This is a genomic window from Candidatus Dormiibacterota bacterium (assembly GCA_036495095.1).
Classification (GTDB): domain Bacteria; phylum Chloroflexota; class Dormibacteria; order Aeolococcales; family Aeolococcaceae; genus CF-96.
Genome location: DASXNK010000191.1, coordinates 1 through 55738 on the forward strand (window position 1 = coordinate 1; position 55738 = coordinate 55738).

Consider the following 55738-nt stretch of genomic DNA (forward strand, 5'->3'; position numbering starts at 1 on the left):
ACCGGCGGCGTCCATGCCTGCCGCGCGCAGGTCACCGTTCCCGTCCGGATGCTGGTCGAACGGCGGCACGCGTAGGCCGTCGTGGAGGAGCGTCCACACCAGGAAGTCGATGCCCCCTCCCTCGGTGGTGCCCCACGACCAGGGGTCGGGGTCTCCGATCAGATGCATGGGAACGTGCCGGTCGTGCCCACGCGCCGCCAGCGCTCGAAGCGCCCGCGACGCGGAGACGGTCTCACGTGGCCTTCGGACCGCTGAGGCTGCTGTTGGTGGTCAGATTGGTGGTCAGGCGGCCCAGCAGGCAACCCACCCCGCGCCCCCCGACCGCCCGATCCGTATTCGAAAACTTGGTACCCGCTGCAGGACTCGAACCTGCGACAAAGGGATTAAGAGTCCCCTGCTCTACCAACTGAGCTAAGCGGGCACGCTGCCGGGGGACCGATTGTAGCGCCGCCGGCCGGGGCATCCGATCAGCGGCGGGAGGCGGCCGCCGGTCCCTCGCCGCGGCCCACCCGTCCGGCGCGGCGCTCGCGCGGAAGCCAGAGCAGGGAGCGTCGCTGCTGGGCGAGGCGGAGCAGCAGGGAGGGGGGCTGGGGGCTGATGCCGCGCATCGGCGAGGTGGTGCGGCCGGCGATGGCGCGGCGCAGGTCGGCGCCGGTGCGGCCGGGGAACGCGGTCAGCATCCTGCCGAGGTCGTGGCGGCCGAAGTGGCTGTCGCCGGCGCCGAGGGCGGCGCCGAGGCGCTCGCGGTGCTGGGCGTAGAAGCCGTCGAGCTGCGACTGGGCGCGGCCCGTCATCGGCGCGGTGTGGCGGATCTCGATGCCGTCGACGGTGCGGTGCTCGAGCAGGCGCAGCGTCCGCCGGGCGGTGATCGAGGCGAAGTACGTGGGCATGAACGGGTGGGGCAGCACCGCCACCCCGCCCTGGTCGTGGATGGCGTCGACGGTGTCCTCGACGCTCATCCCCATCCGCACCGGGCGCTCCAGCCAGAGCCCGACCACGTGGACGCTCGCCGGCGCTGCGGTGGTCACCTCCTCGCCGGGCACCACCTCGAGGCCGTGTCCGGCGCCGGCCTCGACCGCCCTCGCGGTGGACGCCATGGTGTCGTGGTCGGTGACGCAGAGCACCGCGATGCCGGCGGCGGCGGCGGCGGCGACCAGCTCCTCGGGCGAGACCATGCCGTCGCTCGCGGTGGTGTGGGCGTGCACCTCGGCCGCGGAGAGGCCCGGCGCCAGGCGCACCCGGCCATCCCGCGGCTCAGCCACCGGCCCCCACCCTGGCCTCGCGCAGCGCCCCCACCCGCGGGGCCACCAGGCGGGTCATCACCGTCCACGCGAGCGCCGCGCTGCCGATCCCGGCGAGGGCGTCGACGAGGTAGTGCTCACCGAGGTAGACGATGCTGACCCAGACCATCAGGCACCAGGCGAGCGCGGGCCACACCAGCCGGCGGTCGAGGGCGCGGAGCGCCAGCAGCGCGAGCATCGGGAAGGCGGCGTGGAGCGACGGGAAGGCGGCCACCGGGTTGGGGTTGAGCGACTGGTAGTAGGGGCTCACCGCGCTCGGCAGGGTGGTGCCGATGACGCGGCGGAAGCAGCACGCCATGCCGTGGTCCTGGGCGTACCAGGGCGGCGCGGTCGGCACCAGCAGGTAGACGACGAAGCAGGCGAAGGCGAGCCCCATGAGCGCGGTGACGAAGCGGAGGAAGATGCGGCGGTCGACCAGCCAGAGCACCAGGCCGACCCCGATGGGCACCAGGAAGTGGCAGAAGTAGACCACGGTGGCGGCGTCGTCGACGACCTCGCCGAGGGGCGCGAGGGCCTGCTGGAGGGTGGCGGTGGGCAGCCGGCCGCCGCCCAGCCACCGGTCGGCGCCGGCGAGCTCGGAGATCAGCGGGGGGATGCCGGTGCGGGGGGCGATCCCGCGCATCGCCTCCCAGCCGAGGAGGATGGCCACGAACGGAACCCAGTCGGCGGCGAAGCGGAGCAGCCGGCGGCTCACCACCGCGACCGGGACCAGCAGCAGGAGCAGGTAGTCGGGGGAGACCGAGATGCCGCGCCAGATCATCACCGCGCTCACCAGCACGAGATAGAGAAGGGCGAGAGCGGCCAGCGGGCCGGGTCGGAGGGCGCGCGCGGAGAGGGACACCTGTCTCGCCATCCGCCGGAGGATACACGCCGGTCTCAGGCGGCCCGCCGGCGCCTCCTGCCCTCGCGGCTCAGCCGCTGCTGGAGCACCCCGAGCACCGCCGCCTCCTCCGGGGAGAGGCGGTGGAGGCTGTTGCGGATCTCGGCGGCCGCCCGCGCCTCGAGCAGCTGCGCCAGCGAGCCGTCCATGTACGACTCGACGACCGCAGGGTGGATGTAGCACGTGCGGCACACCGCCCGGGTGTTGCCGAGCCGCGCGGCGACGGTGTCGATGGCGCTGAGCAGGTTGCGCTTCGCCTGCGCCTGGGAGTCGAAGCGCTCGAACTCGCGGAGGGCCTGGGCGGCGAGCACCGTCCCCGCCCAGGTGCGGAAGTCCTTGGCGGTGTACTCGCCACCGCCGGCCTCGCGCAGGTACTCGTTGACGTCCTGGGAGTGGATGCCGCGGACGTTGCCGTCGCCGTCGACGTACTCGAGCAGGCGCTGGCCGGGCAGCTCCTGGCAGCGGCGCAGCACCCGGGCGAGGCGCCGGTCGGAGACGCCGACGCTGTGGTCGACCCCGCTCTTGCCGCGGAACACGAAGCGCACCGTCGACCCCCGGATCTGGGCGTGCTCCTCGCGCAGCGTGGTGAGCCCGTAGTGCTGGTTCTGGCGAGCGTACTCGTCGTTGCCGACCCGGATCAGGGTGGTCTCGAGCAGCCGCACCGCGCAGGCCACCACCTTCTCCCGGGGCAGGCCGGCGCGCGCCATGTCGCGGGCGACCCGCCGGCGGATCCGCGGCAGCGCCCGCGCGAAGGCGATGGTGTGCTCGTACTTGTGGGCGTCGCGCACCTCGCGCCAGCGGTCGTGATAGCGGTACACCTTGCGCCGGCGGGCGTCGCGGCCGGTGGCCTGGATGTGACCCCGCTCGCTCGGGCAGATCCAGACGTCGGTCCAGGCCGGGGGGATGGCGAGGTGCCTGATCCGCAGCAGCGTCTCGGTGTCGGTGACCTGCCGCCCCTCGGGATCGAGGTGGACGAACCCGTCCCCGCGCCGCTCCCTGCGGATGCCCGGCCCGGAGTCGTCGACGTGGCGCAGGCCGGCCTGGCGGGCGGCGGCGATCGCCTCCTCCGGGGTGGGGACGCTGGACACCGGCGGGACCTCCGAGCGGGCAGCGGCGCTGACGCCGATGGGTATGCCCTGTCGATCACGGGTTCACACCTCGCTACCCTACCCGGCGGATGACCGGCTTTCGCCTCCCCGAATCCGACGAGGAGCCCGCCGCCCCCGTCGCCGCCCGCCACGGCAGCGCCCTGCCCGGCGAGGCGCTGCTCTCCGCCGCGGTCGACCTGCCCTGGGACGACTGGCTCGGCGCCGGCGCGGCCGACCAGGTGCGCGACGGCTCGCTCGGGCTGGTGCGGCACGCCTACCCGGCGACCGCGGCCCGGGACATGGGCCAGGCTTCGACCACCGCGGGGATGCTCCGCGGCGACCCCGCCGCCCGGGAGCGGCTCGGCGCGGTGGCGCTGCGCGTCGCCGCCGCCCACCACCGCCCGGCGCGGATGCCCCATCAGCCCGGCGAGGAGCCGTTCGCGTGGTGGGTGGCGGAGGAGCGGGCGCTGGTCTGGATGCCCTGGGAGGGCGAGGCCGCATACGGCCTCGAGCTGCTCGAGAGCGGCCAGGCCGACGCCGTGGTGGTGACCGCCCCGGACGCCTGCTGGACGGTGTTCCGCACCGGCCTGCCCCGCCGCGGCGCCCGCGGAGGCTGGGCCCGGCTCCCCGAGCGCTTCCGCACCGCGATCGCCGAGCGGGCCGGCGCCGAGGCCACCGCTCTGGAGCGGGCCCGGTGGCGACGTGAGGGCGACGTCATCACGGTGCGCTGGCGCGAGGGCGAGCGCCTCCGCAGCGCATCGGTGAGCGTCAACCGCCCGCCGACCGCCGGCTGAGAGCTCGTTGAGAACCGCTCCCGGGAGGGTCTGAGCGGCTCCGAGCGTCCATATACTCGGCTGACCATGACCGGACCCCGCGTGCTCGTCGTCGACGACGAGCCGAGCATCACCGACTTCATCGCGCTGGGACTGCGCCACGAGGGCTTCGACGTCCGCACCGCGCCCGACGGCCGGGCCGCGCTCCGGGTCGTCGACGACTTCAAGCCCCAGATCGTGGTGCTCGACCTGATGATGCCCCGCATGGACGGCTGGGAGCTCTGCCGGGCCCTCGCCGGCGACCGCAACCGCGGGCTGATCATCCTCAGCGCCCGGGACGAGACCACCGACCGCATCCAGGGGCTGGAGCTGGGCGCCGACGACTACCTGGTCAAGCCGTTCGAGTTCGGCGAGCTGCTCGCCCGGGTGCGCGCCGTGCTCCGCCGCCGCCTGCCCGACCTCGCCCGGGTGGTGCGCGCCGGCGAGCTCAGCATCGACACCGCCACCCGGGAGGTGCGGCTCGGCGAGCGGCTCATCGAGCTCAGCGTCCGCGAGTTCGACCTGCTCCACTTCCTCGCCCTCAACGCCGACCAGGTGCTGCCCCGCCAGCGCATCCTCGACGAGGTCTGGGGCTACAACTTCTTCGGCGACGAGAACAACGTGGAGGTCTACGTGCGCTATCTGCGGCAGAAGCTCGTCGACCCCCAGCACCAGCGCATCCAGACGGTGCGCGGAGTCGGCTACCGGCTCCGCACCGAGGTGGACGCGGTGGCGGAGGTCTGAGCCGACGGCCTCGCCGGGCAGGCTCCGCCGTGCCCTGGGCTCGCTGCGCTGGCGGCTGACGCTCACCTATGTCGCGCTGCTCGCCCTGCTCCTCGCCGCCCTCGCCGGCTTCCAGTACGCATCCCTGCAGCGCAGCCTGGTGAGCACCCGGGTGGCGGACCTGCGCGGCGACCTGCAGGGGGCGGTCAGCGACCTCGTCAGCGGCAACGGGGTGCGGCCGGTGCTCCCCCGGGCGCGGCGCACCCCGGCGGCGACGCCCTCGCCAAGTCCCGGCGCCGGCGCCCCGGCGGCGCCGGCGACGCCCACCTCGGCCGAGATCAAGGCTGTGGTGGGCGGCCAGAACTGTGCCTCGATCCCCGCCGCGGTGGTCGCACGGGTGGCCACCTTCCTCGCCAATCGCACCTCGATCGTCTCCGGCCAGAGCATCTCCATCGCCGTCTACGACGCCAACCTCAACGTCATCGGGACCCACTCGCCGGCCAGCCTCGCCGCCCTCCCCCGGCTCTCCTCGACGGAGCTGACCCGCGCCCTGAGCGGCAGCCAGTCCGCCGCCCAGGTGATCGACGACGCCGTCGGCCAGGGACAGCTGGTGGTCGCCTTCCCGGTGCACGCGAGCGCGACCCGAACCACCCGGGCCTGTCTCGCCGCCCAGCTGGGCACCCCGATGGCGACGATCGACGATGTGCTCACCTCCGACCGCGACGCGCTGCTGCTCGGCGGCGGCGCGGTGCTCCTCCTCGCCCTGCTCGCCGGGCTCTGGCTCACCGAGCGCGCCCTGGGGCCGCTCCACCGGGTCACCGACACCGCGGGGAAGCTCGCCGCCGGTGACCTCCGCGCCCGCAGCCGGCTGCCCGAGCGCGGCGACGAGGTGGGCACCCTGGCGCGCGCCTTCGACGACATGGCCGACCGCATCGAGGTGGCCTTCGCCGCCCAGGCCGAGTCGGAGGCGCGGACCCGGCGGTTCATCGCCGACGCGTCCCACGAGCTGCGCACCCCGCTGACCGCGCTCAAGGGGTACATCGACGTGCTCCGGCGCGGCGTCTCCCGCGACCCCGAGTCGCTGGAGGCCGCACTGTCGGCGATGGCGCGGGAGTCGGAGCGGATGCGGATGCTGGTCCTCGATCTGCTCACCCTGGCCCGGATCGACGCCCAGCCGGCCACCAGCCCGGAGCGGCTCGACCTCAACGAGGTTCTCGCCGGGGTGCTCGACGAGGGGGTGCCGGGGATGCCGGGGACGCTCGAGCGGCGCTTCGCCAGCCCGCCGGTGATGGTCACCGCCGACCGCGGCGCGGTGATCACCGTGGCCCGCAACCTGCTGGTCAACGCCTGCAAGTACGCCCCCGGGGCGCGGCAGGTGTGGTCGACCGAGGCCGACGACGGGCAGGCGCGGTTCAGCGTCCTCGACGAGGGGCCGGGCATCTCGGCGGCCGACCTCCCCCATCTCTTCGAGCGCTTCTACCGGGGCGAGAAGACCCGGGCGCGCGAGGAGGGCGGCAGCGGGCTCGGCCTCAGCATCGTGCAGGGGCTGGTCCGCGCCCAGGGCGGCGAGGTCTCGATCGAGAGCGAGGAGAACCGCTGGACGCGGGTGGTCGTGCGTCTCCCCGTGTCAACCCGGTAGCGCGACCCCACCAGAACGCGTCACACTCACGGGTCTCCTCAGTCTGTGCAGACGTGGGATCAAGGATGGTAGGATCACGCCCACGAGAGGTTGCATTGATGCACTCATTCTTATTTCGCCGCGAGGTGTTCCATGAGCCATCGTAGAAGGATGTTGACCGCAGTTCGCGCTCTCGCCGTCGCCCTCAGCCTGGGCGGAGGGGCGCTCATGGGGCACAGCGGGGTCCACTCCGCCCGCGCCGCCACCGCGGCGGACTCGCCTCAGGGATCGTCGGTCGTCGCCGCGCCGGCGGCGACGTCCACCGAATGCGACAAGGACGACGCCGACAAGGCGAAGCCGGACGTCACCACCGACCAGGCGAAGCCGGCCGCGGTGACCGACCAGGCCGCGCCCGCCGAGAAGGACGCCGCCGACACGTCGGGCGACGTCAAGGACAAGGACGCCGACTCCGACAAGGACGGCGACAAGGACAAGCCCGACGACGACAAGGACAAGGCGGACGACGACAAGGACAAGCCGGACGACGACAAGGACGCCAAGGACACCGACGACACCTGCGCGACCTCCGGGACGGGCGGCGTCGCCGTGCCCCCCGCCGCGCCGCTGCCGGCCACCGGCAGCGCCACCAAGGCCGCGTCCGCGTCGGCTCCTCTGACCGGCGTTCCCAACACCGGCTCCGAGGTTCCCTTCGGCGCCGGGCTGCTGCTGACCACCGCGGGCGCCGCGGCGCTGATCGCGGGCCGGAGGCGGCGGCGCAGCGAGTAGACGTTCGAACCGGCGGGGGCTACTGCGGGCGGGCGACCACCACCCGCACGTAGCCCCCGGCCGACTCCTCGAGGACGAGCACCGGGAAGCCGTCCTCCTCGCAGGAGCGGGGGACGTTCTCCTCGGGCTCGCCGTGATCGAGCCAGACCTCCACGCACTGTCCCGGGTCGACCTTGTCGAGGGCGACGCGGGTCTTCACGTAGTTCAGCGGGCAGCCGACGCCGCGCAGGTCGAGGGTGCGGGCGGGGACCGGGACGGCGGCGCTCACAGGTCGAAGGGCGACTGCACGGCGAAGTGGCTGAACACCGAGAAGCGGTCGGCGAGCAGCAGCACCCCGAAGACCAGCAGCAGCGCCCCGCCGACGAGGTTGACGATGCCGAGGTGCCGGTTGACGGCGCGGATCGGCCCCTGCAGCCGGTCGGTGAGCGCGGCCAGCAGCATGAAGGGCACCGCCAGCCCCAGGCAGTAGGCGACCATCACCGGCAGGCCGTCGAAACGGCCGTCCTGGGCGACGCTGAGGATGGCGCTGAGCTGGGGCCCGATGCAGGGCGTCCAGCCGGCGGCGAAGGTGACACCGAGCAGCAGGCCGCCGAGCAGCCCGCCCCGTTCGGGCAGCCGGTGGATGCGCACCTCGCGCATCAGCGCGCCGATGCGCAGCACCCCCAGGGTCTGGAGCGCCAGGACGATCACGATGCTGCCGGCGACGATGTCGACCGCCCGCTGGTGGGTCGCCAGCACGGTGACGTCGAGGGCCCGGAGCACGTAGTAGAGGCCGATGAACACGGCGCTGAAGCCGGCCACGAAGGCGGCGCCGTTGGCGAGCACCGGCACCCGGGTGGCCACCGCGCCGGGGCGGACCGCCACCGCCACCGCCGCTCCCGGCCCCTCCCCGGCCACCGGCTGCGCCGGGGTGGGCTCACCGGCGCGGCTGCCGAGGTAGGCGAGATACGCGGGCGCCAGCGGAAAGACGCAGGGCGACAGGAAGGACACCATGCCCGCCGCGAAGGCGAGCGGGTAGCTGAGGTGGAGGACGGTGCTGGCGATCACCCTGCCGCTGAGGATACGCCGCGTCGCTGAGGCGGCCGCCTCAGCCGCCGCGCACAGGATCGAGGTCGATGCGCACCACGGCGCTGATCTCGACCGCCGCCCCCAGGGGCAGCTCGGCGACGCCGACGGCGGCGCGGGTGTGCCGGCCGCGCTCGCCGAGCACCGCCACCATCAGCTCGGAGGCCCCGTTGAGCACCGCCGGCTGGGCGGTGAAGCCCGGGGCGCTGCGCACGTATCCCTCGAGGCGGAGCACCTGGCGGACGGCGTCGAGCGAGCCGGTGGCGGCGCGCATCAGGGCGAGCAGGTTGAGGGCGCAGAGCCGGGCCCCGGCCGCGGCCGCCTCGACGCCGACGTCGGCGCCGACCACCCCGGCGCAGCGCAGCTCGCCGTGGGCGAGGGGCAGCACCCCGCTGGTGTACAGGAGATCGCCGGCGACCAGGTAGGGCACGTAGGCGCCGAGCGCGGCCGGCGGCTCGGGCAGCTCGATGCCGAGCTCGTCGAGGCGGGCGGAGGTGTCGGGCATCTGCTATCTCCCGGGGGGCGCGACCATGGCGTCGATCGCCGCCTCCAGCTGGACGACGTTGCGCACCTCCGCCACCTGGGTGCAGTGGGGCACGTACGCGGGCATCGACGAGTCGCCGAGCCCCCAGCTCAGCCTCGCCTCGGGGTTGAACCACACCACCCGCCGCGCCCGCGCCCGCAGGCTGCCGAGCACCTCGGCGCGGGGCGGGGTGTAGTTGCCACGGCCGTCGCCGAGCACCAGCAGGATGGTGCGCGGGGTGACCGCGTCCGGGTACTCGGTGGCGAAGCTCTCCAGGCTGCGACCGTAGTTCGTCGACGAGTACCAGGCGATGTCCCGGGGCTGCATCGCCCGGTCGATCGCGGTGGCGGCGTCGGCCTCGGCGAACTCCCCCGTCACCTCGACCGTGCCGCTGACGAAGACGAAGGTGCGCACCCGGCTGAAGCGGTCCTGGAGCCGGTAGAGGAAGTGGAGCATGAACCGCACCGTCGTCTGCATCGAGTTGCTGATGTCGCAGAGCGCGGCCACCTGGGGCCTGTGCTGCGGCGGCTTCTCCCAGCGCAGCCGGAAGGGCACCCCGCCCGACTGCAGGTTGGCGCGCCAGGTCCGCTGCATGTCGAGGGCACCGCGGCGCCGGGGGCGGCGGCGCAGCTCGGGCAGGGAGTCGAGCTTGCGTCCCAGCCGCTCGACCAGCCGTGCCATCTCCGCCGACTCGCGCGGCGAGAACGCGCCCAGCGGGGCGCGGCCGAGGTCGCTGCGCAGCCGCTCGCGGCGGCGCTGGGCGTCGATCCGCTCGAACTCGGCGTCGACGGTGCCGCGCACCGTGGCCCGCAGGCGGTCGATCTGCTGGCGCATCCGCTCCCGCCAGGCGCGCGCCGCGCCCTCGTCCAGGCCCGCCGCCCGCAGCGCCGCCTGGAAGCGGTCGAGGGCGGCGTCCGCGCCCGAGCCCGCCCCCAGCGCCTCGAGGATGGAGCGGCCAGCCATCCCCCGTTGCAGCAGCGACTCCAGGCCGGCGATCGCCTCGCGGGCGGCCTCGCGGACCATCAGGGCCAGCTCGAGGTCGCCCATGTCCATCAGCCGGTCGAGCAGCGCCTGGAGCTCGCCCCCGAGGGCGTCGAGCGCCTCGGGCGGCAGCGGGGGAAGGTCGTCCGGGGGCTCGACGGTGGGCAGCACGCCGCCGCGGCTGCCGTAGGGGGAGAAGTAGAGGTCGAAGAGCTGCTCGAAGAGCTCGAGGTCGATGCTCCGCTTCACCAGGGTGCCGCGCAGCGCGGCGCGGAAGGTGCGGCGGTCGTCGAGCTCGACCGTGCCCGCGGCCACCAGCGCCTCGGCGGCCTCCGGCGGCGACACCCGCACCCCGGCGGCCCGCAGCGCCGCCACGAACTGGAGGATGTGCTCGTCCACCGCGCGTCCGCTAGTTGAGCAGCGCGTGGAGCGACTCGCGTCCCTTGCGCACGTCGCCCTCGTACTTCAGCACCAGCGAGAGGGTCTCGGAGACCACCGCCGGGTCCAGGGTCTCGGCGTTGAGCAGCACCAGGGCGCGTGCCCAGTCGATCGACTCGGAGATGCTGGGGAGCTTGCGCAGGCCCAGGGTCCGCAGCTTCGCCATTGCGTGGGCGACCTGCCGGGCCAGCTCGGCGGAGGCCTCGGGGACCCGGCGGCGGATGATGTCGCGCTCCCGCTCGGCGCAGGGGAAGTCGAGGTGGAGGTGGAGGCAGCGCCGCCGCAGGGCGTCGCTCAGCTCGCGCTGGGCGTTGCTGGTCAGCACCGTCACCGGCCGGGTGCGGGCGGTCAGCGTGCCCAGCTCGGGGACGGTGACCTGGTAGTCGCCGAGCATCTCGAGGAGGAAGGCCTCGAACTCGGCGTCGCCCTTGTCGATCTCGTCGATGAGGAGCACCACCGGCTTCTCACTGAGGATCGCCTTCAGCAGCGGGCGGGGGAGCAGGAACCGGTCGCTGAAGAAGACGTCGTCCTGGACGGCGATGCGCTCGACCGCCTCCGCCAGGGTGGCGGCGTCGCCGACCGCCTCACCGATCTTGTCGCGGAGGATCTGGGTGTAGAGCAGCTGCTTCGCGTACTCCCACTCGTAGAGCGCCTTGGCCTCGTCGAGCCCCTCGTAGCACTGCAGCCGGACCAGCTCGCGGTCGAGCGCGCGGGAGAGCGCCCGGGCGAGCTCGGTCTTGCCCACCCCCGCCGGCCCCTCGACCAGCAGCGGCTTCTCCATGCGGGTGGCCAGGTAGGTGACGGTGGCGGCGTCGGGATCGATCAGGTAGTCGGCGGTGTCGAGACGGGCGATGCAGTCGGCGACGGAGGCGAACTGGTCGGTGCTCACGGGGGACCGTCCACGTCCAGCCGCCGCTGCCGGCGGCGCAGCCCGACCGCGACGGCGCCGAGCGCCGCCAGCACCTCGACGGCCAGCGGGAAGGGCCAGTGGAAGATCGCCCCGACGAGCCGCGCCGGGCCCGACTGCTCGGGGACCAGGGGCTCGATCGCCACCGGCTTCGGGGTGGCGGCCGGACGGGGCAGTGCGGCCGAGCTGACCGGCGCGGTGCCCTTCTCGCCGGTCACCGCCGCCGGGGGCGGGACGGTGTCGTCGATCTGGCTGTACAGCGCGGCGCCGCCCTGAGGCGGCACCACCGCGATCATCACCAGCGGCGGCTGGGCGGGGGCGACGGCGATCGAGGAGACCGAGTGGCGGTCGGCGGGCAGCCCCTTGTCGGCGGGGACGAAGCTGCCCCCCCCGTCGGTGGAGCGGAGGATGGTGCCGCCGCTGCTCCCGCCGGCGTCGCTGCCCGCGTAGACGAGGTTGGGATCGAGCTGGCTGAAGCCGACGGTGGTCACCGAGAGCTGCTCGGCGATCCCGCCGCTCGGGGTCCAGGTGGTGCCGCCGTCGATGCTGTGGTAGGTGCCCTTGTTGGTGGCCACCACCAGGGGCCGGAACTGGGCCGACTGGGGGAGCGGCCCGGCGCCGAGCGACGACACCGTCGCGGTCGCGGGGAGGCCCTGGGCGAGCGGCTCCCAGGCGGGGCCGGGGCCGGCGTTGCGGAAGAGGAAGCCGGCGCCCGGGCCGCCGTCGGTGCCGGCGACCAGGGTGAACTGCGGGGAGTTGGCGGCCACCGCGACCGCGCTCACGTCGAAGCCGTCGAGGCCGGCGGGGCGCCAGGTGGTGCCGTCGACGCTCACCGCCACGCCGTTGCTGGTGCCCACCGCGAGGCCACCGAGCCCGAAGGCCACGGCGCGCACGTTGCGGTCGGGAAGGCCGGCCGAGACCTCGCGCCAGGTGGCGCCGCCGTCGTCGCTGCGCTGCACCCCGCCGCCGGCCAGCCCCGCGTAGGCGGTGTGCGCCGGGCGGACGTCGAAGCCGACCACCCAGACCCGGGAGCCGTGGACCGGCGTGGCCCTCCAGGTCTGGCCGCCGTCGGTGGTGCGGTAGACCCCCGCGTCGGTGGCGGCGAGCGCGGTGGCGGGGAGAGCGGGGTTGAAGGCGACCGACCAGATCCTCGCGCCGCCCAGCCCGGGGAGCACCCCCACCCTGCCCCAGTCGGCGGCGATCGCCGGTGACGTGCCCGCCACCACGAGGGCGACGAGGGCGACGAGGACGGCGGCGGCCGCCCGGCGGGCAGCGGTGATCACCGTGTCGAGGATAGCGGTTGACCTCAGGGGGAAGACTCAGGATCCAGGCTATGGGATCAGCGGCCCGAGGACGATGGTGTGCTCACGGTCGGGCCCGACCGAGACCCCCTCCACCGGCGCGCCGCTCACCTCGCCGAGACGGGTGATGTAGGCGCGGGCCGCGGCGGGCAGGTCCTCCAGCCGCCGGCAGTCGCGGGTCGGCGACCGCCAGCCGGGCATCTCCTCGTACACCCCCTCGAGGTGCTTGAGGTGGGAGATGTTGGCCATGGGGTGGTCCCAGGCCTCGCCCTTGCTGAGGTAGCCGGTGCAGATCCTGATCGGGTCGACGTTGTCGAGAACGTCCAGCTTGGTGACGAACATCGCGTCCACGCCGTTGGTGTTCACCGCGTAGCGGGCCACCGCGGCGTCGAACCAGCCCACCCGCCGCGCCCGCCCGGTGACGGTGCCGAACTCGGCCCCGACCTCGCGGATGCGGTCGCCGAGGCCGTCGTGGAGCTCGGTCGGGAAGGGACCGTAGCCCACCCGGGTGGTGTACGCCTTGAAGACCCCGATCGTCTTCGAGATCCGCGAGGGGGGGATGCCGCTGCCGGTGCAGGCCCCGCCCGCGGTCGGCGCCGAGGAGGTGACGTAGGGGTAGGTGCCCAGGTCGATGTCGAGCATCACCCCCTGGGCGCCCTCGAGGAGGATGCGGTCGCCGCGGGCGATGGCGCCGTGGACGATCGGGTAGATGTCGCGGATGTGGCGGTCGAGCAGCTCGCCGTACTGCATGTACTCGTCGAGGATCGCCTGCTCGTCGAAGGGGTCGACGCCGTAGAGCCTGGTGAGCGCCTCGTTCTTGAGCCGGAGCACGAAACGGAGCTTCTTCTCCATGAACTTCGGCTTCTGGAGGTCGCCGATGCGGAAGCCGATCCGGCGCACCTTGTCCTCGTAGGTGGGACCGATGCCGCGGGCCGTGGTGCCGAGCCGGTCGTCGCCGCGCTGGTGCTCGCCGAGCTTGTCCAGGGCGGGGTGATAGGGCATCACCATGTGGGCCCGGTCACTGATGAAGAGGTTGTCGGTGCTGATGCCCTGGCCGCGGAGGGTGTCGAGCTCGCGGAGGAAGGCCCCGGGGTCGACCACCATGCCGTGGCCGATCACGCAGGTGACCTGGGGGTAGAGGATGCCGCTGGGGATGAGCTGGAAGCGGAACTCGCGTCCCCCGCTGACCACGGTGTGGCCGGCGTTGTTCCCCCCCTGGGAGCGGACCACCATCTCGACGCCGTCGGCGAGGAGGTCGATGACCTTCCCCTTCCCCTCGTCACCCCACTGGCCGCCGACCAGAATCGTCACGCTCATCGCGGCCGGTAAGGCTACCGGAAGTGCGGCGCACGGGGTCGCCCGCCCGGTATACAGCGGGTGATGGAGCGTCGCCTCGCCGGGCCCGGCGTCCCCTCCCCCCCGGACGGAGCGGCCTGGCGCCGGCCGCTGCTCGCGCTCGTGATCGCCGCGGCGTCGCTGGCGGCGGTGCTCCTCGGCCCCCGGCTCTTCGACACCGATCCGGTGGGCGTGGATCCCTTCGACGCCCGCCTGGCGGCGGTCGCGCTGGTGCTCGCCGGTGTGGCCATGGCCTGGGCACGGCTCGCCGAGATGCGCGGCGTCCTCCTGGCGGTGGCCGCGGTGGTCCTGCCCTACTGCCTCTGGTCGGCCACCCCGCGCGCGCTCGGGCTGCTCCTCGGCGGCCGGATCTCCTTCGACGCCGAGGTGCTCGGCGCCGACGGGGTCTACGTCGCCGCCACCCTGGCGATCGCCGCGGTGGCGGTGCGCCGGCTGCCGGCGCGGTGGCGGCCGCGGCTGCGGCTGCTCACCGCCCGGCCACTCGCCCTCGCCGTGGCCGTCCTCGGCGTCGCCGCGGTGGTGGGCATCGCCCTGGCGCTGCCCGCCGAGCCGCTGGGCCGGCTCGGCATCCCGGTGGCGGCGGTGCGCCGCGACCTGCCCCTGCTCGGGCCCGCCTACGTGCTCCAGGCCGCCGCCCAGGAGCTGCAGTTCCGCGGGCTGCTGCTCGGCGTCCTGGAGCGCACCATGCGCCCGGCGGCGGCGAACCTGGCCCAGGCGCTGCTCTTCGGCCTCGCCCACATCGCGGTGCTCTACGAGGGGCCGGCCGCGGCGCTGGTCCCGGTCACCGTCGTGCTCGGCCTGGTGCTGGGCGCGCTCACCCGCTGGACCGGCTCGCTGTGGCCGGCGATCGCCATCCACTCCGCCCTCGAGGTCGGCGTCGCCGTCGCCGTCATCCCCGGCCTCTATGGCCAGTGAGCGCCGGCGGCGGGCGCTCACCGCGGTGCCGCTGGCGCTGGGACTGCTCGCCGCCGCCCCCTCGGCCTCGGCCCCCTCGGCGGCCGAGCCCTGGTGGGTGCCGGTGGGCCTGCGCGGAGAGGCGGTCACCGCGGTGGTGCCCGGGGCGACCGGGCTGCTGGTGCTCGCCGGCGGCCGCCTCCGCTGCCTGGCGCTGCCCGGGAGCAGCGGTCCGGCGGTCTGCGGGCGCCCGCTCGGCCATCCCGGCGCCGCCGGCGTGCCGGGTTCGCCGCGCTGGCTGCTGCGCGGCGGCCACGTCCTCCGGCCCGACCTGGGGGCGGCGGCGGTCGATCCCGGCAGCCCCGACCTCGGCGCCTCCGCGCGGCTCCTGGTGGCCCCTGCGGCGGATCCCGGGGTGGTGGTGGCGGTGGCCGCCGACGGCACCGTCTGGCGGCGCACCCCGGCGGGGGGCTGGGGCAGGTCGCTGCTCCTCCTCCCCCAGAGCCTGATCGCCGGGCCGCCGGCGGTGACCGGCCTGGCCGCCTTCGAGACCAGCCCGCTCACCCCCGCGGTCTACCTGGCCACCGACGGTGACGCGGTGCTGATCACCACCGACGGCGGCGACGACTGGGTCCGGGCCGCCCCGGGCCTGCCCACCGGCGTGCTCACCCTCACCACCGACGCCGCCACCCGGGCGGTCTACGCGGGAACCCGGGACGGGCTCTGGGTCCACCACCTGCAGAGCTTCCCGGCGCCCCCGGTGTACCGGCCCGCGGCGCTGCTGGCGCGCTGGCTCGGGGTCGCCGTCCTCGCCGGCCTGACCACCCTCGCGGCGGTGGCGGCGCTGGCGCGGGCGGCGCGGCGGTGAACGCGCGGTAGCTTCGCAAACGCAACGAAAGCACCGAAAGCTTTGCCGCCCCCGGCGCGTTCCCCTGGTGTGGCCTCCCGCGAGACGCACCCAGCGCCCCGGCCACGACGGCGTGCAGCACCATGAGACATCCGCTCGGCATCGCCCTCGGCGCGGCGGCACTCGCCGGCCTCGCGGGCGCCTCGCTGGCCTCGCCGCCGGCGGGACCGCCGGCCGCGATGCCGCTGACCGTCCCCGCGGCGGCCTTCGGCAGGCAGCTGCTCGGCTCGCCCTCGGCCGGCGCGCCCACCGCGGGGCTCGCCCCCGGCTGGCTGCTGCTGCGCACCCTCCCGGACGGCACTCGGACCGACGGACCGGCGGTGGCCGGCGCCGTCGCCCTCGCACCCCCGGCGGTGCCGGCGCCGTCGCCGGCCTGGACCTCGGCGCCCCTCCCCGCGCTGCTGGCATCGATGCCGATCCACCTGCCGGTGCGGTCGCTGCCGGCGCCTCCGACCCCGCTCCCCCTGACGCCGCCGCCGCCCCCCTCGGGGACGAAGGGCCCCGCCGCGGGTCACCACGGCGGCACCGGCACCGGCTCCGGCCGCGGACACCATCACGGCGCCGGCCACCCCAAGGGCTCGCCGCCCAGCCCGGCCTCGCCCTCCTCCGGCCAGGCCTGAGGCCGGTTGGGGGAAGACCGCAAGGTTCTCGCCCCCGGCGTCGTCTCTCATGGTGGCCACAGCCCTCCGGGGAGTGAGGACCGGTCACCCGCTGGGGAGACGGGGCCGGGCACACGCGACAGCGGTGCCCGGCCCCGTTTTCTCGTTCCGGGGGACGCATCGGCTAGCGTGGGCCCCATGCCGAACCGCCTCGCCGGAGAGACCAGCCCCTACCTGCTCCAGCACCGGGACAACCCGGTCGACTGGTGGCCCTGGTGCGACGAGGCCTTCGAGGAGGCCCGGCGGCTCGACAAGCCGGTGCTGCTGAGCGTCGGCTACAGCGCCTGCCACTGGTGCCACGTGATGGCCCACGAGTCCTTCGAGAACCCCGAGATCGCGGCGGTGCAGAACGAGCTCTTCGTGAGCATCAAGGTGGATCGCGAGGAGCGGCCCGACGTCGACGGCATCTACATGCAGGCGGTGGTCGCGCTCACCGGCCAGGGCGGCTGGCCGATGACGGTCTTCCTCACCCCGCGCGGCGTCCCGTTCTACGGCGGCACCTACTTCCCGCCCGAGGACCGGATGCAGATGCGCGGCTTCCCCAGCATCCTGCGTGCCGTCGCCCAGGCCTACCGCGAGCAGCCCGAGGCGGTCGACCAGACCGGCACCCAGCTCCGCCAGGCGCTGGCGCCGCCCCGGCTGCCCGAGGGCGAGCTGAGCGCGGCGCCGCTCGACGAGGCCTGCCGCAAGCTGGTGGAGGACACCGACCCGCGATACGGCGGCTTCGGCCGGGCGCCGAAGTTCCCCCACGCCGCCGCCCTCGACCTGCTGCTGCGCCGCCACCGCGCCGGTGGCGACGCCGGCCTCTGGCAGGCGGCCTCGGTGACCCTCGACCGGATGGCCCGGGGCGGGATCTACGACCAGGTCGGCGGCGGCTTCCACCGCTACTCGGTCGACGGTCAGTGGGCGGTGCCCCACTTCGAGAAGATGCTCTACGACAACGCCCAGCTGGCGCCGGTGTACCTCCATGCCTGGCAGCTCACCGGCGAGGAGCGGTGGCGGCGGGTGACCACCGAGGTGGTCGACTACGCGCTCCGCGAGATGCGCCTGCCCGGGGGCGGGTTCGCCTCCTCCCAGGACGCCGACAGCGACGGCGAGGAGGGGAGGTTCTTCGTCTGGACGCCGGCACAGCTCCGCGAGGTGCTCGGCGACGAGGACGGGGCCCTGGCGGCGCGGATCTTCGGCGTCGTCCCCGGCGGCAACTTCGAGCACGGCGCCACCGTGCTCTCGCTGCCCTTCCCGCTCGAGCAGGTCGCGGTCACCCTCGACCTCGACGCCGCCGCGATGCGCGAGCTGGTGGACGGGATCCGCGCCCGGCTGTACGAGGCCCGCGAGCAGCGGGTGCACCCCGGGCGCGACGACAAGGTGGTCACCTCCTGGAACGCGATGATGCTGCGCGCCCTCGCCGAGGTCGGCGGCGCCCTCGACCGCCCCGACTACGTCGACGCCGCCCGCGAGCTCGGCGGCTTCCTCCTCGACCAGCTGGTGCGCGACGGCGTCGTGCTCCGCACCTGGAAGGACGGCGCGGCCAAGATCACCGGGTTCCTCGAGGACGTCGCCACCCTGGTCGACGCCCTCCTCACCCTCTACGAGGTGACCGGCGAGCCGCGCTGGTATGCGAGCGCCCGAGAGCTCGCCGGCGGCATGGTGGAGCGCTACCACGAGCCCTCCGCCGGCTTCTACGACACCGCGGTGGACGGCGACCCGCTGCTGGTCCGCCCCCGCACCCTCGACGACAACGCGGTGCCGGCGGGCCGCTCGACCGCGGCGCTGGCGCTGCTGCGGCTGGCGCTGCTCAGCGGCGAGTCGCGCTGGCGCGAGGTCGCCGAGCGCACCGTGGCGCCGCTCGCCGCCGCCATCGGCCGCGCCCCGGTCGGGCTGGGCAACCTCGCCTGGGCGCTCGACCTCGCCCTCGCCGACACCCGCGAGGTGGCCGTCGCCGGTGACCCCGCCGCCCCGGACACCCTCGAGATGGTCCGTGCGGTGCTCGGCGCCTGGCATCCCTGGCGGGTGCTGGCCTGGGGCGAGGCCGACGGCGTCCCGCTGCTCGCCGACCGTCCGCCGGTCGACGGCCGGGCGACCGCGTACGTCTGCCGCGGCTTCGTCTGCGACGCCCCCACCACCGAGGTGGAGCAGCTGCGCGCCGCCCTCGAGGTGCGCGCCGGGGGCTGAGCCGGCGCCGGCGCGCTACCGTCCGGGGTCGTGATCGCGCTCAGCGCCGCCGAGGCGCGCCGCCTGCTGCTCCACCGCCAGGGGCTGGGCGCCGCCGCCGAGCGGCGGGGGCGGACCGATGACCGGGTGGCCGCGATGCTGCGGCGGCTCGGAGCGGTGCAGCTCGACACCATCTCGGTGCTCGCCCGCTCCCACGAGCTGGTCACCTACGCGCGGCTCGGCGCAGTCGGCCGCGCCGCGGTCGAGGCCGCGTACTGGGGCAGGCCGCCGCGCGCCTTCGAGTACTGGGCCCACGCCGCCTGCGTGCTGCCGCTGGAGGAGTGGCCGTGGTTCGAGGCGCGCCGCCGCCGCAACCGGGCGCGGCGGGAGCGCACCGAGCGCAGCACCGCCGCGGCCCGGAGCGAGGTGCTCGCCCGGCTCGCCGACCTCGGCCCGGTGACCACCGCCGACCTCGGAGGCGCCAAGAACGGCGCGGGGATCTGGTGGGACTGGTCGCCGCTCAAGCTCGCCGTCGAGGAGCTGCTCGCCGGCGGCGAGGTGGTCTGCGTGGAGCGGCGCGGCTGGCGGCGCGTCTACGAGCTCGCCGACCGGGCGGTGCCCGCCGAGCTGCGCGCTCTCGCGCCCCCCGACGACGTGGACTGCGCCGCCCACCTCGTCGGCCTGGCGGCGGAGCGGCTGGGGGTGGGGACGGTGCAGGACCTCGCCGACTACTTCCGCCTCCCGCTCGCCGACGCCCGCGCCGGGATCGAGGCGGCGCGGCTGACCCCCGTCGCCGTCGAGGCCTGGGGCGAGCCCGCCTGGGCCGACCCAGCCGCGCTGGTGGCCCCGCCGCCGCCGGCGCGGTTTCGCCCGGTGCTGCTCTCGCCCTTCGACTCGCTGCTGTGGGACCGGCGCCGCGCCGAGCGGACCCTGGGCTTCGTCCACCGCCTCGAGGCGTACGTCCCGCGGGCGCTGCGCCTGCACGGCTACTTCGTCATGCCGCTGCTCGCCGGCGGCCGGATCCGCGGCCGGGTCGACCCGGCGCGGAGCGGCCACACCCTGGTGGCGCGCCGGGTCTCGGTCGACCCCCCCGCGGTCCCGGCGATGGCGCGGGCGCTGGTGGAGGCGGCGTCCTGGGTGGGGTGCGACGCGGTCGCGGTGGAGGAGGTGGTGCCCGCGGAGCTGGCGGGGCCGCTGCGCGCCGCGGTGGCGGCGGCCGGAGGCTGACCCTGCCGCTGCCGAGGTGGTGTGACAACCTGATGAATGTCCGCATCAGAGTGTTGTCTATATACAATGATACGCAGCGTGGACAAAAAACGAGGTGGATCTCCGGCGGCCGGCGCCGGCGCCCCCCTGCACAACCGCATCGCGGTGCTCCGGGCCGAGCGCGGGCTCTCCCGGCAGCAGCTGGCCGACCGGGTCGAGGTGAACTACCAGACCGTCGGCTACCTCGAGCGCGGTGACTACAACCCCAGCCTCGAGCTCGCCTTCCGGCTGAGCGAGGTCTTCGGGGTACCGATCGAGGCGATCTTCTCGCGCCGGGCGTTCCGCCCGATGAGCGAGGAGCTCTACAGCCGCCAGCCCGGGGGAGGGCTCACCGATGAGCGCTGAGGCACCCCGCCGGAGGCGGTCGAGACCGTCACCGCCAGCCCCCGTCCGCCTCGTCGTGGGGGTGGCGATCGCCGTCGTCGCGATGCTCGCGCTCTTCGCGGTGCCGGCCAGCGTCGGCTGGGGCTGGTTCGCCTATGCGGCGCTGGCGTTCGCCACCGTGGCCACGATCCGCAGCACCCCGCGTGAGCCCGGGTTCTGGCTCGGCCGTCGCATCGTCCGCCGCGCCGTCGTGCTCGCCGTCGCCGCCGACTGCGTCGCCCTGCTCGGCACCGACCTCTCCGCCACCCACGGCGCCGCCCCCGGCGGGTTCCTGATCCTCGGCCTGCTGCTCCTCAACGTGGTGCTCGGCCGGGCGACCCTGCGGCTGGCGACCGCGCCGGACGCCGAGGTGGACGAGCGCCAGGAGGCGCTGCGCAACCGCGCTCACCACCTCGCCTACTGGCTGCTCGCGGTGGCGGTCGGGGGCACGGTGCTGGTGGCCGGCGTCGCCTCGGCGGCGAGCCGTGCCTGGCTGGAGACGGCGCTGCACGGCGGGGCCTGGTGGGTGCTCGGCGAGCTCCTCTTCGTCCTCCCCGCGCTCACCCTGGCGTGGCTGGAGCCGGACCGGTTCGCACCCGAGGAGGCCGCGGTCCGCGACCGCCGCTCCCAGATCGGCCTCGGCCTGCTGGCGGTCACGGTGCTGACCCCGTTCCTGCTCTGCGCGGGATCCCTGGTGCTGCCGCTCCGGAGCACGTCGTCGGTCTCGGCGCCGATGCCGGGCCTCCCCGAGGCGGTGCGCGAGCCGGGGGCGGCGACGCCCCCCGCGCCGGCCGGCTGCCGGGAGTTCACCGCCGCGGTGCGGCTCGGCCTGGGTGCCGGCGGGGAGATCCCGCTGCACGCCCTCGCCTGCTGGGACGGCCGCTCCGCCTACGAGAGCTGGGGCCTCAACCAGAGCGACTGCACCTTCGCGTCCACCACCCTGGCGCTGTTCACCACCCGGCGCTGCTCGCGCACCACCACCGCCGACGGGACCCTCCACTTCGTCTACACCGCGGAGGCCCGGCCGCTGCTGCTCCCCTTCCTCTCGCGCGACGTCACCGTCGAGCTGGTCCTCGACCGCAACGGCACCCCGGTGCGCTTCCCATGATCCGCCGCCGCAACCGCCGCCTCCTGGTCCTCGTCACCCTCGCCCTGGTCACGCTGCTGGGCTCGGCGCTGCCGGGCTCGCTCCGCGGGCTGGGAATCGTTCCCACCCTGGCGCTCACCGTGGTCGGCGCCGTCCTGGTCCGCGCCACCGGTGGCCTCGCGTTCGCCCGCGGTCGCCGGCTCGACGAGCGCCAGGCGCAGCGGCGCGACCGGGCCCACCGGCGCGGCTTCCGGCTCCTCGGCCTCGCCGTGGTGCTGCTCCTGGTGGTCTGGTCGGTGAGCACCGGCATCGCCACCGGCTCGGGCCACGACACCTTCTCGCAGCTCGACAACGGCCTCGCCGCCCGGGTGATCGTCGCCCTGCTGGGGCTGGTGGTGATGATGCCGACCCTGGTCCTCGCCTGGACCGAGCCCGACGCCGTCGAGGAGACCGGGGCGAAGCCGGCGCCGCTGCGGCCGCTGCTCGCGGTGCCCGCGATCGCCGCGGCCTGGCTGCTGGCGGTGGTGGCGGCGCCGGCGCAGACCGCCGCCGCCTCCGGCGACGTCTCGGTCGGCGGCCTCACCGTCACCGGGCTGAGCTGCCGCCACGTCGCCACCGGGCGCGTCATCGGCGCGCAGTTCGGCGCCACCGTCGGCCTCCGCGCCGAGGTCTGCTGGAACGGGCGCCAGGCGTTCATCGTCGGAGACCCGTCGACGCCGCCCCCCGCCGGGGCGATCCCGAACGACGTCCTCCCACCCTTCGCCGAGCCCGACCTCACCGCCTGCGGCGCCGACAGCCGGGACGACTTCGCCGCCGTCACCGGGATCCGCTGCACCGCCACCACCGACCCGCGGGGCACCCTCCACTACACCGTGCACGCCCGGGTCGCCCCGCTCCCCCTCGGCATCGCCGCGCGGGACGTCGCCCTCAGCCTGGTGGTGGCCCGCGACGGCACCGTCCTGGAGGTCCCGTAGCCCTCAGAACTGGCCGCAGCCGGCTCCGTGCACGCTCGCGGTCAGCTCCGGCAGGGGCTCGATGCGGGGCAGCACCCGGGCGTCCTCCACCGGGGCGAAGTCGCCGGTCGCCGGGTCCTGCGCGTAGGCGAGGGCGGGCCCGTCGTGCACCAGCGACGCGAGGGCGTCGCAGAACAGGTCGACGTCGGCCTCGGTGGTGGCGATGCTGAAGGATGCGCGCACCGCCCCCGGGATGGTGGCGCGCTCGCCCCGGCGCAGCGCGTCGCGGATCCCCTGGGCCTGCTCGTCGGAGATGCCCAGCAGGTGGGTGATGTAGGGGTGGGCGCAGAAGCAGCCGTGACGCACCCCGATGGCGTGCTCGGCGCTCAGCGCGGCGGCCACCAGGGCGTGATGGATCCCGGGAACCGTCAGCGTCACCACGCCGACCCGGTCGATCCCGGGGCCGTCCTCCCAGAGCCGGTGGTGGACCAGGGCGGGCAGCTCGGCGAGGCGCTCGCGGGCGCGGGCGAGCAGGGTTCGCTCGTGCTCGGCGACGCGCTCCATGCCGACCGCCTCGAGGGTGGCCGCCGCCGCCGCCAGCGCCACCGCGCCGATGACGTTCGGCGAGCCCGCCTCGAGGCGGTCGGGGAGCCCGGTCCAGAGCACGTCGTCGAGGGTCACGAAGTCGACCGCGCCGCCGCCGGCGAGCAGCGGCTCGCAGCCCTCGAGGAGCGCGTCGGCGGCGACCAGCGCGCCGGCGCCGAAGGGCGCGTACATCTTGTGGCCGCTGAGGCTGAGGCAGTCGATGCCCGACGCCGCCATGTCGATGCGGCGGTGCGGGGCCAGCTGGGCGGCGTCGACGGCGAGCAGGGCGCCGTGCTCGTGGGCGAGGCGGCCGAGCTCGGCGATCGGGAGGATCTCGCCGGTCACGTTGCTGGCCCCGGTGACGGCGAGCACCGCCACCGGGTGCGCGGGGTCGCGCAGCGCGGCGGCGACCGCCTCGAGCAGCGCCTCCGGGGAGGGCGGCGGCGGCAGCGTCACCACCGGCGCCACCCGCCGCCAGGGCAGCAGGTTGGCGTGGTGCTCGACCGCGGTGGTGAGCACCACGTGACCGTCGGGGATGCGCAGGCAGTGGGCGAGGTGGTTGACGGCGTCCGTCGTGTTCCGGACGAAGATGACCGAATCGGTGGGGCGGGCGCCGACGAACCCGGCGACGGTCTGGCGCGCGGCCTCGTAGAGCCGGGTCGACACCTGCGAGGTGAAGCCGGCGCCGCGGTGGACGCTCGAGTACCAGGGCAGGGCCCGCTCCACCGCCTCGAGCACGGCGCCCATCGCCGGGGTGCTGGCGGCGGCGTCGAGGTTGACGTAGCGGCGCCGGCCGCCGGTGGCCAGGGGCACCTCGAGGTCGGCGCCGATCAGCACGGGCAGCGGAGGCGGAGTGGCCATGTGGCGGCCAGCGTACCGCGCCCATGCCATCCCGGCGGCGGGGGGTGGGGCACCATCGCGCCCCGGTCCCCACCGCCGCAGAGCGGCCGCTACCCCCTGGAGTGGTGCTTGGTCGTGGTCCTGTGGTGCGACGTGGTCGTGCCCGCGCCCATGGCCTGGCGCTGCGCCGTGCTGAGGTGGCTGCCGCAGCTGCTGTTCCCGGCGGCGCCGCCGGTGGTCGAGCCGGTGCTGCCGCTCAGGCTGGAGCCGGTGCTGCCGCTGGTCGAGCTGCCGCCCGAGGCGCCGCCGAGCAGCGGAACCATGAGCTGGTCGAGCAGGCCGAGGCTGTTGCCGACCTGGTTCTGGCCGCCGAGGGCCCCGTTGACCCCGTTCGAGGCACCCCCCGCGATGACGCCGCAGGCCGCGCCGGTCCCACCGGACGAGGCATGCCCCACGACGGAGAACGCGGAGGCGCTCAGGGTGGCTGCGGCCGCGATCGCCGCGAGGTGCCGGATGCGCATGTGGTCGTTCCCTCCCTTCCCGTGTGCCGGGCTCACGGCCCGTGCGACCCTTCCGACGATCGGGGTGGGCGAATGTGTGCGCCGCTTGGTGCGTTCGTCCGGGCAGGTCAGCCGCCGGCCGCCACCCTGCCCCCGCGGACCACGGTCCGGACCGGCGCGGCACCGAGGTGGTAGCCGAGGTCGAGCCAGTGCGGGGTGTCGAGCACCGCCAGGTCGCACCGCATCCCCGCCCGGAGCACTCCCCGGTCGCCGAGGGCGAGGGCGGCGGCGCCTCCGGCGGTGGCGGCGACCACCGCCTGGGCTGGGGTGAGGCCTCCGAGCGCCACCGCCAGGGAGATCATCAGCGGCATCGACTCGCTGTAGCAGGTGCCGGGGTTGCAGTCGGTGGCCACCGCGACCCGGGCGCCCGCCTCGAGCAGCCGCCGGCCCGGGGGCGGCGGCCCGCCCAGCACCAGCGCCGCCCCGGGGAGGATGACCCCGACCACCCCGGCGGCGGCGAGGGCGCGGAGATCGCCGTCGTCGGCGTGCTCGAGGTGGTCGGCGCTCACCGCCCCGGCGGCGGCGGCGAGCCGGGCGCCGCCGCCGCGGCTGCGCTGGTCGGCGTGGAGCTTCCCCCGCAGCCCCACCCGCCGGCCCGCCTCGAGCAGCCGGAGGCACTCCTCGGGCCGGTAGGCGCCGCGCTCGCAGAAGGCGTCGACGAAGCGCGCCAGGCCGGCGGCCCCCTCCACCCCGCTGCCGCACGCGCGGGCGACGAAGGCCTCGCGGTCGCCGTCGGGGAGGGCGTGGAGGGGCAGGTACGTGGTCAGCACGTCGGGGAGGTCGGGGTCCTCGCCGAGCGCGAGGGCGGCGCGCAGCTGGCGCAGCTCCGCCTCCTCGTCGAGGCCGTAGCCGCTCTTCACCTCGACGGTGGTGGTGCCCGCGCCGAGCATCCGCCGCGCCCGCGGCCGGGCCGCCACCACCAGCTCCTCGAGGCTGCCGGCGCGGGTGGCGGCGACGGTGGCGCGGATGCCCCCGCCGGCGGCCGCGATCGCCTCGTAGCCGCGTCCCTCCGCCCGGGCCGCGTACTCGCCGCTGCGCTCGCCCAGCCAGACCAGGTGGCTGTGGGCGTCGACGAAGCCGGGCACCACCGCCGCCCCCCCGGCGTCGAGCACCACCGTGCCGGGACCGACCGCGACCGCGCCGGTGACCTCGGCCGCGGTCCCCACCGCGAGGATCCGCGACCCGGCCGCCGCCACCGCGGCGCCCGCCACCACCCCCGGGGCGTCGCCGCGGTCGGGGTCGCAGGTGACCAGCGCGCCGATGTTGCGCACCAGCAGGGTGGCGGCCGCCTCCATCGCTCAGATCGCGGTGGACAGGGCACGCCGCCGCTGCACCAGGCCGCTGCAGAAGGCGAGGAACACCGAGGCCATGCAGCGCACCGTGGCGCCGGCGAGGTCGGCGGCGGCGTCCACCTCGGTGAGGTCGACGGCGACCACCCGGGGGTCGGCGCCGAGCAGGTGGGCGGCCTCCTGGAGATGGTGGGGGGTCAGGCCGCCGGGCATGCTCGCCGGGCAGGCGGGAGCGAAGGCGCGGTCGAGCACGTCCATGTCGATGTCCACGTACACCCGCCGCGCCCCGTGGCGCTCGAGCACGGCGAGCACCTCGTCGAGCAGCCGGGCCATCCCCACCGACCGCACCTGCCCGGCGCGGCGCATCTGCACCCCGCGGTCGAGCGCCCAGCGGTGGTGCTCGGCGGTGTTCGCGAAGCCGTGGAGACCGACCTGGGCGACCCGCCTGCCGGGGAGGCCGAGCTCGATCAGCTCGCGCACCGGGGTGCCGTTGCGGGGGCCGCCGATCGCCGAGCGCACGTCGTGGTGGGCGTCGAGGGTGAGCAGCCCCCAGCCGTCGCCGAGGCCGCCGCCGGCGAGGCCGCAGAGCGCCGGCCGGGTCAGCGAGTTGTCGCCGCCGATGACCGCGACCACCGGGGCGCGGTCGCGGGCCGCGGCCACCGCGGCCTCGAGGCGCGCGTGCGCGGCGGCGGCGCCGGCGTCGTCCGCGTCGCCCTCGATGTCGCCGAGGTCGAGCACCGGCAGGTCGGCGAGATCGATGCCGTGGTCGCCGTCGAAGGTGCTGAACCGGGTCAGCGCGCGGCGGAAGGCGGCGGGGGTGAGCTGTGCCTGCGAGGGGCTGATCGAGGCCTTCGCCAGCGGGGCGCCGAGCACCGCCAGGTCCGGGCTCCCGCCCCCGTCGCCGCGCTCCAGCCACTCCCGCGCGTTCACGCCCCGTCGCCCACCACCGGGATGCGCACCCCGTGCTCCGCGGCCGCCGCCCGCGCCTCCGGGTAGCCGGCGTCGGCGTGGCGCATCACCGCGGTGCCGGGGTCGTTGGTCAGCACCAGCTCGCAGCGGCGTGCCCCCAGCGCGGTGCCGTCGGCGACCACCTGCGCGCCAGCGTGGATGGAGCGTCCCATGCCGACGCCGCCGCCGTGGTGCACCGCCACCCAGCTGGCGCCCGACGAGGTGGCGAGCAGCGCGTTGAGCACCGGCCAGTCGGCGATGGCGTCGCTGCCGTCGCGCATCGCCTCGGTCTCGCGGAAGGGGGAGGCGACGCTGCCGCCGTCGAGGTGGTCGCGGCCGATGACGACCGGCGCCGAGACCTCGCCGCGGGCGACCAGCTCGTTGAAGCGGAGCCCGGCGAGGTGGCGCTCGCCGGCGCCGAGCCAGCAGATCCGCGCCGGCAGCCCCTGGAAGGGCACCCGCTCCTGGGCGAGCCGCAGCCAGCGGTGGAGGCGCTCGTCGTCGGGGAAGAGCTCGGCGACGGCCCGGTCGGTGGCGGCGATGTCGGCGGGGTCGCCGCTGAGGGCGACCCACCGGAAGGGCCCTCGCCCCCGGCAGAAGAGCGGCCGGATGTAGGCGGGGACGAAGCCCGGATACGCGAAGGCGTCGGCGAACCCGCCCCGCCGGGCCTCGTCGCGCAGCGAGTTGCCGTAGTCGAAGACCTCGGCGCCGCGGCGCTGATAGGCGACCATCGCGGCGCAGTGCCGGGCCATCGACTCCCGGGCGCGCTCGACGTACCCGGCGGGGTCGGCGGCGCGCAGCCGGGCGGCCTCCTCGACGGTGAGCCCGGCGGGGATGTAGCCGCCGAGCGGGTCGTGGGCGCTGGTCTGGTCGGTGACCACGTCGGCGGCGAGCCCGATGTCGAGCAGCGCGGGCAGCGCCTCGGCGGCGTTGGCGGCGACCCCGACGCTGAGCGGCCGGCCCTCCTCGCGGGCGGCGTCGCAGCGGCGCACCGCGTCGTCGAGCGACCTGGCCACCTCGTCGAGGTAGCCGATCGCCCGCCGCCGCTCCACCCGCGCCGGGTCGGCGTCGAGGCAGAGGGCGACGCCGCCGTTCATCGTCACCGCCAGCGGCTGGGCGCCGCCCATCCCGCCGAGCCCGGCGGTGAGCACCAACCGGCCCCGCAGGCTGCCGCCGAAGCGCTGCTCCGCCACCGCCGCGAAGGTCTCCCAGGTGCCCTGGAGGATCCCCTGGGTGCCGATGTAGATCCACGACCCCGCGGTCATCTGGCCGTACATGGTCAGGCCCGCCGCCTCCAGCCGCCAGAACTCCTCCCAGGTCGCCCACGCCGGCACCAGCAGCGAGTTCGCGATCAGCACTCGGGGCGCCATCTCGTGGGTGCGGGCGACCCCCACCGGCTTGCCCGACTGCACCAGCAGGGTCTCGTCCTCGCGGAGGTCGCGGAGGCAGCCGACGATGGCGTCGAAGCAGTCCCAGGAGCGCACCGCCCGGCCGGTGCCGCCGTAGACGACGAGCCGGTCCGGGTCCTCGGCGACCTCGGGGTCGAGGTTGTTCATCAGGCAGCGGAGCGCCGCCTCGGTCTGCCAGGAGCGGCAGCTGAGCGCGGCCCCGTGGGGGGCGCGGACCGGGCGCGGCCCCGCCGGGCTCACCGCAGCGGCACTCCGCAGGCGCGCTCCACCGGCTCCCGCCAGCCTCCGGCGGCCAGCCACGCGTCGGCGGCGGCGAGGTCGCCGGCGAGGGGGCGGTCGGCCTCGAGCCGGGGCACCCGCTCGCGCAGCGCGGCGATCAGGGCGCCGGTGGCCCTCCCCGGCCGGCCGGGGCGGCGCATCTCCAGCGCCTGGGCGCCGGCGACCATCTCGACGGCGAGCACCCGGCGCAGGTCGGCGACACTGCGGCGGGTGCGGAGCGCCGCCGTCCATCCCATGGAGACGTGGTCCTCCTGGCCGGCGCTCACCGGCACGCTCTGGGTCGCCACCGGCGCGGCGGCGGCGCGGAGCGCGGTGACGCAGCCGGCGGCGGTGTACTGGGCGATCATCAGCCCGCTGTTCACCCCCGGGTTGGGGCTGAGGAAGGCGGGCAGCCCCCGGGAGCGGGCGGGGTCGAGGAGGCGGTCGACGCGGCGTTCGCTGATGGCGGCGAGGTCGGCGCAGACCCAGGCGAGCATGTCGGCCGCGTAGGCGAGCCCCTGGCCGTGGAAGTTGCCCGAGCTCATCACCTCACCGCGCTCGACCAGCACCAGCGGGTTGTCGACCACCGCGGCGAGCTCGCGCTCGACGGTGGTGCGGGCTGCGGCGCAGAGGTCGCGGGCGGCGCCGTGGACCTGGGGGGCGCAGCGCAGCGAGTAGGCGTCCTGCACGGCGTGGTGGGAGGCGCGGTGCGAGGCCACCAGCGGGCTGCCGGAGAGGAGGAGGCGCAGGTTGGCCGCCGCCGCCTGCTGGCCGGGGGCGGGTCGAAGCGCCACCACCTCCTCGTCGTAGGCGCGCCCGGTCCCGAGCAGCGCCTCGAGGCTCATCGCGCAGGCGCAGTCGGCGGCGGTGAGCAGCCCCTCGAGGTCGGCGACGGCGAGCGCCAGGGCGGCGGCCATGGCATCGGTGCCGTTGATCAGCGCCAGCCCCTCCTTGGTCGCCACCGTCACCGGCCGCAGGCCCGCGGCGGCGAGCGCCGGCCCCGCCGGCTCGGGGTCGCCGTCGGCACCGACCACCCAGCCCTCGCCGAGCAGGCAGAGGGCGGCGTGGGCGAGCGGCGCCAGGTCACCGGACGCGCCCAGCGAGCCGAGCTCGGGCACGTGCGGCAGCACCCCGGCGTTCAGCAGCGCGGCGATCGCCTCGACGAGCAGCGGTCGCACCCCGGAGTAGCCGGCGCAGAGGGTGCGGGCGCGGAGCAGGAGCATGCCGCGCACCACCTCGGCGTCGAGCGGCGGCCCCATCCCGGCGGCGTGGCTCCGCACCACCGCGGTCTGGAGGGTGGCGCGGTGCTCGCGTTCGATGGCGCGGTCGGCGAGGGCGCCGAAGCCGGTGGTGACCCCGTACACAACCGCGTCGCTGCGGTCGAGCTCGTCGACGAGCGCGCGGGAGGCGGCCATCCGCTGCCGCGCCAGCTCGCCGACCTCGACCCGCGCCCCGCCCCGGGCGACGGCGAGGACCTGCTCGACGGAGAGCGGCGACCCGTCGAGGACGATCATCCCGCGCAGGGTAGCGTCGCGGTCGATGACCTGTTCAGGGGCGGCGGGGCCGGGCTGCGCTATCGTGGGCGCTTCTGCCCGGTCACGTTGCTCTCGAGGTCGCCCCGATGCGCTCCGCCCGCCTCCTGCTCGCCGCCGGCGTCGCCGCCGCGCTGCTCCCCGGCTGCGGAAGCTCGTCCGCCATCAACGGGCTCAGCCCCAAGGACATCGTCAAGCTGACCTCCCAGAAGGTCGCCACCCAGTCGCTGCGCGCCGACCTGAGCGGCCGGTTCATCGTCGACGCCAGCCACCTCACCGGGGTGAGCGCCGCCCAGCTCAAGCAGTTCGGCGCCAGCGGCAACGGCTACACGCTGACCGGGAGGGAGGACCAGGAGAGCACCAAGCGGCTCCAGCTCCTGGTCACCCTCCAGCCCGACTACGACAACGCCACGATCGTCGTCTACGACGGCCAGACCTACTACTCGAAGGACGGCAGGAGGTTCGCCGCGGCGGGGCCGCTGAGCTCGCTGACCGCCGGCATCGGCATCACCCCCGGCGACCTCACCAACTACCTCGGCTACCTCGGCGACATGAAGGACCTGGGCAGCACCACCCAGGACGGCATGACCGTCGAGCACCTCCAGGCCCCGATCGACCAGAACGTCCTCGACCAGGTGCTGGGCGCCTCGGTGGCGTCGCAGAGCCCCAACCTCGGCGGCCTCGCGAACCTGTTCAAGCAGTTCATCACGGTGAAGGCCGGAACCCTCGACGTCTACGTCGACCCCGCCACCGCCAACCTCGACCGGGTCGACATGAAGCTGCAGTTCTCCTTCGACTTCTCGAAGATCGCCAGCCTCTTCGGCGGCTCCGCCAGCCCGGCCCCGAGGAAGGGCGGCCCCGGCGGCACCCTCGACTTCGACGTCGCCGTGGGCAGCCACCTCCACGACTACGGGGCCAAGATCTCGATTCCCAAGCCGACCGTCGATCCCAGCGCCCCCAAGCCGCCGGCGGGCGGTCTCTTCGGCGGGCTGGCCGCCTGATGGACGCCCGGGCGGCGTTCGCGGGGGCGCGGGTGGGGGTGATCGGCACCGGCGCGATGGCCGAGGCGATGGTGGCCGGGATGCTCGAGACCCACGTCGTCGACCCCGGCCAGCTCTGCTGCAGCCATCCCCGCGAGGAGCGGCGCCGGCAGCTCGCCGAGCGCTTCGGGGTCTCGACCGCCGCCTCCAACCAGGCCGCCGCCGAGGGGGCCGACGTGGTCCTGCTCGCGGTCAAGCCGCAGGTGCTCCCGACGGTGATGCCGGAGCTGCGCACCGTGCTCACCGACGACCAGCTGGTGGTCTCGGTGATCGCGGGGGCGAGCACCCGGGCGCTGGGCGACGGCCTCGGCCATCCCGCGATCGTCCGCTCGATGCCGAACACCCCCGCGCAGATCGGCCAGGGGGTGACGGTCTGGTACGCCACCGGGGCGGTCACCCCGCCGCAGAAGGAGCGCACCCGCACCATGCTCTCGGCGCTGGGTCGCGAGTTCGAGGTGCACGACGAGGGCCAGGTGGCGATGGCGACGGCGGTGAGCGGCACCGGGCCCACCTACATCTTCCTGTTCATCGAGGCGCTGGTCGACGCCGCCGTCCACCTCGGCTTCCCCCGCCACGTCGCCCGCGACCTGGTGCTCGACACCATGCAGGGGTCGGCGGCCTTCGCGCTGCGCAGCGGGCGGCACGTCGCCGAGCTGCGCGACATGGTCACCTCTCCCGGGGGCACCTCGGCGGAGGCGCTCTACGAGCTCGAGCGTGGCCGGCTGCGCACCGTGGTCAGCGACGCGGTCTGGGCCGCGTACGAGCGCACCCGCCAGCTCGAGGGCCGCCTCGAAGGTCGGGACGACGGCCAGCGCAAGCGCCGGTAGACAATGGGGCCAGCGTGATCGGCCCCCCCTCGGTCCTCGACCCCGCGGAGTCTGATCTTCGCGCCGTCCCGCGCCGCCGCCCCGGCCGCTCACGGACCGCGCGGGCGGTGATCGCCGCCCTGCTGCTGGCGCCGCTGGTCGCCGCCGGCGGGATCGAGCTGGGCGGGCTCCAGGCGGTCAGCGGGGCCGTCGGCGACGCCCAGCGATACCGCGACACCCACGCCTACGACCGCGCTGTCGCCGTCTACCGGGCGGTGGCGGCGAAGACCGGGCCGCTCTACCTGCTCGCCCGCAACCGGGTCGACGCCGCCGACCTCGACGCCCAGAGCACCCTGCTCGACTGGGCGCGGTCGCTGGCCTCAGCCGGGAGGGTGGACGACGCGCTGGCGGCGGTCGCCCAGGTCACCGGTCCGGCGCTCATCCCGGAGCGCCAGCGCGAGTCCGCCCGGATCGCCCTCGACGACGCCCGCGCTCAGTCGGCCGCCGGCCACTTCGACGTCGCCCTCCGCCGCCTCGACGCCGCCCTCGCCGGGATGCCCCCCGACGACCTGGCGAGCCAGGCGAGGGCGCTGCATCCCGCTTACGCGCTGGGGGCGGCGCGGCTGCTGCTGCAGCGGGGCGAGGCGGCCGGCGCGGTGACCGCCCTCGACGACCTGATCGCCGCCGCGCCGGCCAGACCGGAGTCGGCCCAGGCGCTGGCGCTGCTCCCCGACGCGGTGCTCGCCGCCGGGCGCCAGGCGATCGGCCGTCACGACGAGGCCACCGCGCTGAAGGACCTCAACCGCATCATCGCCCGCTTCCCCGGCACCTCCCAGGCGCGCGCCGCCCAGGAGATGCTCGCCGCGCCCCAGCCGGTGCAGGGCACGCTGGTGCGCCACGACGGCGGGCCGGTCACCGGCACCCTGGTGCGGCTCGGCAGCCACTACCGGGCGGTCCTGGGCGGCTACGAGACCCAGCCCCCCTACTACGTCTCCCGCACCAACGACCACGGCGATTTCAGCTTCGCCGGCGTGCCCCTCGGCGAGTACGTCGTCGAGGTGCAGCAGGGCGAGGGCTGGACCACCATCCTCACCCCCGAGGGCCAGCCCGCCTACCGGGTGGCGGTGGACCCGCTCACCCCCGTCGACCTCGCCTTCGTGGTGGTGCCGACCAGCTAGCCCTCACCCGAAGGCGACCCGGAACGCGAGCAGGGTGCCGGCCGCCAGCAGGGTGACCATGGCGAGGGTGGGGAGTGCGAGGGCCAGGCCGGCCCGCAGCCGCCCCAGGCCGGTGGCGGCGCGGACCGCGTACCAGGCGGGCACCGCCACCCAGGCGCCCACCAGCAGGCTGAGCGGGAGGGTCACCGCGTTGAGCGGGCGCCAGATGCCGGCGTGGGCGATCTGCAGGGCGATGGCGGGGATCGGGATCGCGGCGCTGAGGCAGGAGAGGGCGTTCACCCAGCCGATGCCGGCGAGCAGCCGCCCCCAGTCGACCGGGGCGCCGGCACGCCAGACCCGGACCAGCATGCAGGTGCCCGCGTAGCCGCCGATGGTGACCAGGGTGAGCGCCCCGAGGGCGAGCAGGGTGAGGGCGAGGCGGTGGCCGTTCAGCCAGGTCAGCCCCAGCGCGATGGTGCGGGGGACGGTGCGCGGCTGCTCGGGGGCGGGGGTCACGCCCAGCGGGATCGCGGTGAGCAGCACCGCCGCGGCGGTGACCGCAGCCGCCTCGGCGAGGCTGCGCTCGGCGACCGCGCGCATCGCGGTGCGCCGGGGGTGGCGGAGGTAGCCGAGGCTGTCGGCGGCGGCACGGCCGATCATCGGTCCTCTCCTGCGCTGGGGGAGCACGGTGTTTGTGGCAGACTTCGGGGCCCGCCCCGGGAGGGCGGCGCCTTGACCATAGGTGAGGAGCGGTGAGCGGGATCCGGCGATGCGGCTGACCCGCCGGCCGGAGGCCCCCGACGTCTCCACCGGCCAGGTCGAGCGCCTCCGCGAGGCGGTCGACATCCTCCACCGCGTGATGGGGATCACCGACCGCGCCTTCCGCGAGGCGGTGGTCGACGGCTACATCGTGCTTCCCCCGACGCTGCGCGAGCGGGTCGCCACCACGGTCTCGCCGGACGTCCACGCCGACTACCTCGCCCGGATCGCCGAGCTCACCACCCAGGCGGGCCGGCTGCGGGAGTGGGCGGCCCGGCTCCCCGAGGCGGGGGTGGTGGTGCCGGAGCCGCAGGCGCTCGACCCGGTCCGGCTGCTCGCCTGGATGCGCCGGTCGGCGGCAGAGGCCGCGGTCGCCCCGGTCGCCCCGGTCGGCGGCGTGCCCGCGCCCGCGGTGGCGGCCCCGGCCCTGCCCCCGCCCGCCCCCGCCGCGGCGCCGCCGGCGGCCACCGATCCGCCGGCGCCCGTCGCCGCCGGGCCGGGCGCCGCCGGGCAGCACCGCCCCCTGATCGTGGCGGGCGCGCTGCTCGCCGTCACCGCGGTCGCCGCCGCCGGGGTCGCGGTGCTCCGGCCGTCGTCTCCCCCTGCCCGCGCCCGCGACACCTCGGTGACCACCGGGCCGATGGCCACCCCGGGCGCTCCCCCCGCCCGCCGGGGAGAGGCGGTCGCCGCCGGGCCGGGCAGCCAGGCGGCGGTCCTCTTCGGCGGCGTGTCCCCGGGCGGCGGGCTGCTCGCCGACACCTGGGTGTTCGACGGCCGCCGCTGGTCCGAGCTCCATCCCGGCGCCGCGCCGGCGGCCCGGGCCGGCGCCCTGGCCACCTACGACGCCGCCCGCCACGTCGTCCTGCTCACCGGCGGCCGGGGCGCCGCCGGCGCGCTCACCGACACCTGGGCCTGGGACGGCGTCGGCTGGACCGCCCAGCTCCCCGAGACCCCACCCCGGCTCGGCCCCTGGTCGGGGATGGCCGCCGACGCCGCCACCCGCTCGGTGGTGCTGGTGACCGGGCGCGGCGGCGCTCCGGCGCAGACCTGGCTCTGGGACGGCCGCAACTGGTCACGGCCCCTGCCCGCGGTCGAGCCGGTGCTCAGCGGGCCGCCGGTGATCAGCCTCGACCCGCTGAGCGGGCACCCGCTGCTGGTCACCGCCGCCGGTCCCGGTGCCGTCCCCGCGTCCACCTGGAGCTGGGACGGGCACACCTGGAGCCTGCGCACCCAGGCCCCGGCGGTGGTGGTGCGTCCCGGGGCCACCTGGATGGCCGCCGACCCCACCGCGCACCGGGTGCTCCTCTTCGAGACCGGCACCGCGGGGGGCGCGACCTGGGTGTGGAACGGCAGCCGCTGGAGCTACGTGTTCTCGGCGGTGGCTCCGGCGATCGGCGCCGACGGGATCGCCGCCGCGCTGGTCACCGACCCGCTGGCGGGACGGCCCCTGCTGATCGGCGCCGGCGCCCCCGGCGACGCCACCCGCTTCCGCCGCGGCTGGCACTGGCGCGGCGACGGCTGGATGGCGGGATAGGCCGAGCCCTACGCCGGCGGCGGCACCGCCCTGATCACCGCCTCGGCGAGCCGCTGCTGACCCTGCACGGTGGGGTGGATGTCGACGTCGGCGCAGTCGATGAGGCTGCAGAGCGGGGCCCCGTCGGCAGGATGGTTGATCGCCGCATGGAAGTCGGCATAGCCGTCGCCGAGCCGGGCCGCGAGGGCGGCGATGGCGTCGTCGATCGGGGCGAGGAGGGCGTCGGTCCGCGGCGCGGCGACCGCGAACGGGTCGTAGACGCCGGCGATCACGATCGGCACCCCGGCGGCGGCGGTGTGGAGCTCGGTGACGATCGCCTCGAGGTGGTCGAGCAGCGCCGTCCGGGTGGTCCCGAGGTCGCCGTTGAGGGCGTGGAGGAGGTCGTTGCTGCCCAGCGCCACCACGATCAGCCGCAGGTCCTGGCCGTGGGCGGAGATCGCCTCCAGGGCGGCGGCGCGCTGTGACCGGTGGGCGAGCAGGGGCACCTGCCGGCGTCCCGAGCAGCGGATCGCGTAGGACACGGTGGTCTCGCCCGGGCAGGCGACGTCGTAGAGGCTCCAGGCCCGTCCCTGGGCGGCGAGCCGGCTCTCCACCCGGGGTGCCCAGGAGATGTTGGTGCCGGCCAGCGCGGCGTCACGGGTGTAGCCGAAGGTGACCGAGTCGCCGATGGTGAGGAACCACGGCCGTCCCGGCTCCGGCGGCCGCCCCGCCACCGGCACGTCGACCGCGCCCGGCCCGCCCACCCCCGCCGCTGGCGGGCTCGGGGTCACCGCGGGGAGCCGCCCCGCCGCCTGGGTGGTCAGCCCGGTCCCCGAGTGCGCTCCCCAGGCCGCGACCGCACTGAGCACGAGGACGGCCGCAGGGGCGCGGAGGCGCGACATCTCGAACCCATGGTACGCAGGTCCCGAGATCGGCGCCCTCGCCGGCCCGGCTGCGACCATGGGACGGTGCAGCTCATCGGCCACGCCGGCCTGGCGGGCTCCCGGCCCGGGGGCACCCACGACCGCGCCGGTCTCGACGCGGCGCTGGACCTCGACCTCGCCCGTCTGGAGGTGGACGTGGTCCGGTGCGGGGACGGCGCCGTGGTGCTGCGCCACGACCTGCTGCTGCCGTCCGGTCGCCCGCTCCCCGGCGTGACCCTCGCCGAAGCGCGCGCCGAGGCCCCGGGGCTGCTCACCCTCGACGAGGCGGTCGAGCACCTCGCCGGCCGGCTCCCCCTGCTCCTCGACATCAAGCACGACGCCGTGGTGGACGCCCTCGGCGCCTGGGCGGCGGGCCGCGCCGACTCCGACCTCCTCGCCGTCTGCACCGACGCCGCCCCGGCGCTCGGCCACCTCCGCGAGCGGGCGCCGCGGATGGCCCGCTGGCGCACCCTGCCGGTGCACGCGCCCCACCCTGACACCGCCGCTCGCCGGGTCGCCGCCTGCGCCACCCGCTCCCTGCTCCCGGGGCGGCTCGAGTGGCTCGCCGCGGAGGTGGGCGCCGCCGCCGTCACCGTCGACCGCTGGGCGGTGACCGCCGGGCTCTGCGCCGCCGCCCGCCGCCTCGGCCTGCCGCTCACCGCGTGGACGGTCAACCATCGCCGCGTCGCCGCGCGGATGCGCCGGCGGGGGGCCGACTACGTCACCACCGACCGGCCCGGGCTGCTCGGCGCCGCGCCGCGGGCCGCCCGCGGGCTGGGATGATGCGGGCAGCCACCCACCCCCCGCGATCCCGGGAGCCCGCCATGTCCGTCGTGAAGATCAACGTGCTGACCGTGCCGGTCGAGATGCGCGAGACCCTGGAGAAGCGGTTCGCGGCGCGCGCCGGCGCAGTCTCGTCCGAGGACGGCTTCGAGTGGTTCGAGCTGCTCCGGCCCACCGGCGGCACCGACCAGTACATGGTCTACACCCGCTGGCGCAGCGAGGAGGACTTCGACCGCTGGCGCACCTCCCAGGCCTTCGACCGCGGCCATGCCCAGCACGCCAGGGGCGGTCCCGCGGCCTCGGGCTCGGAGCTGTGGAGCTTCGACGTGCTCCAGTCGGAGGGGCCCCGGGCCGCCGCCGAGGCCTCGACCGGCACCTGACCGGGCGATCAGGACCCCGGTGCGCTCAGCGCGGCGCCATCACCGTCCAGAACTCGGGGAAGTAGCCGGCGATGTCCTCGAGCGCGAAGCTGCGCAGGATCGACTCCGGCGGCTCGCGCTCGAGCAGGAACTCGAACGCCCGCCGCAGGGTCAGCTCCGGCGCCTCGCCCTCCGCCGCCACCCGTCCCAGCACCTCGGGCCGGGCGGTGACGCGGTGCTCGGTGCGGCCGGCGACCCGCACCGTGTAGAGGTCGCCGCCGCCGGCGGTGACGGTGACCGCGGGGCTGCTCATCGCCCCCATGATGCCGGAACCGGGGTCAGGCGATCAGCGAGGGGACCTCGCCGGCGGGCTCGGGGACGGGCCGCGAGCGCGCCCGCCGCCCCGGCGCCAGGACCCGCCGCCACACCAGGGTCCCGGCGGCGGCGGCGGCCACCGCGGTGCCGCCGGCGGCGAGCAGGGCCGGGGTGGTGCCGCGCTGGCTCAGCCAGCCGGTGAGCACGCCGCCCAGCGGGGCGGTGCCGAAGAAGACGTAGGCATAGAGGGAGAGCAGCCGGCCGCGGAGGTGGTCGGGGACGACCAGCTGCAGGGTCGCGTTGCTGTTCGAGGTGAACAGCGAGAAGGCCACCCCGATGACCGCGAGGATGATCGCGGCGGGGATCAGGCTGCGCTGCGGAGCCAGCAGCAGCTCGCCGGCGCCGAGGGTGGCGGCGCCGCCGAGCAGCACCGGCCAGCTCGCCCGACCCCGGGTCGCCGAGAGCAGGGCGCCGGCCAGCGCCCCGGCGCCGAAGGCCGCGGAGAGGGCGCCGAACACCTCGGGCCCGGCGTGCAGGGTGTGGGAGGCGAGCACCGGCAGCAGCACGTTGAAGTTGATGCTGACGGTGGCCACCGCCAGCATGATCAGGAGCACCAACAGCACCGGGGGGGTGACCCAGGCGTAGGCGAGGCCCTCGCGGAGGCCGCGGAGCACCGACGTCCGGGTCTCCGACCGCGCCACCGGGTGCAGCTCCTCGCGGCGCATCAGCAGCAGCGCGGCGAGGACCGCGAGGTAGCTGCCGGCGTTGATCAGGAAGCAGAGCCCGACCCCGGCGCTGGCGATGATCAGGCCGCCCAGCGCCGGCCCCATGATCCGCGAGGCGTTGAACAGGCTGGAGTTGAGCGCGATCGCGTTGGGCAGCTCGCGGCGGCCCACCATCTGCATCGTGAAGGCCTGCCGCGAGGGGGTGTCCATCACCATCACCAGGCCGCTGAGCGCGGCCACGGCGTCGACCTCCCAGACCACCGCGACGTGGGTGAGGGCGAGCACCGCCAGCAGGGTGGCGCAGAGCATCGATGCCGCCTGGGTGGCGACCAGGGTGCGGCGGTTGTCGAGGCGGTCGGAGATCACCCCGCCGAGCAGGCCGAGGACGGCGAAGGGCCCGAACTGGCACGCGGCGAGCACGCCGACGGCGCCCGCGGAGTGGGTGAGCTGGAGCACCAGCCAGGCCTGGGCGACGTTCTGCACCCAGGTGCCGGTGACCGAGACCACCTGCCCGAAGAACCAGAGCCGGTAGTTGCGGTGGCGACGGACGCTGGCGAAGGTGCCACCTCGGCCGCGATGCACCACCGCGCTCATCTCGCCACCGCGGCGGCGTCCCCGCCCCGTGAGCGCGCCGGCCCCGGCGCCTCGAGCAGCAGGCTCAGCGGCTCGACGGCCTCGGCGACGGCGCGGAGCTGCTCGTCGCTCAGGGCGCGCAGCCGGGTGGCGAGCCAGGCGGTGCGCAGCGAGCGGGCGGCGAGCAGCACCTCCGTCCCCTCGTCGGTGACGCGGAGGCCGACCCGCCTGCGGTCCGGCACCTCGCCTCGGGTGCGGGTCACCAGCCCGGCGGCCTCGAGCCGGTCGATGTGGGCGCAGATCGTCGGCGCCGAGGTGCGCTCCAGGGCGGCGAGGTCGCTGATGCCGATGCCGGGCCGGTCGCGGACGGCGCCGAGCAGCGAGAGCTGGCCCGGGGTCACCCCCAGGGAGTCGATCTCCCGGCGCATGTGCCGGGAGATGTGGAGCAGCACCGGCCGCAGCCGGTTGGCCACCGCCAGGGGGTCGAGGGCGGCGGCGTCGGAGGTCGGGGAGGGGGGGACGGGCTCGGACATATGGTTCGCTCGTCGAACTATACATCATCCGGACGCGACATCGCACCATCCGCGTGGATCCGTGCCGGGGGGACGTCCTGCCGGGCGCCTCAGCAGAGGGGCGGGGAGGAGGCGTAGATCGAGCTGTTCGGGCCCCCGTTGTGGCACCGGATGTCGTCGGCGAACCAGCCGTCGCCGGTGCGCAGCACGAGGACGTCGAACTGGATGGGGGTGCCGTTGACGCTGAGGTCGACCTCGACGGTGTAGCTGTCGATGGCGGGGAGCACGGTGGGTGCCTTGATGTTCACGCCCTGCCACTGGGACTGGCACCGGCACAGCTGCTCGACCCCGCGGATCGGGTGCCGGTTGAGCTGGGCGGCGAGCCGCGAGGTCACCGGGCAGGCGCCGTAGCCGGAGGACCCCATGCTCGGGCAGTTGGCGAAGCCCGACGACGGGTAGAGGTCGGCGGCCACGGTGGCATCGCCGCGCGGGTCGTCGGGCGGCACCCGGGTCACCCCGCCCTCGGCGGGAGTGGAGGTGGCCGCCGGCGTCGACGGGACCGGCGTGGGGGTGGGCTGCGGGGTCGGCGACGGCGACGCCGAGGGGGTCGGGGTCGGCGGCGCGGTGGTGTCGGGCAGGGGCGGGGCGGTGGCCCGTGCGACCCCGCCGGACGACCCGCACGCGGAGACCAGCAGCGCGGTGAGGGCGGCGGCGAGAAGGGGGCGGCGGCGACGCGTCACCGGGCGGGTATAGCAGGTCGGCCGCAGGCCGTGAGAACGGGGGAGGGCGGCGGCGCGCGCTCCTGGGCTATCGTCGTGCCCCGATTCCGGATCAACCAGCGCGGAGGATCGACATGGCCGTCGAGGTGGGTTCCGAGGCCCCCGACTTCACCCTCAAGGACGAGAACGGCAAGGACGTCACCCTCTCCGATCTTCGCGGTCGCAACGTGGTGCTGATGTTCTACCCGCTGGCCTTCAGCGGCGTCTGCACCAAGGAGCTGCACGACATCAGCGCCGCCGCCGACAAGTACGAGGCGGCCAACGCCGAGGTGCTCGCGGTCTCGGTCGACAGCCACTACACCCTCGCCGCCTTCAAGCGCGACGAGGACCTGAAGGCGCACCTGCTCGCCGACTTCCACCCCAAGGGCGCGGTGGCGCAGCAGTACGGCACCTACATGGACGGCATCGGCATCGCCGGCCGCGCCACCTACGTGATCGACAAGGACGGCAGGGTGGTCCACAAGGTGACCAGCGAGGTGATGAACCCCCGCGACCAGGAGGAGTACCTCACCGCGCTGGCGGCCTGTCCGGTCTAGGGCCTCGGCACCTCGGGAACCTGCGGGCGCGGCGGCGCGTCCTCTTCTCCGAGCTCCCACGCCGGGGGCAGGAGGAGATGACATGCACCGGAAGCTTCTGGCGGCCGCCGCGCTCGCGGGCGGGCTCGCCGTGCTGGGCACCGTTCCCGCCGCCGCGTGCGGGGGGCTGGTCGCCCCCAACGGGGCGGTCCGGCTCGCCCGGGCAACCACCTTCGTCGCCTGGCAGGGCGGCGTCGAGCACTACATGACCAGCTTCGGCTACCAGGGCGACGTCCCCGGCCTGGGCTGGATCGTCCCCCTGCCCGCGGTGCCCGACAGGGTGGAGAAGGGCGGCGGCTGGACCCTGCAGCGGCTCGAGCGCGAGACCCACCCGCAGGTGGCGGAGGCATTCGCCGCCCGCGGCGCCGCGCCCGGCGCCGCGCCGGCGCAGGTGCTGCAGCAGGTGCAGATCGACGCCCTGGACATCACCGTGCTCAAGGGCAGCGGCCAGGCGGTGGTCGACTGGTGCAGGCAGAACGGCTTCACCCTTCCGGACGAGACCCGCGCCCACCTGCTCGCCTACGCGGTCACCAGCCCGATCTTCATGGCCGCCAAGTACGACATCGCCGCGGCGCGCCAGCGCGGCCAGTTCAGCGGCGACGGCACCCCGGTGCTGATCACCATGCACACCCCGCACCTCTGGGTGCCGCTCGAGGTGCTCGCCAACGCCCTCGACCCCGTCGTCGCCGACCTCTACCTGCTCACCGCCACCCAACCGGTGGCGCCGGAGACGCTGGCTCCCGGCTTCGTCCTCGTCTCCCAGCAGCGGATGAGCAGCTCGCTGCAGCGCGACCTGAGCACCGACCGCAACATGTCCTGGGTGCCCCAGCAGGGCTGGCTCAGCTACCTCACCCTCAACGCTCCCAGCCCCCAGGTCACCTACGACATGAGCGTGACCCCGGACGGCGGGGTGCGGCTGGCCTCGATGGGCGTCGGCCCGGTGGCGGGGGCGAGGCTCCCGGCGCTGGCGCCGGTCCCGGCCCCGGCCCCGCGCTGGCGGACGCCGCTGATCGCGGGCGGCGTCCTCCTCGGCGGCCTGGTGCTCGCCGCGGTGATCTCCCTCGCCGGCATGCGGCTGCGGCGCCGGGGAGCCTGATCCCGGTCCTGGTCGGGGGGCTACGGCCCCCCGGGCAGGTTCTCGATCTCCACCGGCTCCAGGGCCTCGGCGAGGGGGAAGCCCAGCACCCGCGAATAGAAGTACAGCTCGCCGTCGAGTGAGCGGCGGATGTTGGCGGCGATGCGGAAGCCGTGCTGCTCGCCCGGGAACGGGACATAGGCGCAGGGGATGCCCTTGCGCTTCAGCGCGTCGAACATCAGCTCGGCCTGGTTGGGTGGGACGATCCTGTCCTCCAGCCCCTGGAAGAGGATCACCGGGCAGCTGAGCCGGTCGGTGTGGTTGATCGGCGAGCGCTCGCGGTAGAGGGCCGCCGCCTCGGGGAGGGGCCCGATGAGGCGGTCGAGGTAGCGCGACTCGAACTTGTGGGTGTCGCCGACGAACACCTCGAGGTCGCCGATGCCGAAGTGGCTCGCGCCCGCCGAGAAGGTGTCGCGGAAGGTGAGCGCGCAGAGGGTGGTGTAGCCGCCGGCGCTGCCGCCGGAGATCATCAGCCGGTCGGGATCGGCGTCGCCGCGCTCGACCAGGAAGCGCGCGCCGTTGGCGCAGTCGTCGACGTCGACCACCCCCCAGGTGCCGTAGAGGCGCTCGCGGTACTCGCGGCCGTAGCCGGTGCTGCCCCCGTAGTTGACGTCGAGCACGGCGATGCCCCGGCTGGTCCAGTACTGGATGGGCAGCCGGAGCAGGGTGGTGGCCGCCGCGGTGGGGCCGCCATGGGTCTCGACCAGCAGCGGCGGCCGCTCGTCGTCGGGCCCGCGCCACTCCTGGTTCCGGGGCGGGTAGTAGAGCGCGTGGGCGGTGCGGCCGCCCTCGGTGGGGAACTCCACCGCCTCCGGCTGGGACAGGTATCCCTGGTCGACCTCCACGCCGCTGCTGCGGCGCAGCACCTCGGTGGCCCCGCTCTCGACGTCGACGTGCACCAGCGCGGCCGCGAGCACCGGCGACCCGCCGGCGAACACCACCCCGCCCTCGTGGGCGCGCAGCCAGGGGCTGATCTCGGTGAACTGGGTCTCGACCTCGCACAGCCCGGTCTCGGGGTGGAGCTCGTAGAGCCGCCACTCGCCCCGCTGGGTCGCGGTGCAGACGATGCGCTCCTCGGCGAGGAAGGTGTAGGTGGTCCAGCCCAGCATCCAGGCGGGGCGGGCGAACTCCATCTCCGCCGGCGCCAGCGCCTCGAGCTCACCGCCGCGCCAGCGGTAGAGGTTCCACCAGCCGGTGCGGTCGGAGACGAGGTGGAGCACGCCGCCGGGCGACCACGCCGGCACCGTCACCGACTCGCGGGGGCCGCCGGCGACCCGCACCCGCTCGCCCGGGCGGCCGGCGGCGTCGAGGTCGGCCACCCACAGCTCGGTGCCGTCCCAGGGGAGGTCGGGATGGTTCCAGGTCAGCCAGCAGAGCCGGCCGCCGTCGGGGCTGACCCGGGGCGCGGCGCAGAAGTCCGAGCCCGAGGCCAGCACCTCCGGCGGCCCGCCCTCGAGGGGCACCGCGGCGATGCTGTTCACCGCCTCGGAGCCGCCGCCGGTGTGGTCCTCGAGCACGCAGAGCAGCCGCGAGCGGGCTCGGTCGAGGCAGAGGTCGGCGTAGCGGAGGTCGCACTCGGGGGTGAGGGCGACGGGGTCGCCACCGGCGTCGCAGCGGTACAGCCGCTGGTCGGCGAAGTTGGTGAAGTAGAGGGTGTCGCCGTCGACCGCGAAGCAGCTGCCCCCATACTCGTGCACCCGGGTGCGGGCGTTCCAGCCGGGCCCGAAGGCGTCGGTGACGCCCCCGTCGGCGCGGCGGCGCATCACCACCACCCGTCCCTGCTCGGCGGGGCGCGCCTCCGCCCACCAGACGTCGCCGCCCTCGACCTCGATCTGGCCGATGCCGACGGTGTCGGAGACGATCAGCGCGGAGGTGATCGGCGACGGCCACGAGCCGTGGGGCGCGGTGCGGAGCTCGGTCATGGGGCGGGCCAGCCTAGCAGCTACCGCCGCCCACGCCGCCGCCCACGCCCGGAACCCCCGGTGCGACCCGGTCCTGCCCGCAGCAGCGTCCAGCGTCTCCAATCGTGCGCCACCACCCCGGGGAGGACGACCTCCAGGGTGACCAGCTCGGGAAGCTCGACGTCGCGGAGCACCAGGACCAGTTCGATCTCCTCGAAGACCGGTTCGTCGCCCTCGGTCTGCTGCGCCATCGACGCACACCTCCCACGCGGCGGTCGCACCGGAGGAGGGCCTGAGCGCTGGTTGGCCGGCCGGCCGCCGGAGCGGGGTCGCCAGACGGTAAGTGTATGATGAGTACACCGGACGTTACAAGTACTTGCTTTTGCTGTCGGATGCACGTTATATTTCCTCCAATCTGCGCTCCCGGGGAGTGCACAGAGAGAGGACGGGGCGCAGCAGCCGGCAACGGGGGCGCACGTCCGGCTCCGGGAGGATCCTGATGACGCGGATGGCCAGCAACGCGGATCCGGACGTCGCCTCGTCGCCCGCGGTGGCGCGGGTGACCGTGAACCTGCCGGCCCGGGTGTGGGAGGACCTGGGACGGATCGCCGACGAGTGCCAGATCTCCAAGACCGAGGTCCTACGCCAGGCGATCAGCACCGAGGTGCTGCTGCGCAAGATCCGGAGCGAGGGTGCCGACGTGTGCATCCGGCGACCGGACGGCACCCTCGAGCGGATGGTCTTCACCTACTGACCGGAGAGGCGCAGCTCGATCTCGCGGCTGCGCAGGACGCTCTCGCAGAGCGACCGGACGCTCCCGTCCACCCGCAGGATGATCGCCCCGTCCCCGTAGCCCAGGTGCACGAGGTGGAGCACGAGGTAGATCACCACGCCCAGCCCCAGCAGTCTCAGCATCGCCCGGCACCTCCTGTGACGGAAGCCTGGGCTGAGTCTATGATACGTATAAAATACGTGCAATAAGCGCGCTACTACCGTCACAGGAACGTGACGAGCACGGCGCTCCGGGGCCGGCGCCGGTCAGACGGCGCTGATCACCCGGAAGGCCTCGGCGAGGCGTCCCTCGGGCAGCCCGCCCTGGCGGGCGATCGCCGCGCCCCACTGGCGCATCGCGTCGGCGAGGTCCTCCCAGCCACCCACCTGGCTGCGGTGGCACTGCAGCGCCTGCACCTTGCGGTCGAGCTGGTCGGTCACGTCGACCCAGGTGTCAGGCTCGGGGAAGGCCATCATCCAGACCTCCTCGACGGTGTGGGGCTCGAGCCCCTCCTCGAGCAGCTCGGGATGGGCGAACGGGTTGCGCGCGTCCGGGTAGACCGCCGCCATCGCCGCCACCCCGGCGGCGAGGTGGTCGGGATGGCTGGCGAAGATCCGCTGCCAGTTGCGCTCCGGCGAGGGGGCGACCACCCGCTGAGGGCGCACCCGCCGGATCACCCGGGCGATGTCGCGGCGCACCTCGAGGGTGCTCTCCAGGCGGCCGTCGGGATGGCCGAGGAAGCTGAGGTCGGTGACCCCGACGCACCCTGCCGCCGCGGTCTGCTCCTCGCGGCGCAGCCGGGCCATGTCGGCGCGGGTGACGCTCCGGTCGGAGCCGCCGGCATCGCCGTCGGTGAGGATGCAGTAGGAGACGTCGATCCCCTCCGACGTCCAGGTCGCCACCGAGCCGGAGGCGCCGAAGTCGATGTCGTCCGGGTGCGCCGCGACGACGAGGATCCGCTCGACCGGAGACGGGGGGCGCTGAGCCACTCTGGGACTATTTGACCACGTAGCTGCCGAACATCTGCGTGGGGTGCACCGCGCAGTGGAAGTGGTAGGTGCCCGCGGGCTGGGCCGGCACCGCGTAGTCGACGGTCTTGGGACCGGGGACGATGTCGCCCTTGAAGAGCTCCTTCGCGTTCTTGTCGACGTCGGGGTCGGCGCTGAAGATCGCCAGGTTGTGGGGCAGCGGGTCCCTGTTGTCGAAGTGGACGGTGACCGCCTGGCCGGCCGGTGCCGCCAGGCAGTTGGTGGTGAACATGGTGTTCTGGGCGATCAGCGTCAGGGTGGTCCCCGAGGGCATGCAGGTGGCGTTCACCGACATCCCCATGCCGGTGCTGCTGGACATCGACATCGACGAGCTGCTCGACGTCGCCGCCGAGGGCGGCGAGGCGGAGCCCCCGCAGGCGGCGAGGAGCGCGGCGGCTCCGGATCCGGCGACCAGTCCGCAGCGTGTCATCTGGCGTGTCCTCCAGGGCCGCTCGGCGATGCGACACTCGCCCGCGTCGGCAGGGTACGCCGCCGGTCCGGGGGTCCGCTGGACGGTCAGACGCCCACCGCCGGAACCGCCGCGGCGGGCTCGGCGGCGGCGGCGGCGCGGACCGCTGCCCCGCCCTCGTCGCAGATCGTCCGGTAGTCGCAGCGGCGGCACCGCCAGGGCGAGGGGTTGGGCGGGAACCCGTGCTCGTTCCAGGCGCGGGAGAGGTCGATCGCGCTGAGCGCGATGTGGGCGTGGGCCTTCCGCAGGGCGGCGCCCTCGAGCACCACCCGGGTCACCTCGGCGGTCTGCAGGTGGTGGAGCTCGACCGCCACCCGGTCGGCGTGGTCGCGCTGGGAGATGGCGACCCCGTAGGCGCGCACCTGGAGGTCGCGGGCGGCGCTGTCGGCGGTGCGCGGCGGCCCGGTCTTGTAGTCGACGACGGTGGGGATGCCGTCGTCGCGCTCGTCGAGCCGGTCGAACCGGCCGCGGACCTCGCCGGCGTCGACGCTGAGCGCGAACGGCCGCTCCACCGCGGAGGGCCGGGCCTCGGTCCAGGCCGGGGTCTCGCCGTAGCGGCGCAGCGACTCCTCGCCGTAGCCGCGGAGCGAGCGGTGGACGCCCTTGGGACCGTGCGCCGCCTCCCACCCCTGGTGCCAGAGCCCCACCAGCCGGCCGGCGTCGACCTCCTCGCCCGCCAGCCGCATCCGCGCCGCCTGCTCGAGCACCGAGTGCACCAGCACCCCGTACCAGGTCTGCACCGAGCCCCGCGACGGCATCCGGTAGCGGCGGCGGTACTCGTAGCGGCGCGGGCACTCGCGGAAGTCGCGCAGGTCGGCCACCGAGACCTCGACGCCGACCGGCACGGTGCTGCCCCGGGGCCGGGTCCGGGCGGCGAGCGCGGCGGGGACGTGGGGAAGCTCGACACCGCGGGCCATCGCCTGGCCGGCGAGGGGCGCCAGGAAGCGGGTGGGTGCCTCGTCTCCGTACGACCGCGGGTAGCGGTGGGCGCGGGTGAGCACCAGCCGGTCGCGCGCCCGGGTGGCGGCGACGTAGAAGAGCCGCCGCTCCTCGTCGACCAGGCCGTCGCCCGGCGGGGGCGGCTCGGGGACGAGCTCGTCGGGGAGGGTGAGCGGCGCGGGGAAGCCGCCCCGGCCCGGCCAGCGGGGCTCGACGCAGCCGCCGACCACCACCACCGGCCACTCCAGCCCCTTGGCGCTGTGGGCGGTGAGCAGCACCACGCCGTCCTCGATGGCGTCGATGGCGGCGACCTCGTCGGCGGCGCCGGAGTCGCGCAGCACCTCGAGGTAGCGCAGCGCGGAGCGGAGCCGCAGGTCCTCGCTCCAGTCGGCGAAGCCGTCGAGCAGCTCGGCGAACTTGTTGAGGTTGGCGCCCGCCTGGACCCGCTCGAGGTCGCGGCTGAGCTCGGCGATGCCGAGGAACCCGCAGCGCTCCAGGGCGTCGAAGCAGAGCTCGCGGACGTCGGCGGTGAGCGCCTGGGCGTGGAGCGCGCAGAGCTCCTCGGTGGCCCGCCGCGCCGCCGCCGCGTCGGTCTCGTCGAGGCCCTCCACGGTGCCGTCGAGGAGCATCTCGCAGAGCGGGGTCTCGCTGCTGTCGCAGGCGCGCACCAGCGCCACCCGGCCCCGGTTGCTGACACACCAGGCAGGAAGTTGCAGGCAGCGGAGCAGCGCCTGGGAGTCGGCCGGGTCGTCGATGGCCCGGAGCAGCCCCAGCAGCGCCTTGATCTCCGGCTGGCGGAAGTAGCCGCGACCGCCGTGCACCTGGTACGGCACCCCGGTCTCCTGGAGGGCGGTCATCGCCGCGCGCATGTCGTCGTGGCGGCGGAAGAGCCAGGCGATCTCGGCGCCGCGGGTGCCCGCCTCGAGCAGGCGGCGGCACTCCGCCGCCACCGCCAGGGTCTCGCTGCGCTCGTCGGGCGCCTCCCAGAGCTCGACCGCGTCGCCGTCGCCGCGGTTGGCGACCAGCTCCTTGTCGATGCGCGACTCCGGCGCGGCGGCGGCGATCAGCAGGGAGCAGGCGGCGACGATCTGCCGGGTGCTGCGGTAGTTGCGCCGCAGGGTCACGGTGCGGTGGCCGGGACGCAGCCGCCGGAAGCGGTCGAGGTTGGCGAGGCTGGCGCCGCGGAACTTGTAGATGGCCTGGTCGTCGTCGGCGACGACGAGCACGTTGCCGTGGCGCGCCACCAGCGTCTCCACCAGCCGGGCCTGGGCGTAGTTGGTGTCCTGGTACTCGTCGACCATGACGTGGCCGACCGCGTCGCAGACCGCGCGGCGCGCCGCCGGGTCCTCGCGCAGCAGCCGCTCGGCGATGAGGATGCAGTCGTCGTGGTCGAGCACCGCGAGCCGGCGGTAGCGCTCCTCCAGCCGGGCGTAGAGCTCGGCGCACTCGGCGTGGCGCTCGAGCAGCGCCTGCTCGACCTCGTCGGTGGAGACCAGCTGGCGCCGGCACGCCCAGGCGGCGTACTCCTCGGGGGTGATCAGCTCCTGCTTGGCGGTCTCGATGAGGTGGAGCAGGGGGCCGACCAGGTCGTGGGGGCGCAGCGGGTTCCAGAGGGTGCGCGGCCGCATCTCCGCGAGCACCGCCTCGAGGTGGAGCCAGCGCTCGGCGGCGTCGGCGATGTGGAAGGTGGCGGGCACCCCGCAGCGCCATCCCCACTGGCGCAGCACCCGGCGGCCGAAGGCGTGGAAGTTGGTCAGCGGGACGTCGTCGCCGAAGGGCCCGTGGAGCGCCTCGGCCCGCTGCCGCATCTCCGCCGCGGCCTTCACCGTGTAGGTGAGCACCAGCTGCCCGGAGGCGCCGGCGTCGGTGCCGCAGAGCTCGAGGAAGCGCTCGACGATCACCCGGGTCTTCCCCGACCCCGGCCCGGCGAGCACCAGGCATGCGCCCTCGCGGTGGTCGACGGCCGCCTGCTGGTCGGGGTCGAGGGGGACCGAGGGCACCGATCTCGCCTGGGGTCAGGGTTGGGTGAACGGGAGGGTGTGGAGCACGGTGGGGCGGAAGCCGCGGCCGGTCACCTCGCCGGCCGGGGGCGGCAGCGGGGCGCGGCGCACGCACCAGGCGGGATCGCGGTCGTCGCGGAGCGCCACCAGCTCGGGACGGCTGAGCTGGCCGCCGGCGAGGCGCCCGCTGTGGCGGACGGTCGCCACCAGCTCGGGCTGAAGCCAGGACACCCGTCCCGGCGGCACCACCGCGCAGCGGCACGGCGGGGCGACCGAGGCGAGCTCGCCGAGCTGCTCGCACAGCCAGGCCTCGACCGACGCGGGGAGGTGGACGGCGACGCTGCCGGCGTCGGCGAGCCGGCCGCGGTGCTGCTCGCCGAGCACCAGGGCGCTCACCGAGCCGCCGGGCTGCCGCACCACCCCGGTGACCACGGTGTCGGCACGGTCCTCGAGGGGGATGCGCAGCCGCTGGGGCGAGGCCACCCCGGCCGAGTAGGTGGCCCCGGCATGCCGCGCCAGGATGGCGGGGAGGTGCTGGCTGGTGGCCGCCTCGGCGAGGGCGCAGCCGTCGCCCGCCACCCACTCCGGGACCTGGAGGTGGGGCTGCCCGGTCACCGCCCGCTCCAGCGCCTGGAGCCGGTCGCCGAAGGGTCGCTGCTGCAGCGAGGCGCCGTCGAGGTGGAGCAGGTCGGTGGCGATGAACACCGCCGCCACCCCGGGCTCGCCGGCCCGCCGCCGGGAGAGCGCCTCGAGGTCGGGGCGGCCGCGGGGGTCGAGGACGGTGAGCACCCCGTCGACCACCGCGGTGTGGCCGCCGAGGGCGGCGGCGACCTCGCCGATCACCTCCGGGAAGCGGTCGCCGAGCTCGCGGCGGCGCTCGTCGCGCAGCCGCGCCTCACCCCCGGCGCCGGCGGCGAGGAGCACCCGGATGCCGTCCCAGTCGACCGAGAACCGCCAGTCCTCGGCGTCGAAGGGCCCGCTGCAGGGCACCGCCACCTCGAGGGCCACGTCGGCGGGCAGGGCCGGGGGCGGGGGGAGGCTCAGCGGCAGGGACGCGGCGGCGGGCCGGGGGTGAGGGAGCGGCCGCCTCACGACGCCTTGCGACGGCGGACCGGAGCCTCGGCCTCGTCCTCGGCCCTGGCGGCCGCCCGGCGCCGTCCCTTGGTCGGGACCGCCTCGGCCTCCGCGGCCGGCTCCGCCTCCGCGTCGGCCGGTGCCTCCTCGCGGGTGCGGCGCGAGGCCTCCACCGACGCCTTGAGGGCCGCCATCAGGTCGAGCGCGCGGGCGGGCTCGGCGGCGGGCGCCGGGGCCTCGGTGGGCTGCTCGCTCATCTTCTCCTCGACGATCTGCAGCAGCGCCTCGCGGTAGCGATCGGTGTGCCGCGCCGGGTCGAAGCTGGCGGTGAGGTTGTCGATCAGCATCTTGGCCATCTCGAGCTCCCGGTCGTCGACCTTGACGTCCTCGCCGGGGAGCTTGAGCTCGTGCTGGTCGCGGATCTCGTCGGGCCAGTGCAGGGTGTTGAGGACCAGGCCGTCCTCGTGGAGGGCCAGGCGGCAGAGGTGCTCTCGGTCGCGCAGCGCGATCCGGCCGATGGCCACCCGCCCGGTGCTCTCCAGCGCCTTGCGGAGCAGCGCGTAGGGCTTGGCCCCGACCGCCTCGGGCTCGAGGTAGTAGGCGCCCTTGATGTAGACGCCCGGGTCGATCTCGGAGTCGTCGACGAACTCGAGGATCTCGACCGCCTTGGTGGTGGACAGCGGGACCCGCTCGAGGTCGGCGTCCTCGATGTGGACGAACTCGTCCTTGGCCACCTCGTAGCCGCGCTGGGTCTCCGTCCAGCCGATCTCGCGGTCCTCGTGGGGGCACCACCGCTTCTGCTTGATCGGGCGCCCGCAGGTGGGGCAGAGCATCCGGAAGGAGACGCTCTTCGACTCCGTGGCCAGGTACATCCGCACCGGGATGGCCACCATGCCAAAGCTGATCGCGCCGCGCCACATGGACCGTGCCATGGTGGCCAGGATACCCGAGGGAATCGCCGCCTGCCCGTCGCACCCGTCACTTCGTGACGCTCTCGGCGGGAACTCGCCCGGGCTACGCCACCAGGGCGTCGTAGGCCTGCTTGAGCTCGGGGTGGCGGAGGAAGAGGATGTGGCTGAACTCCTGGGTCAGGGGCCCGGGGCGGCGGCGGAGGCGGAGGCCGACCTCGTCGGGCTGGCTGTTCGCCTTGCGGCCGTTGCAGCGGCGGCAGGCCACCACCTGGTTCTCCCAGGTGCTCGGGGCGCCCCCGCGGGAGACCGGGACGACGTGGTCGATGGTCAGCTCGGAGGCGGGGCCTCCGATCCCGCAGTACTGGCAGGTCATGTCGTCGCGGAGCAGGAGGTTGCGGCGGTTCGGCCGGAGGGTCCGTCGGGGCACGTGGACGGCGCGGAGGAGCCGGGCGATGACGATCCCCTGGGGGAGCCGCCGCTCGCGGATGGCGGCCTCCGCCTCGCGCTCGGCCTGGGCGTCGAGGAGGGCGATCCGCTCCTTGCCGAGCAGGATGAGGAGCCGACGCTTGCTGATCACGTTGAGCGGCTGCATCGTCGCGCTGAGGAGCAGGACCGCCATGGTTCCGAATTGTATGAGCGGACCGGGCCACGGCGCCGCACTTCCCTCGCATCGCCCGCGCGCGAGGGCCGGCTCCCGGCTGGCGGACGGCTAGCGGGCGGCGGCGAGCACCACGAAGAGGACGAACGGAACGGCGCCGGCGACGGCGATCCCCAGCCGGAGCAGCGTCCTGCGGTCGGGCGCCTCGCCCCGGGCGCGGCGGCGCAGCCGCTCGCCGCCGCCGCGGCCGGCCTCGACCCACCGCGAGACCCTCACCCCGCCGAGCAGGGCGCTCATCCCCAGGGTGGCCATGCCGAGCAGGAGCGAGGCGTTGCCGAGCCCGGCGAGGCCGTCGCCGCCGGCCAGCCGGGTGAGCAGCCCGACCAGCGCCGCCAGCCCGACCAGGCCCACCCCCCCGGCGAGGCCGAGCCGCGCCGCCTCCGCCGGGCTCCCCGGCACCGGTGGCCGCCGGCGGGCGGGAGCGGCCCGGGGGACGCGCGGCCGCCGCTCCAGGGCCGCGACCCGGACGCCGCAGCGGGCGCAGTGGGTGGCGCCGGGGTCGAGCCGGGCGCGGCAGAGCGGGCAGTCGAACCGCCCCATCAGCCGCCTCCCGCCGGGGCCGGGGTGCCGGGCAGGTCCTGGCCGCCCTCCAGCACCGGCGCGAAGAGGTCGCCGACCGCCGCCAGCCGGGCGTGGATGGTGCGGATGTTCCAGCCGTCGGGACGCAGCCCGGGGTCGTCGAGCTCCTCCCAGGTGATCGGCGTCGACACCGGGGCGCCGGGCGCGGGGCGGAGCGAGTACGGGGCGGCGAGGGTCTTGCCGATGATGTTCTGGGTGTAGTCGATGCGGATGCGGCCGGTGCGCCGGGCCACCGACCACTCCCAGCTGATCTTGTCCGGCAGCACCTGACCGATCGCCCGGCCCACCTCCTCGACCCAGCCGCGGACGGCGGCGTAGTCGGGGCCGCGGCGCAGCGGGACGTAGATCTGCAGGCCGGTCTGGCCGCTGGTCTTCGGCAGCCCGCGCAGCCCCAGGTGGTCGAGCGCGGCCTTCACCAGCCGGGCGACCTCGCGGATGTCGTCGAAGGTGGCGGGCTCGAACGGGTCGAGGTCGAACACCGCCCAGTCGGGCTGCTCGGGGGCGTCGATCCGGGAGTGCCAGGGGTGGAGGTCGATCGCCCCGCTGTTGGCCATCCAGGCGAGGGTGGCGACCTCCTCGGCGATCACGTAGGTGACCTCCCGGTCGCCGTGCCAGGTCCAGCGCCGGATCCACGCGGGGGCGTGGTCGGGGATGCGCTTGCGCCAGAAGTGCTTCCCGTGGATGCCGTCGGGGAAGACCTGCATCCCCACCGGGCGGTCGCGGAGGTGGGGGAGGAGCACCGGGGCCACCCGGACGTAGTGCTCGATCATGTCCCGCTTGGTGCAGCCGTCCTCGGGCCAGTACACCTTGTCGAGGTTGGTCAGCCTCAGCCGGCGGCCGCCCACCTCCCAGGCGCCGTCCGGGCCCATCCCGCGCAGCCGCTCCAGCGCCTCCTCGATCTCGTCGCGGGGGTCGGGGCCGGGGTCGGGGTCGGGGTCGGGCCTGGCCCGCGCCGCCGGGTCCGCGACCTCGACCGCCACCGCCGACAGGGGGAGAGCCCGCTCGCGGACGCAGTCCTCGGGCCGGACGTCGGGGCGCAGGCCGCGGAAGACGGGGTGGCGCAGCGTGCCCGCGGCGGTCCACTCGGTGAAGCGGACGCTGCAGACCAGCTCGGGGCGCACCCAGGTCACCGGCTGGGGGATCGAGGGCTCCGGGTCGAAGGGGCTCCGCTCGGTGCGCAGCGGCTCGAGGCGGCGGCGGAGCAGGTCGATCATCGCCTCGTCGAGGCCGCTCCCCGCCTGGCCCGCGTGGACCAGCACGCCGCCGTCGTACACCCCGAGCACCAGCGAGCCGACGCTCCCGGTCCGGCCGCCGCGACCGGCGGTGAGCCCGCAGATGACGCAGTCCTGCTCGCACCAGGCCTTCACCTTCAGCCATGCCGCCGAGCGCCTGCCGCCCTCGTAGCGGGAGTCGCCGCGCTTGGCGACCATGCCCTCGAGGCCGCGCTCCCTGATGGCGGCGAAGAGCGCCTCGCCGTCCTCCTCGACGTGGTCGGCGTAGCGCACCTCGGCGCTCTCGGTGAGCAGGTCGCGGAGCAGCCGCTTGCGGAGGCTGAGCGGCAGGTCGCGGAGGTCGTGGCCGTCGAGGTGGACCAGGTCGAAGGCGGCGAAGCTGGCGGGCACCTCGGCGGCGGCGAGGGCCACCTGGCGGGCGCCGGTCACGTTGATGCGCCGCTGCAGCCGCTCGAAGGAGGGCCGGCCCTCCTCGTCGAGGGCGACGATCTCGCCGTCGACCACCGCCTCGCGGGCGCGCAGCGCGCCGGTGAGGGCGGCGAGCTCGGGGTAGCGGCCGGTCTCGTCCCGGCCGCTGCGCCCGCGGAGGTGCACGCCGCCGTCGCGGAGGGTGGCGAGCGCCCGCACCCCGTCGTACTTCATCTCGAAGAGCCAGCCGGCGCGCGAGAACGGCTCGGCGACGGGCATCGCGAGCATCGGCCGCAGCGACGTCGGCAGCCGCCGCTCCGGGGTGGAGGCGAGCACCTCGGCGAGCGAGCGGGTGGCGGGGGCGGCCGCCCTCCCCGGGTGCAGCCCGGCGGCGTCCCAGGTGTCGCCGTCGACGGCGGCGGCGATCTCGGCGAGGCTGCGCCCGGTCTTCACCGACCAGTCCAGCTCGATGGCGTCGAAGCCGGGCACGACGAAGGCGTCGCGCTTCTTGATCAGCAGCCAGTCGCGGTCCTCCTCCACGGTGGGCTCGGGCAGGTCGGCGCCGCGGCGGCGCCCGCCGCGTCCGCCCATCCGCACCAGGGCGAACTCGCCGTGGAGCTTCTGGCCGTCGAGCGAGAACTTCAGGTCGCCGCGGCGCAGCGAGGCGTCGGGGTCCTCGGCGGTCTCGCGCAGCCACTCGTAGGCGCCGGCGTCCCAGAGCTCGACGGTGCCGGCACCGTAGCCGGATGGGATCACCCCCTCGAAGTCGCCGTACTCGATGGGGTGGTCCTCGACGTGGACCGCGTAGCGGCGCTGTGCGGGGTCGAGGGTGGGCCCCTTGGGCACCGCCCAGGAGAGCAGCACCCCGCGGTGCTCGAGCCGGAAGTCGAAGTGCAGCCGGGTGGCGCGGTGCATCTGCACGCAGAACCGGCGCCCGATCGGCAGCAGCTCCCAACCCGGGTAGCCGGCCCCGGCGGCGGCCGCGCCCGCCACCCCCTCGCCGCCCCGCGGCTCCGGGGTGCGCGAGAAGTCGCGCTTGCGGCGGTACTCCTCCAGGGGCATGGTGCTACCGCTCGACGCGGCTATTCATGATATTCACCATGTACGAGTTTGCTAGAGTATGACCGTCGGATCACTCAGAGGTGTCCCCGCCATGCAGCCCGCAACGAGGCGCCAGGAGACCCGCTCCGCGGAGCCGGAGGAGCCGCTGGCGACCCATGCCGAGCCCACCGTCCCTCCGGCGGGGGCGGCCTCCGTCCCCGGTGACGTCGCGGTCGCCGGCACCCCGGTGGCCAGGCCGGTGGCGGCCGCGCCGGTGGTGCGCAGGGTGCGCCGGACCACCGTGCTCGCCGAGCCGGGATACCGGGCGGTCCAGCTGGTCTGGCTGCTGCTCACCGTCGCCGAGGCGTTCGTCGGCCTCCGGGTGATCTTCCGGGCGGTGAGCGCCAACCCGGCCGCCGGCTTCGTCCGCTTCGTCGACACCGTGGCCGGGGCGCTCGTCAGCCCGTTCCACCCGATCGTCGCCGACGCGCGGCTGGGGAACGGCGGCGTCCTCGAGGTCGGGTCGCTGATCGCGATGGCGGTGTTCCTCGCCGCCGCCCTGGTGGTGGTGCGGCTGCTCCGCATCCTCACCGCGCCCCGGCCGCCCGCCGAGCCGGCCCCCGTCTGACCACGCCTCTCCCTTCCGACCGGGCCACCGGGCCCCCGTCCCGGTGGCCCCCCCTCATCCCACCCCGCCGCCGATCAGCCGGCCCACCAGGAAGGTGACCAGCGAGGCGAGGAGGCCGACGATCACCATCTCGAGGCCGCTGCGGATCGGGCTGCGCCGGGTGACCAGGGTCTTGGCCGACCCCACCGCGAACAGGGCGAGGGCCGAGAGCACGCAGGCGATCACCAGCGCGGTGGTGCCGGAGGTGAACAGGAAGGGCATCAGCGGGACGGCGGCGGCGATCGCGAACCCGCCCCCCGCCCAGGCGCCGTCGGCGACCGGAGGCGGCCCCGGGTCGAGGGTGAGCCCCAGCTCCTCGGTGACGAGCACGTCGAGCCAGTGGTCGGGGTCGGTGCAGATCCGGCCCACCAGCAGCTCGACCTCCTCCTCGCTGAAGCCCTTCTCCCGGTAGATGCGCCGGAGCGCGTCACGCTCCTCCTCGGGGGCGTAGGCGATCAGCTCGGCGGCGCGGCGCACCTCCTCGGCGATCACCTCGCGCTGGGACTTGTTGCTGAGGTAGGAGCCGGCGAACATCGAGGTGCCGCCGGCGAGGATCCCCGCCACCCCGGCGAGCAGGACCACCCGCGTCGACGACGCGGCGCTCACCCCGCTGATCAGGCTGAGG

The 55738-nt window shown here is 75.4% G+C and carries 56 protein-coding genes and 1 tRNA gene (1 of these 57 cut by a window edge); 22 read left to right on the top strand and 35 right to left on the bottom strand.

What is annotated here, in order from left to right; genetic code table 11:
* Positions 1-345: 345 nt before the first annotated feature.
* The 4 genes from VGL20_18635 to VGL20_18650 form a co-directional block, all read right to left on the bottom strand.
* Positions 346-421: transfer RNA gene (locus VGL20_18635), tRNA-Lys, on the bottom strand.
* 46 nt (positions 422-467) lie between these two features.
* Positions 468-1262: a PHP domain-containing protein gene (locus VGL20_18640; protein ID HEY2705702.1), complete on the bottom strand. Its 795-nt coding sequence runs from the start codon at positions 1260-1262 to the stop codon at positions 468-470.
* A complete protein-coding gene (locus tag VGL20_18645; GenBank protein HEY2705703.1) occupies positions 1255-2154 on the bottom strand; it encodes a phosphatase PAP2 family protein in 900 nt (299 codons plus the stop codon). Before VGL20_18645 ends, VGL20_18640 begins: the two co-directional genes overlap by 8 nt.
* A gap of 23 nt (positions 2155-2177) precedes the next feature.
* Positions 2178-3269, bottom strand: coding sequence for a DNA topoisomerase IB (locus tag VGL20_18650; protein ID HEY2705704.1), 1092 nt, complete (start codon positions 3267-3269; stop codon positions 2178-2180).
* 89 nt (positions 3270-3358) lie between these two features.
* Between VGL20_18650 and VGL20_18655 the strand changes: the two genes are divergently transcribed.
* The 4 genes from VGL20_18655 to VGL20_18670 all read left to right on the top strand — a co-directional run bounded on the left by VGL20_18655 (position 3359) and on the right by VGL20_18670 (position 7208).
* Entirely contained in the window at positions 3359-4063 is a 705-nt protein-coding gene (locus tag VGL20_18655) for a hypothetical protein (GenBank protein ID HEY2705705.1), read from the top strand.
* A gap of 66 nt (positions 4064-4129) precedes the next feature.
* On the top strand, positions 4130-4825 hold the full coding sequence (locus tag VGL20_18660) for a response regulator transcription factor (GenBank protein ID HEY2705706.1): 696 nt from the start codon (positions 4130-4132) through the stop codon (positions 4823-4825).
* Between the two features lie 139 nt (positions 4826-4964).
* Positions 4965-6443, top strand: coding sequence for a HAMP domain-containing sensor histidine kinase (locus tag VGL20_18665; GenBank protein ID HEY2705707.1), 1479 nt, complete (start codon positions 4965-4967; stop codon positions 6441-6443).
* A 153-nt stretch (positions 6444-6596) separates the two neighbouring features.
* A complete protein-coding gene (locus tag VGL20_18670; GenBank protein HEY2705708.1) occupies positions 6597-7208 on the top strand; it encodes a hypothetical protein in 612 nt (203 codons plus the stop codon).
* Between the two features lie 19 nt (positions 7209-7227).
* Here VGL20_18670 and VGL20_18675 read toward each other — a convergent pair whose 3' ends face one another.
* Genes VGL20_18675 through VGL20_18705 form a run of 7 tightly spaced genes read right to left on the bottom strand, consistent with a single transcriptional unit; the run spans position 7228 to position 13740 of the window.
* Positions 7228-7476 carry a sulfurtransferase TusA family protein gene (locus tag VGL20_18675; protein ID HEY2705709.1) on the bottom strand — a complete coding sequence of 83 codons (249 nt, stop codon included), beginning with the start codon at positions 7474-7476 and terminating at the stop codon, positions 7228-7230.
* The gene (locus tag VGL20_18680) at positions 7473-8255 is read right to left on the bottom strand and encodes a cytochrome c biogenesis protein CcdA (GenBank protein ID HEY2705710.1); all 783 of its coding nucleotides are present in this window, start codon (positions 8253-8255) and stop codon (positions 7473-7475) included. Before VGL20_18680 ends, VGL20_18675 begins: the two co-directional genes overlap by 4 nt.
* Positions 8256-8295: 40 nt before the next feature.
* The gene (locus tag VGL20_18685) at positions 8296-8778 is read right to left on the bottom strand and encodes a RidA family protein (protein ID HEY2705711.1); all 483 of its coding nucleotides are present in this window, start codon (positions 8776-8778) and stop codon (positions 8296-8298) included.
* Between the two features lie 3 nt (positions 8779-8781).
* The gene (locus tag VGL20_18690; GenBank protein HEY2705712.1) at positions 8782-10176 is read right to left on the bottom strand and encodes a VWA domain-containing protein; all 1395 of its coding nucleotides are present in this window, start codon (positions 10174-10176) and stop codon (positions 8782-8784) included.
* A gap of 10 nt (positions 10177-10186) precedes the next feature.
* Positions 10187-11104 carry a MoxR family ATPase gene (locus tag VGL20_18695; protein ID HEY2705713.1) on the bottom strand — a complete coding sequence of 306 codons (918 nt, stop codon included), beginning with the start codon at positions 11102-11104 and terminating at the stop codon, positions 10187-10189.
* Entirely contained in the window at positions 11101-12405 is a 1305-nt protein-coding gene (locus VGL20_18700) for a hypothetical protein (GenBank protein ID HEY2705714.1), read from the bottom strand. Before VGL20_18700 ends, VGL20_18695 begins: the two co-directional genes overlap by 4 nt.
* 48 nt (positions 12406-12453) lie before the next feature.
* Positions 12454-13740 carry an adenylosuccinate synthase gene (locus VGL20_18705; protein ID HEY2705715.1) on the bottom strand — a complete coding sequence of 429 codons (1287 nt, stop codon included), beginning with the start codon at positions 13738-13740 and terminating at the stop codon, positions 12454-12456.
* Between the two features lie 63 nt (positions 13741-13803).
* On the opposite strand from VGL20_18705, the gene VGL20_18710 reads away from it, so the two are divergent.
* From VGL20_18710 to VGL20_18745, 8 genes are all read left to right on the top strand, one after another.
* Positions 13804-14694 carry a CPBP family intramembrane glutamic endopeptidase gene (locus VGL20_18710; protein ID HEY2705716.1) on the top strand — a complete coding sequence of 297 codons (891 nt, stop codon included), beginning with the start codon at positions 13804-13806 and terminating at the stop codon, positions 14692-14694.
* Positions 14684-15541, top strand: a complete 858-nt coding sequence (locus tag VGL20_18715; protein HEY2705717.1) for a hypothetical protein — start codon at positions 14684-14686, stop codon at positions 15539-15541. Before VGL20_18710 ends, VGL20_18715 begins: the two co-directional genes overlap by 11 nt.
* A gap of 122 nt (positions 15542-15663) precedes the next feature.
* Positions 15664-16200 (top strand): hypothetical protein, encoded by a 537-nt coding sequence (locus tag VGL20_18720; GenBank protein ID HEY2705718.1) that lies wholly within the window; start codon positions 15664-15666, stop codon positions 16198-16200.
* A gap of 177 nt (positions 16201-16377) precedes the next feature.
* Positions 16378-18411, top strand: a complete 2034-nt coding sequence (locus VGL20_18725) for a thioredoxin domain-containing protein (protein ID HEY2705719.1) — start codon at positions 16378-16380, stop codon at positions 18409-18411.
* A 30-nt stretch (positions 18412-18441) separates the two neighbouring features.
* A complete protein-coding gene (locus tag VGL20_18730; protein HEY2705720.1) occupies positions 18442-19617 on the top strand; it encodes a crosslink repair DNA glycosylase YcaQ family protein in 1176 nt (391 codons plus the stop codon).
* Positions 19618-19695: 78 nt separating this feature from the next.
* Entirely contained in the window at positions 19696-20001 is a 306-nt protein-coding gene (locus VGL20_18735; GenBank protein HEY2705721.1) for a helix-turn-helix transcriptional regulator, read from the top strand.
* A gap of 55 nt (positions 20002-20056) precedes the next feature.
* Positions 20057-21127: a hypothetical protein gene (locus tag VGL20_18740; GenBank protein ID HEY2705722.1), complete on the top strand. Its 1071-nt coding sequence runs from the start codon at positions 20057-20059 to the stop codon at positions 21125-21127.
* Positions 21124-22080 carry a hypothetical protein gene (locus tag VGL20_18745; GenBank protein HEY2705723.1) on the top strand — a complete coding sequence of 319 codons (957 nt, stop codon included), beginning with the start codon at positions 21124-21126 and terminating at the stop codon, positions 22078-22080. The genes VGL20_18740 and VGL20_18745 overlap by 4 nt, the downstream gene beginning before the upstream one ends.
* 3 nt (positions 22081-22083) lie before the next feature.
* Here VGL20_18745 and VGL20_18750 read toward each other — a convergent pair whose 3' ends face one another.
* The 6 genes from VGL20_18750 to hutH form a co-directional block, all read right to left on the bottom strand.
* A complete protein-coding gene (locus VGL20_18750) occupies positions 22084-23505 on the bottom strand; it encodes an aminotransferase class V-fold PLP-dependent enzyme (GenBank protein HEY2705724.1) in 1422 nt (473 codons plus the stop codon).
* A gap of 89 nt (positions 23506-23594) precedes the next feature.
* Entirely contained in the window at positions 23595-24005 is a 411-nt protein-coding gene (locus VGL20_18755; protein HEY2705725.1) for a hypothetical protein, read from the bottom strand.
* 107 nt (positions 24006-24112) lie between these two features.
* On the bottom strand, positions 24113-25339 hold the full coding sequence (gene hutI, locus VGL20_18760; protein HEY2705726.1) for an imidazolonepropionase: 1227 nt from the start codon (positions 25337-25339) through the stop codon (positions 24113-24115).
* Positions 25340-25342: 3 nt separating this feature from the next.
* Positions 25343-26263: an arginase family protein gene (locus tag VGL20_18765; GenBank protein HEY2705727.1), complete on the bottom strand. Its 921-nt coding sequence runs from the start codon at positions 26261-26263 to the stop codon at positions 25343-25345.
* Positions 26260-27930, bottom strand: coding sequence for a urocanate hydratase (gene hutU, locus VGL20_18770; protein HEY2705728.1), 1671 nt, complete (start codon positions 27928-27930; stop codon positions 26260-26262). The genes VGL20_18765 and hutU overlap by 4 nt, the downstream gene beginning before the upstream one ends.
* Positions 27927-29462 carry a histidine ammonia-lyase gene (gene hutH, locus VGL20_18775; protein HEY2705729.1) on the bottom strand — a complete coding sequence of 512 codons (1536 nt, stop codon included), beginning with the start codon at positions 29460-29462 and terminating at the stop codon, positions 27927-27929. Before hutH ends, hutU begins: the two co-directional genes overlap by 4 nt.
* 107 nt (positions 29463-29569) lie before the next feature.
* Between hutH and VGL20_18780 the strand changes: the two genes are divergently transcribed.
* Genes VGL20_18780 through VGL20_18790 form a run of 3 tightly spaced genes read left to right on the top strand, consistent with a single transcriptional unit; the run spans position 29570 to position 32504 of the window.
* On the top strand, positions 29570-30481 hold the full coding sequence (locus VGL20_18780; GenBank protein ID HEY2705730.1) for a hypothetical protein: 912 nt from the start codon (positions 29570-29572) through the stop codon (positions 30479-30481).
* Positions 30481-31347, top strand: coding sequence for a pyrroline-5-carboxylate reductase (gene proC / locus VGL20_18785; protein ID HEY2705731.1), 867 nt, complete (start codon positions 30481-30483; stop codon positions 31345-31347). The genes VGL20_18780 and proC overlap by 1 nt, the downstream gene beginning before the upstream one ends.
* A gap of 14 nt (positions 31348-31361) precedes the next feature.
* Positions 31362-32504 (top strand): hypothetical protein, encoded by a 1143-nt coding sequence (locus VGL20_18790; protein HEY2705732.1) that lies wholly within the window; start codon positions 31362-31364, stop codon positions 32502-32504.
* Between the two features lie 3 nt (positions 32505-32507).
* Here VGL20_18790 and VGL20_18795 read toward each other — a convergent pair whose 3' ends face one another.
* On the bottom strand, positions 32508-33143 hold the full coding sequence (locus VGL20_18795) for a hypothetical protein (protein ID HEY2705733.1): 636 nt from the start codon (positions 33141-33143) through the stop codon (positions 32508-32510).
* 109 nt (positions 33144-33252) lie between these two features.
* Here VGL20_18795 and VGL20_18800 point away from each other — a divergent pair, with 109 nt between their 5' ends.
* Positions 33253-34776 carry a hypothetical protein gene (locus VGL20_18800; GenBank protein ID HEY2705734.1) on the top strand — a complete coding sequence of 508 codons (1524 nt, stop codon included), beginning with the start codon at positions 33253-33255 and terminating at the stop codon, positions 34774-34776.
* Positions 34777-34784: 8 nt separating this feature from the next.
* Here the strand turns inward: VGL20_18800 and VGL20_18805 are convergent, their stop codons facing one another.
* Entirely contained in the window at positions 34785-35657 is an 873-nt protein-coding gene (locus tag VGL20_18805; GenBank protein HEY2705735.1) for an SGNH/GDSL hydrolase family protein, read from the bottom strand.
* Positions 35658-35723: 66 nt separating this feature from the next.
* On the opposite strand from VGL20_18805, the gene VGL20_18810 reads away from it, so the two are divergent.
* Both VGL20_18810 and VGL20_18815 read left to right on the top strand, forming a co-directional pair.
* Complete coding sequence (locus VGL20_18810; GenBank protein ID HEY2705736.1) at positions 35724-36461, top strand: glycerophosphodiester phosphodiesterase family protein; 738 nt, start codon at positions 35724-35726, stop codon at positions 36459-36461.
* Between the two features lie 41 nt (positions 36462-36502).
* Positions 36503-36841 (top strand): antibiotic biosynthesis monooxygenase, encoded by a 339-nt coding sequence (locus VGL20_18815; protein ID HEY2705737.1) that lies wholly within the window; start codon positions 36503-36505, stop codon positions 36839-36841.
* Between the two features lie 25 nt (positions 36842-36866).
* Here VGL20_18815 and VGL20_18820 read toward each other — a convergent pair whose 3' ends face one another.
* The 4 genes from VGL20_18820 to VGL20_18835 all read right to left on the bottom strand — a co-directional run bounded on the left by VGL20_18820 (position 36867) and on the right by VGL20_18835 (position 39685).
* Entirely contained in the window at positions 36867-37133 is a 267-nt protein-coding gene (locus VGL20_18820) for a hypothetical protein (protein ID HEY2705738.1), read from the bottom strand.
* Between the two features lie 25 nt (positions 37134-37158).
* Positions 37159-38454, bottom strand: coding sequence for an MFS transporter (locus VGL20_18825; GenBank protein ID HEY2705739.1), 1296 nt, complete (start codon positions 38452-38454; stop codon positions 37159-37161).
* Entirely contained in the window at positions 38451-38966 is a 516-nt protein-coding gene (locus VGL20_18830) for a MarR family winged helix-turn-helix transcriptional regulator (protein HEY2705740.1), read from the bottom strand. The genes VGL20_18825 and VGL20_18830 overlap by 4 nt, the downstream gene beginning before the upstream one ends.
* Positions 38967-39055: 89 nt before the next feature.
* Positions 39056-39685 (bottom strand): hypothetical protein, encoded by a 630-nt coding sequence (locus VGL20_18835; protein HEY2705741.1) that lies wholly within the window; start codon positions 39683-39685, stop codon positions 39056-39058.
* A gap of 113 nt (positions 39686-39798) precedes the next feature.
* Here VGL20_18835 and VGL20_18840 point away from each other — a divergent pair, with 113 nt between their 5' ends.
* Together VGL20_18840 and VGL20_18845 are read left to right on the top strand one after the other, a co-directional pair.
* Complete coding sequence (locus VGL20_18840; GenBank protein ID HEY2705742.1) at positions 39799-40260, top strand: peroxiredoxin; 462 nt, start codon at positions 39799-39801, stop codon at positions 40258-40260.
* Positions 40261-40342: 82 nt separating this feature from the next.
* Entirely contained in the window at positions 40343-41395 is a 1053-nt protein-coding gene (locus VGL20_18845) for a DUF2330 domain-containing protein (protein ID HEY2705743.1), read from the top strand.
* Positions 41396-41415: 20 nt separating this feature from the next.
* Here VGL20_18845 and VGL20_18850 read toward each other — a convergent pair whose 3' ends face one another.
* Positions 41416-43356, bottom strand: coding sequence for a S9 family peptidase (locus tag VGL20_18850; protein HEY2705744.1), 1941 nt, complete (start codon positions 43354-43356; stop codon positions 41416-41418).
* 20 nt (positions 43357-43376) lie between these two features.
* Positions 43377-43586, bottom strand: a complete 210-nt coding sequence (locus VGL20_18855) for a hypothetical protein (protein HEY2705745.1) — start codon at positions 43584-43586, stop codon at positions 43377-43379.
* Positions 43587-43843: 257 nt separating this feature from the next.
* Between VGL20_18855 and VGL20_18860 the strand changes: the two genes are divergently transcribed.
* Complete coding sequence (locus VGL20_18860; protein HEY2705746.1) at positions 43844-44089, top strand: hypothetical protein; 246 nt, start codon at positions 43844-43846, stop codon at positions 44087-44089.
* On the opposite strand, the gene VGL20_18865 is transcribed toward VGL20_18860, so the two are convergent.
* From VGL20_18865 to ligD, 9 genes are all read right to left on the bottom strand, one after another.
* A complete protein-coding gene (locus tag VGL20_18865; protein ID HEY2705747.1) occupies positions 44083-44250 on the bottom strand; it encodes a hypothetical protein in 168 nt (55 codons plus the stop codon). The genes VGL20_18860 and VGL20_18865 overlap by 7 nt on opposite strands.
* Before the next feature lie 123 nt (positions 44251-44373).
* Complete coding sequence (locus VGL20_18870) at positions 44374-45096, bottom strand: PIG-L deacetylase family protein (GenBank protein ID HEY2705748.1); 723 nt, start codon at positions 45094-45096, stop codon at positions 44374-44376.
* Positions 45097-45103: 7 nt separating this feature from the next.
* On the bottom strand, positions 45104-45565 hold the full coding sequence (locus VGL20_18875; GenBank protein HEY2705749.1) for a cupredoxin domain-containing protein: 462 nt from the start codon (positions 45563-45565) through the stop codon (positions 45104-45106).
* An 86-nt stretch (positions 45566-45651) separates the two neighbouring features.
* Complete coding sequence (locus VGL20_18880; GenBank protein ID HEY2705750.1) at positions 45652-48543, bottom strand: ATP-dependent DNA helicase; 2892 nt, start codon at positions 48541-48543, stop codon at positions 45652-45654.
* Between the two features lie 15 nt (positions 48544-48558).
* Positions 48559-49635: a hypothetical protein gene (locus VGL20_18885; GenBank protein HEY2705751.1), complete on the bottom strand. Its 1077-nt coding sequence runs from the start codon at positions 49633-49635 to the stop codon at positions 48559-48561.
* Complete coding sequence (locus tag VGL20_18890; GenBank protein HEY2705752.1) at positions 49632-50549, bottom strand: Ku protein; 918 nt, start codon at positions 50547-50549, stop codon at positions 49632-49634. The genes VGL20_18885 and VGL20_18890 overlap by 4 nt, the downstream gene beginning before the upstream one ends.
* 82 nt (positions 50550-50631) lie before the next feature.
* Positions 50632-51147, bottom strand: coding sequence for an HNH endonuclease (locus VGL20_18895; GenBank protein HEY2705753.1), 516 nt, complete (start codon positions 51145-51147; stop codon positions 50632-50634).
* A gap of 90 nt (positions 51148-51237) precedes the next feature.
* Positions 51238-51726: a hypothetical protein gene (locus tag VGL20_18900; protein HEY2705754.1), complete on the bottom strand. Its 489-nt coding sequence runs from the start codon at positions 51724-51726 to the stop codon at positions 51238-51240.
* Positions 51726-54467, bottom strand: coding sequence for a DNA ligase D (gene ligD, locus VGL20_18905; protein ID HEY2705755.1), 2742 nt, complete (start codon positions 54465-54467; stop codon positions 51726-51728). Before ligD ends, VGL20_18900 begins: the two co-directional genes overlap by 1 nt.
* Positions 54468-54558: 91 nt before the next feature.
* Here ligD and VGL20_18910 point away from each other — a divergent pair, with 91 nt between their 5' ends.
* Positions 54559-55074, top strand: a complete 516-nt coding sequence (locus VGL20_18910) for a hypothetical protein (protein ID HEY2705756.1) — start codon at positions 54559-54561, stop codon at positions 55072-55074.
* A 54-nt stretch (positions 55075-55128) separates the two neighbouring features.
* Here VGL20_18910 and VGL20_18915 read toward each other — a convergent pair whose 3' ends face one another.
* On the bottom strand, positions 55129-55738 hold the 3' portion of the coding sequence (locus VGL20_18915) for a VIT1/CCC1 transporter family protein (protein HEY2705757.1). The gene runs 581 nt beyond the window's last position; 610 of the gene's 1191 nt are visible here — the last part of the coding sequence; the start codon falls outside the window, past its right edge; the stop codon is at positions 55129-55131.

What these genes read in the sequence shown, in the direction of transcription:
- VGL20_18645 (HEY2705703.1), bottom strand. Translation starts at nt 2,154, where the DNA reads ATGGCGAGACAGGTGTCCCTCTCCGCGCGCGCCCTCCGACCCGGCCCG.
- VGL20_18655 (HEY2705705.1), top strand. Translation starts at nt 3,359, where the DNA reads ATGACCGGCTTTCGCCTCCCCGAATCCGACGAGGAGCCCGCCGCCCCC.
- VGL20_18660 (HEY2705706.1), top strand. Translation starts at nt 4,130, where the DNA reads ATGACCGGACCCCGCGTGCTCGTCGTCGACGACGAGCCGAGCATCACC.
- VGL20_18685 (HEY2705711.1), bottom strand. Translation starts at nt 8,778, where the DNA reads ATGCCCGACACCTCCGCCCGCCTCGACGAGCTCGGCATCGAGCTGCCC.
- VGL20_18705 (HEY2705715.1), bottom strand. Translation starts at nt 13,740, where the DNA reads ATGAGCGTGACGATTCTGGTCGGCGGCCAGTGGGGTGACGAGGGGAAG.
- VGL20_18710 (HEY2705716.1), top strand. Translation starts at nt 13,804, where the DNA reads ATGGAGCGTCGCCTCGCCGGGCCCGGCGTCCCCTCCCCCCCGGACGGA.
- VGL20_18715 (HEY2705717.1), top strand. Translation starts at nt 14,684, where the DNA reads ATGGCCAGTGAGCGCCGGCGGCGGGCGCTCACCGCGGTGCCGCTGGCG.
- VGL20_18720 (HEY2705718.1), top strand. Translation starts at nt 15,664, where the DNA reads ATGAGACATCCGCTCGGCATCGCCCTCGGCGCGGCGGCACTCGCCGGC.
- VGL20_18725 (HEY2705719.1), top strand. Translation starts at nt 16,378, where the DNA reads ATGCCGAACCGCCTCGCCGGAGAGACCAGCCCCTACCTGCTCCAGCAC.
- VGL20_18745 (HEY2705723.1), top strand. Translation starts at nt 21,124, where the DNA reads ATGATCCGCCGCCGCAACCGCCGCCTCCTGGTCCTCGTCACCCTCGCC.
- VGL20_18750 (HEY2705724.1), bottom strand. Translation starts at nt 23,505, where the DNA reads ATGGCCACTCCGCCTCCGCTGCCCGTGCTGATCGGCGCCGACCTCGAG.
- VGL20_18755 (HEY2705725.1), bottom strand. Translation starts at nt 24,005, where the DNA reads ATGCGCATCCGGCACCTCGCGGCGATCGCGGCCGCAGCCACCCTGAGC.
- hutI (HEY2705726.1), bottom strand. Translation starts at nt 25,339, where the DNA reads ATGGAGGCGGCCGCCACCCTGCTGGTGCGCAACATCGGCGCGCTGGTC.
- hutH (HEY2705729.1), bottom strand. Translation starts at nt 29,462, where the DNA reads ATGATCGTCCTCGACGGGTCGCCGCTCTCCGTCGAGCAGGTCCTCGCC.
- VGL20_18780 (HEY2705730.1), top strand. Translation starts at nt 29,570, where the DNA reads ATGCGCTCCGCCCGCCTCCTGCTCGCCGCCGGCGTCGCCGCCGCGCTG.
- proC (HEY2705731.1), top strand. Translation starts at nt 30,481, where the DNA reads ATGGACGCCCGGGCGGCGTTCGCGGGGGCGCGGGTGGGGGTGATCGGC.
- VGL20_18795 (HEY2705733.1), bottom strand. Translation starts at nt 33,143, where the DNA reads ATGATCGGCCGTGCCGCCGCCGACAGCCTCGGCTACCTCCGCCACCCC.
- VGL20_18800 (HEY2705734.1), top strand. Translation starts at nt 33,253, where the DNA reads ATGCGGCTGACCCGCCGGCCGGAGGCCCCCGACGTCTCCACCGGCCAG.
- VGL20_18805 (HEY2705735.1), bottom strand. Translation starts at nt 35,657, where the DNA reads ATGTCGCGCCTCCGCGCCCCTGCGGCCGTCCTCGTGCTCAGTGCGGTC.
- VGL20_18815 (HEY2705737.1), top strand. Translation starts at nt 36,503, where the DNA reads ATGTCCGTCGTGAAGATCAACGTGCTGACCGTGCCGGTCGAGATGCGC.
- VGL20_18820 (HEY2705738.1), bottom strand. Translation starts at nt 37,133, where the DNA reads ATGAGCAGCCCCGCGGTCACCGTCACCGCCGGCGGCGGCGACCTCTAC.
- VGL20_18825 (HEY2705739.1), bottom strand. Translation starts at nt 38,454, where the DNA reads ATGAGCGCGGTGGTGCATCGCGGCCGAGGTGGCACCTTCGCCAGCGTC.
- VGL20_18830 (HEY2705740.1), bottom strand. Translation starts at nt 38,966, where the DNA reads ATGTCCGAGCCCGTCCCCCCCTCCCCGACCTCCGACGCCGCCGCCCTC.
- VGL20_18840 (HEY2705742.1), top strand. Translation starts at nt 39,799, where the DNA reads ATGGCCGTCGAGGTGGGTTCCGAGGCCCCCGACTTCACCCTCAAGGAC.
- VGL20_18845 (HEY2705743.1), top strand. Translation starts at nt 40,343, where the DNA reads ATGCACCGGAAGCTTCTGGCGGCCGCCGCGCTCGCGGGCGGGCTCGCC.
- VGL20_18850 (HEY2705744.1), bottom strand. Translation starts at nt 43,356, where the DNA reads ATGACCGAGCTCCGCACCGCGCCCCACGGCTCGTGGCCGTCGCCGATC.
- VGL20_18855 (HEY2705745.1), bottom strand. Translation starts at nt 43,586, where the DNA reads ATGGCGCAGCAGACCGAGGGCGACGAACCGGTCTTCGAGGAGATCGAA.
- VGL20_18860 (HEY2705746.1), top strand. Translation starts at nt 43,844, where the DNA reads ATGGCCAGCAACGCGGATCCGGACGTCGCCTCGTCGCCCGCGGTGGCG.
- VGL20_18865 (HEY2705747.1), bottom strand. Translation starts at nt 44,250, where the DNA reads ATGCTGAGACTGCTGGGGCTGGGCGTGGTGATCTACCTCGTGCTCCAC.
- VGL20_18875 (HEY2705749.1), bottom strand. Translation starts at nt 45,565, where the DNA reads ATGACACGCTGCGGACTGGTCGCCGGATCCGGAGCCGCCGCGCTCCTC.
- VGL20_18890 (HEY2705752.1), bottom strand. Translation starts at nt 50,549, where the DNA reads ATGGCACGGTCCATGTGGCGCGGCGCGATCAGCTTTGGCATGGTGGCC.
- VGL20_18895 (HEY2705753.1), bottom strand. Translation starts at nt 51,147, where the DNA reads ATGGCGGTCCTGCTCCTCAGCGCGACGATGCAGCCGCTCAACGTGATC.
- VGL20_18900 (HEY2705754.1), bottom strand. Translation starts at nt 51,726, where the DNA reads ATGGGGCGGTTCGACTGCCCGCTCTGCCGCGCCCGGCTCGACCCCGGC.
- ligD (HEY2705755.1), bottom strand. Translation starts at nt 54,467, where the DNA reads ATGCCCCTGGAGGAGTACCGCCGCAAGCGCGACTTCTCGCGCACCCCG.
- VGL20_18910 (HEY2705756.1), top strand. Translation starts at nt 54,559, where the DNA reads ATGCAGCCCGCAACGAGGCGCCAGGAGACCCGCTCCGCGGAGCCGGAG.